General features: G+C 46.9%; 56 protein-coding genes, 1 other RNA gene, 1 pseudogene and 2 riboswitches (2 of these 60 running past the window's edge). Of the genes and pseudogenes, 38 read left to right on the top strand and 20 right to left on the bottom strand.

Annotation, left to right across the window (positions count from 1 at the left end; genetic code table 11):
• Positions 1–303, top strand: the end of a protein-coding gene (locus QFZ78_RS21710) for an EAL domain-containing protein (protein WP_307550604.1). 885 nt of this gene lie to the left of the window's left edge; 303 of the gene's 1,188 nt are visible here — the last part of the coding sequence; the start codon falls outside the window, past its left edge; its stop codon occupies positions 301–303.
• A 246-nt stretch (positions 304–549) separates the two neighbouring features.
• Here the strand turns inward: QFZ78_RS21710 and QFZ78_RS21705 are convergent, their stop codons facing one another.
• Positions 550–3,426, bottom strand: coding sequence for a DEAD/DEAH box helicase (locus QFZ78_RS21705; RefSeq protein WP_307550603.1), 2,877 nt, complete (start codon positions 3,424–3,426; stop codon positions 550–552).
• A complete protein-coding gene (locus QFZ78_RS21700; RefSeq protein ID WP_307550601.1) occupies positions 3,414–5,012 on the bottom strand; it encodes an SWIM zinc finger family protein in 1,599 nt (532 codons plus the stop codon). The genes QFZ78_RS21705 and QFZ78_RS21700 overlap by 13 nt, the downstream gene beginning before the upstream one ends.
• A 212-nt stretch (positions 5,013–5,224) precedes the next feature.
• Here QFZ78_RS21700 and QFZ78_RS21695 point away from each other — a divergent pair, with 212 nt between their 5' ends.
• The 3 genes from QFZ78_RS21695 to QFZ78_RS21685 are packed head-to-tail and all read left to right on the top strand — an operon-like array spanning position 5,225 to position 7,697.
• A complete protein-coding gene (locus QFZ78_RS21695; protein ID WP_307437597.1) occupies positions 5,225–5,518 on the top strand; it encodes a hypothetical protein in 294 nt (97 codons plus the stop codon).
• Between the two features lie 38 nt (positions 5,519–5,556).
• Entirely contained in the window at positions 5,557–7,365 is a 1,809-nt protein-coding gene (recQ, locus tag QFZ78_RS21690; protein ID WP_307550599.1) for a DNA helicase RecQ, read from the top strand.
• Positions 7,366–7,385: 20 nt separating this feature from the next.
• Positions 7,386–7,697, top strand: coding sequence for a 4a-hydroxytetrahydrobiopterin dehydratase (locus QFZ78_RS21685; RefSeq protein WP_307550597.1), 312 nt, complete (start codon positions 7,386–7,388; stop codon positions 7,695–7,697).
• Here QFZ78_RS21685 and QFZ78_RS21680 read toward each other — a convergent pair.
• Positions 7,686–8,210: a GNAT family N-acetyltransferase gene (locus QFZ78_RS21680; RefSeq protein ID WP_307550595.1), complete on the bottom strand. Its 525-nt coding sequence runs from the start codon at positions 8,208–8,210 to the stop codon at positions 7,686–7,688. The genes QFZ78_RS21685 and QFZ78_RS21680 overlap by 12 nt on opposite strands.
• Before the next feature lie 27 nt (positions 8,211–8,237).
• Here QFZ78_RS21680 and QFZ78_RS21675 point away from each other — a divergent pair, with 27 nt between their 5' ends.
• The 8 genes from QFZ78_RS21675 (at position 8,238) to QFZ78_RS21640 (ending at position 15,604) form a co-directional block, all read left to right on the top strand.
• Complete coding sequence (locus tag QFZ78_RS21675) at positions 8,238–8,897, top strand: hypothetical protein (RefSeq protein ID WP_307550593.1); 660 nt, start codon at positions 8,238–8,240, stop codon at positions 8,895–8,897.
• 83 nt (positions 8,898–8,980) lie between these two features.
• Entirely contained in the window at positions 8,981–9,454 is a 474-nt protein-coding gene (locus QFZ78_RS21670; RefSeq protein ID WP_307550592.1) for a GNAT family N-acetyltransferase, read from the top strand.
• A 30-nt stretch (positions 9,455–9,484) separates the two neighbouring features.
• Positions 9,485–10,321, top strand: a complete 837-nt coding sequence (locus tag QFZ78_RS21665; RefSeq protein ID WP_307550591.1) for a sulfurtransferase — start codon at positions 9,485–9,487, stop codon at positions 10,319–10,321.
• A 279-nt stretch (positions 10,322–10,600) separates the two neighbouring features.
• The gene (locus tag QFZ78_RS21660; protein ID WP_307550590.1) at positions 10,601–11,272 is read left to right on the top strand and encodes an ArsR/SmtB family transcription factor; all 672 of its coding nucleotides are present in this window, start codon (positions 10,601–10,603) and stop codon (positions 11,270–11,272) included.
• On the top strand, positions 11,251–12,528 hold the full coding sequence (locus QFZ78_RS21655; protein WP_307550589.1) for an MFS transporter: 1,278 nt from the start codon (positions 11,251–11,253) through the stop codon (positions 12,526–12,528). Before QFZ78_RS21660 ends, QFZ78_RS21655 begins: the two co-directional genes overlap by 22 nt.
• Before the next feature lie 78 nt (positions 12,529–12,606).
• Complete coding sequence (locus tag QFZ78_RS21650) at positions 12,607–14,178, top strand: ABC-F family ATP-binding cassette domain-containing protein (protein WP_307550587.1); 1,572 nt, start codon at positions 12,607–12,609, stop codon at positions 14,176–14,178.
• A gap of 264 nt (positions 14,179–14,442) precedes the next feature.
• Entirely contained in the window at positions 14,443–15,078 is a 636-nt protein-coding gene (locus tag QFZ78_RS21645) for a TetR/AcrR family transcriptional regulator (protein ID WP_307550586.1), read from the top strand.
• A 16-nt stretch (positions 15,079–15,094) separates the two neighbouring features.
• Positions 15,095–15,604 (top strand): DUF4188 domain-containing protein, encoded by a 510-nt coding sequence (locus tag QFZ78_RS21640; protein WP_307550584.1) that lies wholly within the window; start codon positions 15,095–15,097, stop codon positions 15,602–15,604.
• 204 nt (positions 15,605–15,808) lie between these two features.
• On the opposite strand, the gene QFZ78_RS21635 is transcribed toward QFZ78_RS21640, so the two are convergent.
• From QFZ78_RS21635 to QFZ78_RS21625, 3 genes and pseudogenes are all read right to left on the bottom strand, one after another.
• Positions 15,809–16,120 (bottom strand): DUF3817 domain-containing protein, encoded by a 312-nt coding sequence (locus QFZ78_RS21635; RefSeq protein ID WP_307550582.1) that lies wholly within the window; start codon positions 16,118–16,120, stop codon positions 15,809–15,811.
• 70 nt (positions 16,121–16,190) lie between these two features.
• Positions 16,191–16,949: an exodeoxyribonuclease III gene (locus tag QFZ78_RS21630; RefSeq protein ID WP_307550580.1), complete on the bottom strand. Its 759-nt coding sequence runs from the start codon at positions 16,947–16,949 to the stop codon at positions 16,191–16,193.
• Between the two features lie 226 nt (positions 16,950–17,175).
• A pseudogene (locus QFZ78_RS21625) lies at positions 17,176–17,553 on the bottom strand (hypothetical protein); the annotation flags it as partial.
• Positions 17,554–17,774: 221 nt separating this feature from the next.
• On the opposite strand from QFZ78_RS21625, the gene cysK reads away from it, so the two are divergent.
• Entirely contained in the window at positions 17,775–18,707 is a 933-nt protein-coding gene (cysK, locus tag QFZ78_RS21620) for a cysteine synthase A (protein ID WP_307550578.1), read from the top strand.
• 80 nt (positions 18,708–18,787) lie between these two features.
• On the opposite strand, the gene QFZ78_RS21615 is transcribed toward cysK, so the two are convergent.
• The 4 genes from QFZ78_RS21615 to QFZ78_RS21600 form a co-directional block, all read right to left on the bottom strand.
• Positions 18,788–20,323: an MDR family MFS transporter gene (locus tag QFZ78_RS21615; RefSeq protein WP_307550577.1), complete on the bottom strand. Its 1,536-nt coding sequence runs from the start codon at positions 20,321–20,323 to the stop codon at positions 18,788–18,790.
• A gap of 118 nt (positions 20,324–20,441) precedes the next feature.
• Positions 20,442–20,948 carry a hypothetical protein gene (locus QFZ78_RS21610; RefSeq protein WP_307550575.1) on the bottom strand — a complete coding sequence of 169 codons (507 nt, stop codon included), beginning with the start codon at positions 20,946–20,948 and terminating at the stop codon, positions 20,442–20,444.
• Positions 20,945–21,415: a hypothetical protein gene (locus QFZ78_RS21605; RefSeq protein ID WP_307550573.1), complete on the bottom strand. Its 471-nt coding sequence runs from the start codon at positions 21,413–21,415 to the stop codon at positions 20,945–20,947. Before QFZ78_RS21605 ends, QFZ78_RS21610 begins: the two co-directional genes overlap by 4 nt.
• A 185-nt stretch (positions 21,416–21,600) precedes the next feature.
• Positions 21,601–22,383: a lipase family protein gene (locus QFZ78_RS21600; protein WP_307550572.1), complete on the bottom strand. Its 783-nt coding sequence runs from the start codon at positions 22,381–22,383 to the stop codon at positions 21,601–21,603.
• A gap of 149 nt (positions 22,384–22,532) precedes the next feature.
• Here QFZ78_RS21600 and QFZ78_RS21595 point away from each other — a divergent pair, with 149 nt between their 5' ends.
• The 3 genes from QFZ78_RS21595 to QFZ78_RS21585 all read left to right on the top strand — a co-directional run bounded on the left by QFZ78_RS21595 (position 22,533) and on the right by QFZ78_RS21585 (position 26,422).
• On the top strand, positions 22,533–24,248 hold the full coding sequence (locus QFZ78_RS21595) for an ABC transporter ATP-binding protein (RefSeq protein ID WP_307550571.1): 1,716 nt from the start codon (positions 22,533–22,535) through the stop codon (positions 24,246–24,248).
• Between the two features lie 144 nt (positions 24,249–24,392).
• A complete protein-coding gene (locus QFZ78_RS21590; protein WP_307550569.1) occupies positions 24,393–25,463 on the top strand; it encodes an ABC transporter permease subunit in 1,071 nt (356 codons plus the stop codon).
• 2 nt (positions 25,464–25,465) lie between these two features.
• Positions 25,466–26,422 carry a hypothetical protein gene (locus QFZ78_RS21585; protein WP_307550568.1) on the top strand — a complete coding sequence of 319 codons (957 nt, stop codon included), beginning with the start codon at positions 25,466–25,468 and terminating at the stop codon, positions 26,420–26,422.
• Between the two features lie 59 nt (positions 26,423–26,481).
• Here QFZ78_RS21585 and QFZ78_RS21580 read toward each other — a convergent pair whose 3' ends face one another.
• Complete coding sequence (locus QFZ78_RS21580) at positions 26,482–27,057, bottom strand: hypothetical protein (protein ID WP_307550567.1); 576 nt, start codon at positions 27,055–27,057, stop codon at positions 26,482–26,484.
• Between the two features lie 198 nt (positions 27,058–27,255).
• Here QFZ78_RS21580 and QFZ78_RS21575 point away from each other — a divergent pair, with 198 nt between their 5' ends.
• Positions 27,256–28,149 (top strand): methyltransferase domain-containing protein, encoded by an 894-nt coding sequence (locus QFZ78_RS21575; RefSeq protein WP_307550566.1) that lies wholly within the window; start codon positions 27,256–27,258, stop codon positions 28,147–28,149.
• Positions 28,150–28,310: 161 nt separating this feature from the next.
• On the opposite strand, the gene QFZ78_RS21570 is transcribed toward QFZ78_RS21575, so the two are convergent.
• Positions 28,311–28,505, bottom strand: a complete 195-nt coding sequence (locus QFZ78_RS21570) for a hypothetical protein (protein ID WP_307550564.1) — start codon at positions 28,503–28,505, stop codon at positions 28,311–28,313.
• 55 nt (positions 28,506–28,560) lie between these two features.
• The gene (locus tag QFZ78_RS21565) at positions 28,561–28,836 is read right to left on the bottom strand and encodes a hypothetical protein (RefSeq protein WP_307550562.1); all 276 of its coding nucleotides are present in this window, start codon (positions 28,834–28,836) and stop codon (positions 28,561–28,563) included.
• Positions 28,837–29,024: 188 nt separating this feature from the next.
• On the opposite strand from QFZ78_RS21565, the gene QFZ78_RS21560 reads away from it, so the two are divergent.
• Both QFZ78_RS21560 and QFZ78_RS21555 read left to right on the top strand, forming a co-directional pair.
• Entirely contained in the window at positions 29,025–29,522 is a 498-nt protein-coding gene (locus QFZ78_RS21560; RefSeq protein WP_307550559.1) for a DinB family protein, read from the top strand.
• Positions 29,513–29,962, top strand: a complete 450-nt coding sequence (locus QFZ78_RS21555) for a YdeI/OmpD-associated family protein (protein ID WP_307550557.1) — start codon at positions 29,513–29,515, stop codon at positions 29,960–29,962. Before QFZ78_RS21560 ends, QFZ78_RS21555 begins: the two co-directional genes overlap by 10 nt.
• Positions 29,963–29,980: 18 nt before the next feature.
• On the opposite strand, the gene sugE is transcribed toward QFZ78_RS21555, so the two are convergent.
• The 4 genes from sugE to QFZ78_RS21535 all read right to left on the bottom strand — a co-directional run bounded on the left by sugE (position 29,981) and on the right by QFZ78_RS21535 (position 34,329).
• Positions 29,981–30,301, bottom strand: coding sequence for a quaternary ammonium compound efflux SMR transporter SugE (gene sugE / locus QFZ78_RS21550; protein ID WP_307550556.1), 321 nt, complete (start codon positions 30,299–30,301; stop codon positions 29,981–29,983).
• An 87-nt stretch (positions 30,302–30,388) separates the two neighbouring features.
• Positions 30,389–30,491: riboswitch (guanidine-I (ykkC/yxkD leader) on the bottom strand.
• A 122-nt stretch (positions 30,492–30,613) separates the two neighbouring features.
• A complete protein-coding gene (locus QFZ78_RS21545) occupies positions 30,614–31,090 on the bottom strand; it encodes a C40 family peptidase (RefSeq protein ID WP_307550554.1) in 477 nt (158 codons plus the stop codon).
• Positions 31,091–31,093: 3 nt separating this feature from the next.
• Positions 31,094–31,232, bottom strand: a riboswitch (cyclic di-AMP (ydaO/yuaA leader).
• A 165-nt stretch (positions 31,233–31,397) separates the two neighbouring features.
• Positions 31,398–32,216 carry a hypothetical protein gene (locus QFZ78_RS21540; RefSeq protein ID WP_307550553.1) on the bottom strand — a complete coding sequence of 273 codons (819 nt, stop codon included), beginning with the start codon at positions 32,214–32,216 and terminating at the stop codon, positions 31,398–31,400.
• Between the two features lie 112 nt (positions 32,217–32,328).
• Positions 32,329–34,329, bottom strand: a complete 2,001-nt coding sequence (locus QFZ78_RS21535) for a M1 family metallopeptidase (RefSeq protein ID WP_307550552.1) — start codon at positions 34,327–34,329, stop codon at positions 32,329–32,331.
• Between the two features lie 354 nt (positions 34,330–34,683).
• Between QFZ78_RS21535 and QFZ78_RS21530 the strand changes: the two genes are divergently transcribed.
• Positions 34,684–35,175 (top strand): YwhD family protein, encoded by a 492-nt coding sequence (locus QFZ78_RS21530; protein WP_307550551.1) that lies wholly within the window; start codon positions 34,684–34,686, stop codon positions 35,173–35,175.
• A 172-nt stretch (positions 35,176–35,347) separates the two neighbouring features.
• Here the strand turns inward: QFZ78_RS21530 and QFZ78_RS21525 are convergent, their stop codons facing one another.
• On the bottom strand, positions 35,348–37,450 hold the full coding sequence (locus QFZ78_RS21525) for a transglycosylase domain-containing protein (protein WP_307550549.1): 2,103 nt from the start codon (positions 37,448–37,450) through the stop codon (positions 35,348–35,350).
• Between the two features lie 285 nt (positions 37,451–37,735).
• Between QFZ78_RS21525 and speE the strand changes: the two genes are divergently transcribed.
• From speE to argS, 3 genes are all read left to right on the top strand, one after another.
• Complete coding sequence (speE, locus tag QFZ78_RS21520; protein WP_307550547.1) at positions 37,736–38,563, top strand: polyamine aminopropyltransferase; 828 nt, start codon at positions 37,736–37,738, stop codon at positions 38,561–38,563.
• A gap of 518 nt (positions 38,564–39,081) precedes the next feature.
• Positions 39,082–39,492 (top strand): YwiB family protein, encoded by a 411-nt coding sequence (locus tag QFZ78_RS21515; protein WP_307550545.1) that lies wholly within the window; start codon positions 39,082–39,084, stop codon positions 39,490–39,492.
• 5 nt (positions 39,493–39,497) lie between these two features.
• On the top strand, positions 39,498–41,171 hold the full coding sequence (gene argS / locus QFZ78_RS21510) for an arginine--tRNA ligase (protein ID WP_307550544.1): 1,674 nt from the start codon (positions 39,498–39,500) through the stop codon (positions 41,169–41,171).
• A gap of 422 nt (positions 41,172–41,593) precedes the next feature.
• Here argS and QFZ78_RS21505 read toward each other — a convergent pair whose 3' ends face one another.
• The gene (locus tag QFZ78_RS21505; protein WP_307550542.1) at positions 41,594–41,776 is read right to left on the bottom strand and encodes a hypothetical protein; all 183 of its coding nucleotides are present in this window, start codon (positions 41,774–41,776) and stop codon (positions 41,594–41,596) included.
• A 13-nt stretch (positions 41,777–41,789) separates the two neighbouring features.
• On the bottom strand, positions 41,790–42,950 hold the full coding sequence (locus QFZ78_RS21500; protein WP_307550541.1) for a S8 family peptidase: 1,161 nt from the start codon (positions 42,948–42,950) through the stop codon (positions 41,790–41,792).
• 518 nt (positions 42,951–43,468) lie between these two features.
• Between QFZ78_RS21500 and rpoE the strand changes: the two genes are divergently transcribed.
• The 15 genes from rpoE to QFZ78_RS21425 all read left to right on the top strand — a co-directional run.
• Complete coding sequence (gene rpoE, locus QFZ78_RS21495; protein ID WP_307550539.1) at positions 43,469–44,050, top strand: DNA-directed RNA polymerase subunit delta; 582 nt, start codon at positions 43,469–43,471, stop codon at positions 44,048–44,050.
• Between the two features lie 286 nt (positions 44,051–44,336).
• On the top strand, positions 44,337–45,938 hold the full coding sequence (locus QFZ78_RS21490) for a CTP synthase (RefSeq protein ID WP_307550538.1): 1,602 nt from the start codon (positions 44,337–44,339) through the stop codon (positions 45,936–45,938).
• A gap of 157 nt (positions 45,939–46,095) precedes the next feature.
• Positions 46,096–46,488 (top strand): response regulator, encoded by a 393-nt coding sequence (locus QFZ78_RS21485; protein WP_029197213.1) that lies wholly within the window; start codon positions 46,096–46,098, stop codon positions 46,486–46,488.
• 132 nt (positions 46,489–46,620) lie between these two features.
• The gene (fba, locus tag QFZ78_RS21480; protein WP_307550535.1) at positions 46,621–47,475 is read left to right on the top strand and encodes a class II fructose-1,6-bisphosphate aldolase; all 855 of its coding nucleotides are present in this window, start codon (positions 46,621–46,623) and stop codon (positions 47,473–47,475) included.
• Positions 47,476–47,828: 353 nt separating this feature from the next.
• On the top strand, positions 47,829–49,088 hold the full coding sequence (locus tag QFZ78_RS21475; protein ID WP_057304515.1) for a UDP-N-acetylglucosamine 1-carboxyvinyltransferase: 1,260 nt from the start codon (positions 47,829–47,831) through the stop codon (positions 49,086–49,088).
• Between the two features lie 62 nt (positions 49,089–49,150).
• Positions 49,151–50,446 carry a transcription termination factor Rho gene (rho, locus tag QFZ78_RS21470; RefSeq protein WP_307550533.1) on the top strand — a complete coding sequence of 432 codons (1,296 nt, stop codon included), beginning with the start codon at positions 49,151–49,153 and terminating at the stop codon, positions 50,444–50,446.
• 98 nt (positions 50,447–50,544) lie between these two features.
• The gene (locus tag QFZ78_RS21465; RefSeq protein WP_307550531.1) at positions 50,545–51,819 is read left to right on the top strand and encodes a radical SAM family protein; all 1,275 of its coding nucleotides are present in this window, start codon (positions 50,545–50,547) and stop codon (positions 51,817–51,819) included.
• A 120-nt stretch (positions 51,820–51,939) separates the two neighbouring features.
• A complete protein-coding gene (rpmE, locus tag QFZ78_RS21460; protein ID WP_029197218.1) occupies positions 51,940–52,137 on the top strand; it encodes a 50S ribosomal protein L31 in 198 nt (65 codons plus the stop codon).
• 91 nt (positions 52,138–52,228) lie between these two features.
• Positions 52,229–52,645 carry a hypothetical protein gene (locus tag QFZ78_RS21455; RefSeq protein ID WP_307550529.1) on the top strand — a complete coding sequence of 139 codons (417 nt, stop codon included), beginning with the start codon at positions 52,229–52,231 and terminating at the stop codon, positions 52,643–52,645.
• Positions 52,646–52,701: 56 nt separating this feature from the next.
• An RNA gene (ffs, locus tag QFZ78_RS21450) (signal recognition particle sRNA large type) lies at positions 52,702–52,965 on the top strand.
• Between the two features lie 184 nt (positions 52,966–53,149).
• Positions 53,150–54,583 carry an ATP-binding protein gene (locus tag QFZ78_RS21445; RefSeq protein WP_307550527.1) on the top strand — a complete coding sequence of 478 codons (1,434 nt, stop codon included), beginning with the start codon at positions 53,150–53,152 and terminating at the stop codon, positions 54,581–54,583.
• 78 nt (positions 54,584–54,661) lie between these two features.
• Positions 54,662–56,413 carry a DNA polymerase III subunit gamma/tau gene (dnaX, locus tag QFZ78_RS21440; RefSeq protein ID WP_307550526.1) on the top strand — a complete coding sequence of 584 codons (1,752 nt, stop codon included), beginning with the start codon at positions 54,662–54,664 and terminating at the stop codon, positions 56,411–56,413.
• A gap of 20 nt (positions 56,414–56,433) precedes the next feature.
• Positions 56,434–56,745 carry a YbaB/EbfC family nucleoid-associated protein gene (locus QFZ78_RS21435; RefSeq protein ID WP_307437747.1) on the top strand — a complete coding sequence of 104 codons (312 nt, stop codon included), beginning with the start codon at positions 56,434–56,436 and terminating at the stop codon, positions 56,743–56,745.
• A 43-nt stretch (positions 56,746–56,788) separates the two neighbouring features.
• Complete coding sequence (recR, locus tag QFZ78_RS21430) at positions 56,789–57,385, top strand: recombination mediator RecR (RefSeq protein WP_057304457.1); 597 nt, start codon at positions 56,789–56,791, stop codon at positions 57,383–57,385.
• A 132-nt stretch (positions 57,386–57,517) separates the two neighbouring features.
• Positions 57,518–57,671 carry the 5' portion of a DUF2508 family protein gene (locus tag QFZ78_RS21425; RefSeq protein ID WP_307550525.1) on the top strand. 134 nt of this gene lie beyond the right edge of the window, so the window shows 154 of its 288 coding nt (coding positions 1–154); it begins with the start codon at positions 57,518–57,520; its stop codon lies off the right edge, out of view.

Raw genomic sequence — 57,671 nt, 5'->3', positions numbered from 1 at the left:
ATCGAAAATATCATTAGCAACGTGTCGGAAAACTGTATACGTATGTACATCTGTCGGGAGGACGGCTACCAAATCTCGTCCAACTACAGCCGCAAAGACGAAGCATGGAACAAAGATGAGAGCTATCGCGGGGCAAACTGGACGTGGAGGCCCTATTTCATCTCCAACATCATGATGATGAACCTGCAAAAACAAGGGATCCTATCCCAAGCTTACACAGACTTGGACACCTCGCATGAGATTCAGACTTATTCGTGTGCATTGGGAGAGGGCTTTTATTTGTTTGGAGATTTGATGATCTGATAGGATAGATTGAGAGATTACGAGGTAGAGAGCGCGTATAAAATAGAATGTGAAAACGAGTGTCTGAGAGGTTACCCCAGGTGGCCTTTTTTGTGTTTGAAGCAACTTCTCAACCCTCCAGACATCTGTTTTAGGCAAAAAGAAATCCTGCACAAAACCATGCAGGATTTCTTTGTATTTCATGGCAGTAAGACTGACGAACGTATATGAGGCATTGTCGTGTGCCGAACCGCGAACCCCAGACTCCTAAGCCTCGACCCACTCGCGGCGCAACGAGAACAGATCGCGCAGCTCGTCGGTCGACAGCTCGGTGATCCAGTTCTCGCCGGAGCCGACGATTTGCTGGCTGAGGCCTAGCTTGCGCTCGATCATCTCATCGATGCGCTCCTCCAGCGTGCCCAGCGTCACGAACTTGTGCACCTGTACGTGGCGCGTTTGGCCGATACGGAAAGCGCGATCCGTCGCTTGATTCTCGACGGCGGGGTTCCACCAGCGATCGTAGTGGAACACATGATTCGCCGCCGTCAGGTTGAGCCCGATGCCGCCGGCCTTCAGCGAAAGAATGAACACATTCCGCTGCTCGTCGACCGGCTGGCTGACGTCTTGGAAGTGCGCGATCATCTCATCGCGCCCATTCTTCGGTGTTCCGCCGTGCAGGAACAGCACTTTCTCGCCAAGCTCCTGCTGCAGCACATGCTGGAGCAGGTTGCCCGTCTCCACAAACTGCGTGAAAATCAAGCATTTGTCACCCTCTTGGCGCAGCTCTTGCACCATCTCAAGCAGGCGCTCCAGCTTGTTCGAGCGTCCGCTCCATGGCGCGTGGATGCCTTCTTTGAGCAGCAAAGCAGGGTGATTACACACCTGCTTCAGCTTCGTCAGAGCGGCGAGAATGAGACCTCGCCGCTCCATGGCGGAGAGCTTATCCAGACGATCAAACATGTCTTGGATGTAGTTCTCATACAGCGAGCCCTGCTCGGCGGTAAGCGAAATGAACGTCTTCGACTCGTTCTTCTCCGGCAGATCCAGCTGAATTGCGGGATCTTTCTTCTCGCGGCGCAGCAGGAAAGGGCGGATCAGCTTCTGTACCTTGCCGATCGTCTCACTATCGCGCGTCTTCTCGATGGCATTCACATAGCGGTGTGTGAATTCGCGCACCGTGCCCAGATAGCCCGGGTTTGCAAAATCAAAGATCGACCACAGCTCCGTGAGCCGATTCTCAATTGGTGTTCCCGTTAACGCTATGCGATGGTAACCATCGAGCCGGCGAATAGCCGAAGCTTGCTTCGTATAAGCATTTTTTATATTTTGGGCTTCGTCCAAACAGATGGAGTTCCAGGCAATTGAGCCTAACTCAACCTCATCCAGATGGGAAAGCGTGTAGGATGTCAAAACTAAGTCAACCTTGCCAACGACTTCTTCATTAAAAGCAGGTCCCTTTAAACGTTGAGGGCCATAGTGAAGATGAACCTTCAGCGACGGCGCAAAGCGCTTAAGCTCCATCTGCCAGTTCCCGAGCACGGACGTCGGACATACCAATAGGGAAGGTGTGTCAGGCTTCTCGTTCTCTTTCACCGTGAGTAAATACGTAATCCACTGAATCGTCTTCCCGAGACCCATGTCATCGGCCAAACAGCCGCCTAGGCCGAAACGGCGCAGGAACAACAGCCAAGAGATACCGTCCACTTGATAGTGGCGCAGCGATCCTTGAAAGCTGGGCGGCGGCTGTATCGTCGGAATGGACTCCACTTGCGTAAGCTGATCGACCATGTGACGCAGCTGTTCGTTCAGCTCGACCTCCATCTCGATGTAGCGCATCGCATCGGGGTCATCCTCGGCCGGCAATAGCCCACCGGCATCGCCAGCGAAGTGAAGCTCGAGCACATCGCGGAAGGAGAGGCCCTGCTTCTTCTGCACCTGCTTCATAATCTGCTCGACCTGTGCCATGAACAGCGGGTCGAGCTGAATCCAGTTGCCGCGAATCTGGATCAGCTTGCGCTTCTCCTCCAGCAGCTGCCGGAATTCCTCTTCCGTCAGCTCCAAATCTCCAACAGCCAGCTTCCAGTCGAACTGCATCAGCTGGGTCAGCCCGAACATCGTCTCCCGTCCAGAACCGACGGAAGACTTGATCTTCGCGCGCAGCTTCGGTTTCATCTTGCGGATGCGCTCCCACCAGGCCGGCAGGAACACACTCGTCCCGGCCTCTACAAGCCGGACGCTTCCCTCTGCGAGGAAGCGCCAAGCCTCTTCCTCCGTCAACGTCTGACGGAGCCCGGCACCACCTTCCGCATCCAGCCACGGCAGGATGCGTACCCACTTCGCCGCGTCGCGTTCTACGCGGCTGAGCTCTGGCAGCCACGCCTCCGGCAGCGGCAGCTCACCAACGACCGGCTCGCCGCTAGGTGTCACGGTGCGCAGCACCTCCGGCGCAAGCCGGTCCTGCAGCAGCACGCGCAGCTGCCAGCCGGCGCCGTGCGCCAGGTCCGGCTCCACGAGCTGCAGACAGGTACGCATGGGCGACCGGTCTTGACGCCAACCAATGGCGACGAGCCAATCCTCCTCGTCGAGCCATAGATCAGCGCCGATCTCACCGCGGCGCATCAAAGGATGCGCGGCTTCGAGCTTGCGCAGATTGTCTTTCATGAGGCCGTCGGCGTCCACCCACTCGGGAATCAGCGCATGAATCCAGCGCGATACGGCTGGTGATTCTAGAGCCTGCAGCTCCTCAGGAAGCTGCAGCTTCCAGCCAATTTCGCCAGCTTTCCATTTCTCATAGTCCGGCATGAAGCTCCCGGAAGCTAGTGCCTCCTTTACAGCCGGAGCAAGGCGCATCAGATCCGCACAGTCCTGATCCCAGCTAAGCTGTAGATGCTGCACAGGTTGCGGATCGCTGAAATAATCGAGTGCATCGAGCGGTTGCAGCTCGATGCCTTCCCGATTTTGCCACTCGCTGGGCTCCATGAACGTGCCGAAAAAAGAGGCGCGGTGCCAGGCAAACAGCATATTTTTCAAATCAAGAGCATCCCAAATGCCGCCGTTCTCGCGGGTACCCCATAGAAATAAAGAACCATTAGGTATGGAGCTAACGTGAACTGTCAGCGCGCTGGTTTCGATCATCGAATCCATTTTCCTTTCTTGAGCTCTTCTTGGAAAGCACGCAAGCGTGAGAACTTATCAGCTAATCGATATACGTAGTGCTCCCAGCGGTCGTCCTGGCCTAATTGTTTATAGATGCCGTGCAGTTTCTTAAGCAGTCGAACAGCTGTCTTATAGGAAGCCCTATTTTTCTCCAGAACAGCCCGTTCGGCCGCTTGGTGATAGAGGGGGAGGAGTAGAGCCGAATCATGCTCTTCAATCGCCTTAAGCTCCATACCATATAAACTCAGTGGTGATATGCGGTTCGCTAATTGTAAGTCCACCCACTGCCGATACCGTTTCGTTTGCAATAAATATGCCGTGTAATAGTAATAAGAACGAGGCAGCAGGGACTCCATTACCTGCACCCATTCGCTATCGGATTCTAGATGCTTGGTCGTATCGAGCCAGTATTGGCAAAAGGTCCGGAAATCATCGTGATGTGCATTCGCAATTGACTTGAACAGCCAACGCAGCCAAACAAGCATGTTGTTCCACTGTTTATCGTTGTAATAATAGTTCAGGTAAAGGAAGTAATCCTTCGCATTGGGATGAGTGAGCTGCCCTAGACGCTCAAAGGCGCTTGTCGTATCCCCCTGCATAATATCAAAATGCGCTCTTGCCGCCAGAAGTGTATCCTTCTTCCGAGCTAAGAGGTCCTTCTTCGTGAGAAGTGCGTCGATACGCTGAATTTCCTCTTTTTGTGCTGCAGAATGATTCGTCAGTTTCCACCAAATGAAGCGGTACACAAACAGCCAATCAATCGGACTATCCTTACCCTGCAGGGCGAATTCTCCGAGCATTTTCATGGTGGATAGCCAATGTTTGGGTTCCGCCTCGAAAGAGGTATTCACATCAGTTTGTTCCACGAATTCAACCAGCTTATCCTCACAATTTTTCGCGGCAATTTTGCAGCCGTTCTCGTGATAATAAGACAAGTAAGAGCTTTTCGTTTCTTGATAAAATTGTTCGATTTTCCGCATCATGAACAGCACAATATGGAACATATAGAGCTCGCGGGTTGAACTTCTCCAATCTGCCGCATAGCCTGGCAAGGACTCGAGTGCAGAGTCATAGAAGGTTTCGATCGAGTGCTGATGAGAAATGGAGAAGCCATGGAATTTTCCTTCAAAAAAGCGATGCCAATCAGCTGGCATAGCCTCTTCAAGAGGCACGTTGGCCTGTGCAGCCGCAGCGGCTTTGCGTTCCTGTATCAAAGTTGCCCCGCGTGAGGGCTTTTTCCGTGTGTGTATTTGTTGTTTTAACTGTTGAAGCAGCAGTTCCGGACGTCCATAAGGTGCATACAAGCTGAAGAAAGTGGCACCGATATGTTTACAAAAGCCATCATAGGAGCAGCTGCACTCACTAGTGGCGAAATTTTCTAAATTAAGCATCGTGTTCAGTATTTTTTTGCCTGCGACGGTCGCCTGAACGTTCATGCCTTTCAGATCGACTTCGGTCACACGACCTTTATGGTAATACTCCCAGCCCTGCTCCAGAACGACGGCGTCGAAATGAAGCGGGATTTGCTTGATTAGGTAGTTCATTCGATTTTTGGGAATCTGCAGTTTCAGCATGTGTGCTTTCCTACCCTCCGAGCGGTACATTCCTTCTTCCATAGTAACAGATTTTTCCCGAAATTGCCCATTTCCACAGTTTATGCCAAAGGGTATTTTTTTACACATCAGAAAAAAAGTTCTCATCGGTTAAAAGGGGTTCACCCTGCATTCCTGCCTATAATATGATAAAGTGAAGCTATACGAAATGCTTTTGAAGGGAGACTGCGCGAGTGGGTATTAAATTTGGCAGAGAATATAAGGACATTGTCACTGATTTCGTGCGCGGCATTGAGCTGGTTGATGGATTTTATGAGCTGTTGGAGATGAATGCAGACGACTGGTTGGAGCTTGATAAGGACGAACAGGAAGAATGCCTGCGAACGCTGGCTGACGATATTTTTTACGGATTAGGAAACGCACCTGTGATGCAGATAGGCGCGGGATCCGTTCGCCATGATCCGAATAATCACGTGCTGAAGGTTCATGACGGGGAGAAGTTGGTTTCCGTCATCTATTTGGTCTAAATAAGGCAGAAGTGTGATATAGAAAGGTGTATGGAGTTATGCTGGATGGAGCAAGGAAGGTTTTACAACAAGTTTATGGGTACCCGGAATTTCGGGAGGGCCAAAAGAATATCATTACGAATCTGCTTGAAGGTCGAGATACGCTAGGCATTATGCCGACGGGCGGAGGTAAGTCGATCTGTTATCAAGTTCCTGCCATGCTCATGGAGGGTGTGACGTTGGTTATTTCACCGCTGATCTCCTTGATGAAGGACCAGGTGGATGCGCTCCAAGTGCTTGGTGTTCCGGCAACTTTCATTAATAGTACGCTGGAAGCTAGAGAAGTGGAACAGCGGATGCAAGGCGCCATGCAGGGCAAATATAAACTGCTGTATATCGCGCCAGAGCGGCTGGAGTCTGAACGATTTCGTGCTCGAATGTCTGCGCTGAATCTTCCGCTTGTGGCTATTGATGAAGCGCACTGCGTGTCGCAATGGGGACATGATTTTCGCCCGAGCTATGTGTCGATTGCTCCGTTCATTCGCGAGCTGCCTAATCGCCCGATTGTTGCAGCCTTCACAGCTACGGCTACTGCCGAGGTCACAGCAGATATTGCGAGATTGCTTGATTTGGATCAAGCGGGTATATTCGTCAATGGTTTTTCACGGGATAATCTGGAATTATCGATACTTCGCGGGGAGAATAAACGGGATTACATTCAGAATTATGTGAAAGAGCATACGCATCAGCCTGGTATTATTTATGCCGCTACGCGTAAGGATGTTGAAGAGCTATATGAAACATTGCGCAAAAAAGGCTTCGCCGCAGGGAAGTACCACGCTGGTCTAACCGACGAGGAACGCTCCTACATGCAGGAGGCATTTCTATATGATGACATTCGGGTGATGATCGCGACGAACGCTTTTGGGATGGGCATCGATAAGTCCAACGTCCGTTATGTCATTCATTACAATATGCCGAAAAATATGGAGGCTTACTATCAAGAGGCCGGACGTGCCGGTCGTGATGGAGAGCCGAGTGAGTGCATTCTGCTTTTTAGCGCGCAGGATATTATGACGCAGAAGTTTTTGATCGAGCAGAATCAGCTCTCGCCAGAGCGTAAAGCGAACGAGTATAAGAAGCTGCAGACCATGATCGACTTTTGCTATTCGCCACGCTGCTTACGCAACGTCATTCTGCACTATTTTGATGAAACCAATATTAAAGATACTTGCGGCAATTGCAGCTCGTGCAAAGATGATCGCGATACGGTGGATATCACCGTCGAAGCACAGAAGATTTTCTCCTGCATCCGCAGGATGGGGGAGCGCTTCGGCATCTCGATGGTCGCCTCCGTGCTCAAAGGCTCGAAGGCGAAGAAGATTGCCGACTATCGCTTCGATCGTCTGCCGACGCATGGTATTATGCGAGATCTGCCAGAGAAGGAAATTTCTGATCTGATCAACGTGTTGATTTCAGAAGGATATTTGCAGCTATCGGATGGTCAATATCCGGTTGTGAAGCTGCTGCAGCCCGCAGCAGAAGTGCTTCAAGGGAAGCTGCAGGTGTACCAGAAAGTGCGTAAGCAGCAGGTTAAGGCTGCCGCTATCGATAACACCTTGTTCGAGCAGCTGCGCCTGCTTCGTCGGGAAATTGCCGCACGCGAGAAGGTGCCGCCATATATTATTTTCTCGGACAGCACGCTGCGTGAAATGAGTGAGATTTGTCCGACATCGGAATCCGCCATGCTGCGAATCAAAGGTGTCGGCGAGGTGAAATACCGAAACTACGGGAAGCCGTTCTTGGACCTCCTCCGCACGTATGCAGGAGAGAGCGAATTGGGTGCGGTCGCTTATGATTTTGATTAAAATCAGAGGAGTGGTGATAGGTGAAGCTAGGGAGCACTGCCATTGATCAGAAGCTTGCGGAGGTGACTGGCTGGACGACAGACGATTACAAATGGATTGTGCGCAAATATCGATTTACGGCATTTATGCAAGGCATAGACTTCGTGAATGAAGTCGCGAACATAGCAGAAGACGTTAACCATCACCCCATGATCGCCATCGATTATAAGATGGTCACGCTGCGACTTACGTCCTGGCATGCAGGCGGCTTAACCGATTTGGATTTCGAATCCGCTGCTAAATTTGATCAGGCTTTCACTGACATTACTACTAGCGGTGGATCACCTGATTAAGCTCGGTCCGTTATATACCATGCAGTGAAAGGCAGCCATCCCCGTCGGAGTCCACTTTTCATACGTGTCTGTAATCGTAAAACCAGCTCTCTCGTACGTCTGGATCGCACGTTCGTTCCAGACAAGAACTTCTAGATCAATCTCCTGCAGGGGCGTCCGGTGCTGGGCTTCTTGAATAAGAAGTTGGACGAATTGGGTACCGATTCCGCTCCCTTTTCCACAAAGATCCGGTCGAAGTCCTAGCCCTAAACGTGTCACCCCAACAATGGGGAAGAATTGAACGAACCCAGACAATATTCCGTTGTCATCCACCACGGCTCGATACTGCTCAGATCGAATTTGAGGGTCAGCGAATTCAGCTTGTTCGTGAAGCATTGTCTCCCAAGGAGACCAATTGTATAAATCGTACGGAGGCGAATACTTCCAAGTGCAAAGTTCATGGCAATTCGCTTCAGTTAGGGTAACGACGCGCCATAGTAAGCTTGCCTGTATCTTTGTATCCGTATTTATCATCCTTTCATCTATTGGTCGGAGGTTCAAATGGATTGGCATAGTCATATTCCAATTAGCACAATAACTTTATTTTCTATGCTCGTTTTGGGATTAACCCTATTCCGAATCTCGTTGAAAACAAAATGGCCACTTGTGCTGTTTGTTTCCTTCGTTATTTCATGTTTATTTAGATTATTTTTATCCCAGCAGTGGGCGGAGAGCTTGCATCCTATGCTCATTATTGTAACGGAAGCGGTCTTTATTCACTATATATTTCGCGTGCGAAAGCTGCATGCGCTCATGGTAGCGTTCCTCGGCTCACTTGGCTATACGGTTTATTTGGCCATTGTTCTATTTATCATGCCGCTCATTACCCATATTTCAATTGATACTTATTTTGAGGGGCTTGATTCCTCTTATCGTGCTTTGAAAATGGTGGCTGCATTACTTACGTACCTCACGGCAGTGGTTCTGGTTAAGAAACGCTTAGGTTTTACCGTTCGAATCGAGTTAAGCTCCAAAAGTGCTTGGCTTCCACAGAAAAATGTCCTGCTGCATGTGTTTTTCTTCGCATTTCTCCTGTTCTCATTGACTTATTATGGAGTTAAGTTGGAAATAACGTCCATATTCTACTTCGCAGCAGGTTTATGCCTGCTATTGGGATGGATTATTTATCTCTTGTATCGGAAGGAAATGGAAGACATGTAACCGAGGATACCTTTCATCATAAAGGCAAGATTTGGGGTACAATGAGTATATAGACTTACATAGGAATAGGAGGTCACTTCTAGATGACCCAAGTTACAATTCGTGAAGCGGTAATGCAAGATATTCCGCAGTTGAAAACGTTAATGCTCGCTTATATTGTGGACTTCTATCAGTATCGACAACCCGAGGATGAGAAGTTGAACGGATTAATTCACCAACTGCTTGAGCAGAAGGAAGGAATTCAATTCGTAGCGGAGACGGATGACGGGATGCTGGTCGGCTTTGCGACCTTATATTTTACCTTCAGCACTCTGCGTGCTTCCAAAATAGCGATTATGAACGACTTATTCGTCATTGAGGCTGAACGTGGCCAAGGTGCAGCAGGGAAACTATTTGCTGCTTGCAAAGGATATGCCGCGAGAAATGGATATGCCAATTTAACATGGACAACAGCCAAAGATAACTTCCGCGCGCAAGCATTTTACGATAAAATGGGTGGAGATCGCAGTGATTGGCAGACGTACTCCGTTAATCCAACGAGTGGGATGGGCGATTAATCGAATGACGAAAGATGGTGGCATGAAACTGTGGAAAATATCGTAAGTCAGACTTGGCTGCTAGGACAGCTTGGCGATGCGAACATCGTGATTGCGGATTGCCGCTTTGCGCTAGGACAACCAGAATCAAGCAGACAGAATTATGAGAAAGACCATATAACAGGAGCTGTGTACGTAGACTTGGAGAAAGACCTGTCCGGTGCCAAAATGGCGCACGGAGGTCGGCATCCGCTCCCTGATCTAGGAGCCTTCTCTATCCTCGTGGGCAACCTCGGGATCGATGGTACGAAGACCGTCGTGGCTTACGACGATCAAGGCGGAGCCATGGCTTCGCGGCTATGGTGGATGCTGAAATTCCTCGGTCACTCCGAGGTATACGTATTAGACCAAGGGTATGCAGCTTGGAAAGCTGCTGGCTACCCGGTTACCGATGAAGTGTCCGCTGTGTTCCCGCGGACTTTCTCACCGAAGGTGAATCGCGCTATGCTTGCGAGCATGGACGAGGTCAAGGACAAGCTCGGCCGCCCAGGCACTGTGCTCGTTGACTCGCGCGAGGAGCGCCGCTACCTCGGCTTGGAAGAGCCGATCGATGCGGTGGCTGGCCACATCCCAGGCGCTCGCAACTTCTTCTGGAAAGGCGTTCTCGGTGAGAACGGCGCTTGGTTGTCAGCTGCGGAGCAGGAGAAGCACTTTGCCGCGCTGCGCGATGCCGATGAAATCATCGTCTATTGCGGATCCGGCGTGACGGCGTGCCCAAACGTGCTGGGCCTTAGCGAAGCGGGCTTTGATAACGTGAAGCTCTATAGTGGAAGCTGGAGCGATTGGATCTCGTATGAGGACAATCCGATTGCGAAGGGCGAGGAGTAAGTACTGGGAAGCCGCGTCGTACGCGGGTTTGAGGGCTGTGACAGGTTACCGAGAGGTGGGCTGTTGCGGCCCTCTTTTGGTTTGTAGAGTAATTATTTTCGTTCCCGAAGTCTCCCCCTGAACCTCCTATGAAGAATAGCTTTGCCTCAAAGTCACTTTAAGTTCATCATGTGCCGTATCGGAGTCAATGCCAGATGACGATGATATTACTTCTTGACGAACAGCCTGGTTGCATTCTATTATTCAATTAATGAATTGAATATGAAAGGGCGAACGATCATGGAATCTGTACCCGAGGCAATCACTTCCGCAAAAGAATTTAAAAATGAACTGTTTCAGCAGTTAGCACGGGTGGGGAAGTGTCTATCCAGCGACAAACGGCTTGAAATCTTGAGCTTGCTTACTCAGGGGCCTAAGTCGGTAGAGAAGCTGGCCCAAGTCACGGAGATGAGCGTGGCTAACGTATCCCGCCATCTGCAGGTTTTGCTCGATGCCAGGCTAGTGAAGTTCAGTAAGAAAGGTACATATGTCATCTATTCGTTGGCTGATCCTTCCATTGCCGCGTTTTTGTTTGCTTTGTGGAATATTGGCGAGAGCCAGCTTGCGGACGTCGCGCGGATTAGACAGGAATTCTTACAGGGCTATGAGGATGTGAGGACGCTATCTTTGGAGGAAGCGAGGGCGAAGATAGAGGCCGGAGCGATCATCCTGCTCGATGTACGTCCGAGAGACGAATACGAGGCTGGCCATCTGGCGGGAGCCATCTCCGTACCAATGGAGGAGTTGGAAACATACCTTCAAAATCTGCCTAGGCCCTTTGAAGTTGCGGTCTATTGCAGAGGTCCCTACTGCATCTGTTCGACACAGGCTGTAGCCAAGTTGCAGCGGGAGGGGATCATGGCATACCGGTTGGAGGGGGGAGAGTATGAATGGCTGAAGGCAGCGAATTGATTAGAGAGTACATTCATTCTCCTGAGAGACAGCAGCAGCTCTATCGGAGATCGCTTACGATCGTGATCATCGCCCAACTCTTCGGCGGAGCGGGACTCGCGGCAGGCGTCACGGTCGGAGCGCTGCTTGCTCAGGATATGCTCGGGACGGATAGCTTAGCTGGGGTTCCTTCGGCGCTATTGACGCTGGGCGCGGCCTCATCGGCACTGCTTGTCGGACGGCTTTCTGGGCGTTTCGGCCGTCGGGTAGGCCTAACCGTAGGTTTTCTTGCAGGGGGGATCGGCGCGATCGGAGTCGTATTCGCAGCCATCGCTAATAACCTTCCGCTTTTGTTCGCTTCGATGCTGATCTATGGCGCCGGTACGTCGACCAACCTGCAGGCGCGTTATGCGGGAACCGACTTAGCTCAGCCTAAGCAGCGTGCGAGAGCCATCAGCTTAGCCATGGTATTCACGACGTTTGGTGCGGTTGCGGGGCCGAACCTGGTGGAGGTCATGGGACGATTCGCTACATCTGTCGGCGCCCCTGCTCTGGCGGGCCCGTTTATGCTGGCGGCAGTCGCTTTTATTCTTGCAGGTCTAGTGTTATGGGCATGGCTCCGCCCAGATCCGTATATCGTCGCCAAAGCCATCGCCGAAGCGCAACAAGCGAATCCATCCGAAGCGGCGGTTAATGCGAATCTCTTGGCGCCAGCTGTCGGTAACCGGGGGATCTTCATCGGGACGACCGTGATGGTCTTGACGCAGATCGTGATGGTCGCCATCATGACGATGACGCCGGTCCATATGATGCATCACGGACATGGGTTAAGTGCGGTCGGCACAGTGATCGGCATTCATGTCGCGGCGATGTTTCTGCCTTCCTTGGTAACGGGAGTTCTTGTGGACAAGGTCGGGCGCACGTTCATGTCCTACACATCGGGGATCACGCTGCTGCTAGCGGGACTTCTTGCCGCATGGGCGCCGGCCGATTCGATGGTCTGGCTCATCATCGGTCTAGCGCTGCTCGGACTCGGTTGGAACTTCGGACTAATCAGCGGAACTGCGCAGATCATCGATGCGACATCTCCGACCACGCGCGCCAAGACACAAGGAACGGTGGATGTTCTAGTCTCATTGGCAGGGGCATCGGGTGGAGCGTTGTCGGGCATGGTCGTCGCCAATTCCAGCTTTGCCTTCCTCTCTCTGGCGGGCGGCTTCCTGTCTCTGCTGCTAATCCCGGTTATGATCTGGTCGCGCAGAGGGATCGGTCGATAGATCAAAAAGAGAAGAGATAAGCACAGTGATCTAGTGTTATAATCACGCTAGATAGACGGAGTTAGAAGGGTGATAGACATGAGTGTAATTCGTTTGGAGAACGTCACTAAGAAATATGAAGAGTCCCTGATCTTTCGCGATATCTATTTTCGCGTGACCCAAGGAGAGCGTATTGGCCTAATCGGACGGAACGGTGCCGGTAAGTCGACGGTTTTCAAGTTGATTATGGGTCAAGAAGAGCCAACGTCCGGAAAAGTGGAAATAGATCCGCAGGTTAAAGTAGGGTACTTCTCCCAATTCTCGGAAATGCGCGGAAGCCTGTCCGTTCAGCAAGAGCTAGAAATGTGCTTCGAGCAAGTCGCTCTTATTGAGCGTGAACTTAAGGAAGTTGGAGAAAAACTCGGTGTGATCACCGATGACGGCGAAATGGATCGGCTGTTGACAAGGCAGGCGGAGCTTTTCGAACAAATGGAGCATTTGGATGGCTGGAACGTATCCGTCGAGATTAACACAGTTCTTACGAAGCTGGGGTTCGACGAGAGGTCTCGCAATCAGCCTATCGATGAGTTGTCCGGAGGTTGGAGAAACCGTGCTGCGCTCGCCAAGATGCTAATTGAGCTACCTGATGTCGTCTTGCTCGACGAACCGACGAATTACTTGGATATGGAAGGTATAGCGTGGTTGGAGCAGTGGTTGTATCGGTTCAAAGGCGCTATGATTCTGGTGTCGCATGACCGGCAATTTATTGACAAAGTAGTCACGCGAACGATCGAGATCGAGAACTATCATTTTCAGGAATATGAAGGGAATTACACCGACTACATCCGCAAAAAGAAGATGCGCAAGAAGGAATTGGACCGCCAGTTCGAGTGGGAGGAAGAGCTACTTCTCATGGAGTCAGAAGCCATCGACAGCCGTGCAACCAAGAAATCTTCTAAGGACCGTCTCTCCCGCCAACTGGCGGATAACAAAAAGCGGATAGAGCCGCACCCCGTCAATGTTTTAATCACTGATATTTATGAGAGACTGCGCTTTCCTGACAAGCTATGCGAAGTCAAGAAAATCGGGCAGACCTACGATGATCGGTCGATCTTTCAGAACGTCAGCTTCGACATTCAGAAGGAAGACCGCTTAGTCATCGTTGGCCCAAACGGAAGCGGGAAGTCCACACTCATTAAGGTGCTTACGGGTCAGGAGAAGCCCGAATCCGGCGAGGTGATCTGGGAGAAGGGCGTCAGCTACGCTTACTTCAACCGGATGTGGGAGGAGCTTAATCCTAAGGATACCGTTAGCCACGCGGTGAATACGTACGGATTGGGACTGGATGCCCCGCGGAAAAAGGTGAACAAGTTTCTAGCCATGCTGCAATTCTCGGAGATGGATCTAAGCAAGTTCATCGGCAACCTATCCGGCGGACAGAAGGCTCGGGTCGCGCTAGCGAAATGCCTTCTGTCCGGTGCCGCGGTCATTATATTGGATGAGCCAACCAATCATTTGGATTTAACGAGCATTCAGGTAATGGAGCAGGCGTTGATCCATTTTCCCGGCGCCGTCATTACGGTAAGCCATGATCGGTTCTTTATTGATAAAATTGGGACAAAAATGCTGACCTTCGACCCGGAATTGGGGATAAGCGAGCAGAATTTGTAAGAAAGAGGTTTCTCATTTGGAGCTGGGTCGTAATGAGGAGTAAGAAATGAAAGACCGCGCGGGATACGGGTTTAAGGGTTGTAGCAGGCTACGATTAGTAGCCTGTTGCGGCCCTTTTTGGTTTCTTTGCAACAAATCTGATGGGATGGAGCTGCCATGAAGCCCTTCGTAGGGGGCATTTTAAAATTTACTTTACCTTGACAAAATAACTTAACTCATGTTAATTTATTAACTAAAGTTAACTGAAAATATAGGAGATTACTCATGGATCGGTCAGCTATTTCTTTAAGGGAATTAAAAAAGGCTAGAACCAAAGTGGCATTGTATGAAGCCAGTTTGTCACTAATAGGAGACAAGATGTTTCGAGACACGATGCTCGACGATATTTGCCGGAAGGCGGAAATATCTCGTGTTACGTTCTTTAAATTTTTTCAGAAAAAGGAAGATTTGCTCGTTTATTTTATGCGTGTGTGGTTAACGGAACGTATCATTGAGATCGAAGCGGAGGGTAAACGGGGATTCTCGGTTATCCAGCATGTGCTCCATAAAGTGGCGGAAGAGACTGAGGAAAGAGCGGGATTGATGCCAAGTTTGATATCTTTTCTGGCAGAAATGAACATGCATCCTTGCATGCCGGAATTGAGTGAAGCAGAGGTTCATTTGCTTTTCCCTGATCATGAGGAAGTTGGCGCGCAGACACCTGACATGTATAAACTGTTTCATCGTTGCATGACCGAGGCGGATACGGATGGAAAGCTAAGAAAAGAATTTACGGTAGAAACAGCAGTAAAGGTTCTGTTTACAGTGTTTTACGGAGCATTTTTGACTGCTCAACTATATGGTTCTAAGGATATTAAGGGCTTTTATAACACCCATCTACAATTGCTTGAAAATAGGTAAAAGGAGCGATGAATTCATGAGTAAAGTAATTCCGGGCAGATTTACGGCGCAGATGGATGGTTCTTTCGTTGTCTTTATCATTGGGATGAGAGTGAACAAATTATGGGCTCTACATAAGTGGCTGCCTGTGGCCAAGGCAATGAATCCAATGCTTCAAGAATTGTATCGCAACCCTGAACTAGGTTTCATAGATGCCAGTTTTCATCTTTCTTGGCGAGGCGTGACCATTATCCAGTATTGGAAAACGTTTGAGCAATTAGAGCACTATGCAAGGCATGGTGCAACCCATTTAGAAGCGTGGCGTAATTTCAATAAAAAGGTTGGAACGGACGGCGTTGTCGGGATCTACCATGAAACCTATCTGATCCCTGAAGGGAATTATGAATGTGTGTATAACAACATGCCTATCTCTGGACTTGCAAAGGCTGGAAGCCACGTCCCCGCCATCGGAAAACGTGAAACGGCAAGCAGAAGGCTTGGGCGGGATGGAGAGCCAGCTGTTCCAACACCTTCTAATCCGGCATAAGTGATTGTGCTGAGTGGAGGTCGGATTATCCCAATAGGTTAATTTATAAGGACTATGATAGGCTGCCTTCGGGTAGGCTGTTGCAGTTCTTTTTGTTTTACAAAAGTCTTGAATTTCAAGACTCGCTGAAAAGCAAAAGAACCCCATAAAAGGGGTTCAAAGAAGTGCTTGGGAATAAATGAAATAAAGCGGGTTGAACATGGTCTAAGCCCTCTTTTTCGGGTCAATGGGTTGACCCTTCTTTAGCTCCAACTCCTCGTTCTGGATCATACGATCTTGCTTGATGAAGAGGAACGGGATGAAAATACAGGCAATAATTAGGAGTGCTCGCTTCAAATTCCAACGTCTTTGCACAAAAGCGTGCAAAGACGTTAAAATGTAAAGTACGAACATCACGCCGTGAAACATACCGCCGACAGCAACAAGTTGAGGCTGGTCCAAGAAGTATTTAAACGGCATGGCAATAAACAGGAGGAAAAGATAGGAGATACCTTCAATATAGCTTGTTAGACGCAAACGTCCTAAGGAAGAGGTAAGTATAATAATCGCTCCATTCTCGTTTTCAACGTTTTTGGAATTGTTTTTATCAAATCAAATCGAGTTCCAATACGACAGGACAATGATCGCTTCCCAATATATCGCAGTCAATTTGTGCATCAGTGATCTTAGGACCTAATCTAGTAGAAGCAAGGAAGTAGTCGATTCTCCATCCCACGTTCCGCGCTCTTACGCCTGGCATATTAGACCACCACGAGTAGACATCTGTCCGATCTGGGTAGAGATGTCGGAACGTATCGATAAATCCCGCATCTAACAATTCCGTCATTTTGCCGCGTTCCTGAGGGGTAAATCCTGAATTATTGAGATTCCCTTTTGCATTCTTAATGTCAATTTCATGGTGGGCAACATTCAAATCGCCGCAAACGATAACTGGCTTTTGGGCGTCTAGTTGCAAGAGGTAGCTTCGAAAGCGATCTTCCCACTCCACTCGGTAATCCAGCCTGGAGAGATCCCGTTTAGCATTGGGTGTATAGACGGTCACTAGGTAGAAATTGTCGAATTCCAACGTGAGAATCCGACCCTCTGGCTCTTCGTTCTCCTCCATACCATATCTCACCGATAGCGGTTGAATTCTTGTAAAAACGGCAGTGCCGGAATACCCTTTTTTAACCGCATAATTCCAATATTGCGTATAGGCTTCGCCTAGTTCTAGGTTAATTTGTCCTTCCTGCAGCTTCGTCTCTTGAAGACAAAATATATCTGCCTCCATTTGCCCGAAATAATCAATAAACCCTTTATTTACACATGCTCTCAACCCATTAACGTTCCAGGATACAAGTTTCATCTTCATCTTTTCCCCTTGCTGCTTACAGTCATATATAGTTCAGTGTACCATAAGTTCGTCCCCGTCAGCGATGTATGAAGATATGAGAAATATTCCTTACATTCGCTCCTCCACTTCCACCATTGGATTATATACAACAGATTACTGATCCCTACACGTAATCAGCCATTTGATTGGACTAAATCCACTCTATTGCTCAGATACCGAGGTTTTGAGTCAAGTTCAGACGATTCTGTATATCATCGAAGGAGAAATGCATCATTTTCCAACCCATAGCGATTAGAAACGTTTCGCGATTCAGCGAGTAACTAAACTTCTCGCGATCCATATCTTTGACATAACTCTGAAAACCGTCACATTCAATACCAAAACGACCAAAGGGCGTTATATAGGCGAAATCGATAAATTGGGATTTGCGATTCCAATCATAAATTTCATACTCCGGATGCAAATGGTCGAGATGACCGAACAGAGGATGCCAGACATTCTGGAGAAAAAGCTTTTCTGCGTATAAATGTCCCCTAATGAGACGCCTCTTTCTTTCACCACTTCTGAGAGCAGCATGATGATCAATGAATGCTTGATGCGCAGTTTCAAAATCCAAATGCTCAAACCTCCTCTGCTAAAATAAAAAAACGCCCTTTCGCCAAAAGGCTAAAGGACGTTCTTCGTCTACGGTTATTATACCAAATAAGCATAATATAAGAAAATAGCGTACCTATCTATCAGCATTATTGATTTATTTTTTCACTCGCATGCGTGATATACTGTGTTTATCCGATTAAGTTCATAGGTTTAATAAAGATGGAAAGGCGGGGTTTTCTTATGACGAAAATTTATAGCAATTTGACAGAGTTAATCGGTAATACGCCGCTGCTTGAGCTCTGGAATTATAATAATCGGCACGGACTTGATGCCAAAATTGTCGCGAAGCTGGAGTATTTTAACCCGGCTGGCAGTGTAAAAGATCGTATCGGTTTCGCGATGATTAAAGAGGCTGAAAAATCAGGAAAGATCAATAAAGATACTGTCATTATTGAGCCTACCAGCGGAAATACAGGAATCGCACTTGCTTTTGCAGCCGCTGCACTTGGGTATCGGTTAATCATTATATTGCCTGATTCTTTTAGTATTGAACGTAGGAAATTATTAAAGGCCTTAGGTGCAGAACTCGTTCTCACTCCAGCCTCTGAAGGCATGTTAGGCGCAATTAAAAAAGCAGAGGAATTAGCTGCAAAGATGCCAAACTCCTTTATACCGCAGCAATTTAGCAATCCAGCCAACCCGGAGATTCACAGAAATACCACGGCCGAAGAAATATGGAAAGATACAGACGGTAAAGTCGATATTTTCATCGCGGGAGTTGGCACGGGAGGGACAATTACTGGTGTAGGCGAGATACTGAAACAGAGAAATCCATCCGTCCAAGTGATAGCTGTCGAGCCATCCGATTCACCTGTCTTGTCAGGTGGCAGTCGTGGCGTACATCATATTCAGGGTATCGGTGCCGGGTTTGTTCCAGATAATTTCCACAGATCAATTGTTGATGAAATATTTACTGTGACCAATGAAGATGCTGTAACGACGGCCCGTGAGCTTGCCAGAACGGAAGGTCTGCTGGTCGGCATCTCATCCGGCGCGGCAGCTTACGCAGCAAGAGAAATTGCTAAACGGCCTGAGAATAAAGGGAAGACCATCGTTGTTATCCTGCCAGATACCGGTGAGCGGTATTTGTCTACGAATCTATTTGATGAGTGATAAGTTAACACGCAAAAGAAAGACCAGGTCCGCGGTGGATCTCTGGTCTTTCTGTGCTGCAGTTTATACGGAAACCGCCCTTAATGCGATGCGGCCGCGAATGTATCTTTATCTGTTTCTATAACAAATTTCTCTTTGCTCATGGCAAAAGCGGCAACTAAAGCGAGTGCAGCAGGGATAAGTCCCCACGCAAATGTGGCCACGATGGAGGAGGAGAGTCCTTCTGATATTTTCGCAAGCAATTGCTCCGGAATTTGAGTGCGAGTCGCGGGGTCAAGCAGAGCATGTGGGTCCTTAAAGTCTAGGCCCTGCGGCATCGCAGATTGGCCACTCCCCGTAAAGGCATCCGATAAATGCCGGGTTAATGAATGGCTTTGAATAATGCCGAAGATGGTGATTCCGATCGTCATGCCGAGTGAGCGAAGGAAATTCAGCGTAGAGTTCGCTGCCCCTCGTTGACTGGCAGGTACAGAATGAATAGCAGCGTTACTGAGCACAGAGAATGAAGCGCCGATTCCCAAACCGACTAATATCATATAGGCAGTGATAAGCAAACGCGATGAATCTGGCGTCAACGTAATCAGAAGTGCCATACCTGCTACAAGTAGAATGAGGGTAGAGATCAGGATGGCTCGATATGAGAATTTACTAATGAGGAAGCCGCCCACGGTAGCTGTAACAACTGTGCCGAGCATCATAGGCAGAAGTACGAGGCCTGAGTTCGTTGCGCTTCCTCCGAGAACGCCTTGAATGAAGATCGGAATGTAGACAGATGCCGTAATGAAGGCTGCTCCACTTAACATCGCGATCGCATTGCTTGCCGAATAGAGGCGATCCCGAAACATCCGGAAGGAGATAATAGGTTCCTCTGCCCGCGTCTCCACATAGAGGAAAGTAACCGTGAGAAGAGCAAATCCAGTAAATAAGCTAATGATCTGAGCGGAGTTCCATGCGAATTGTTTACCACCAAGCTCCATGGCGAACATGAGGCAGACGATGGCACCAACAAGCGAGAATGCGCCGGCCCAGTCGATACGCTGTTTAGCATGCTGGAGGGATTCCTTATAGAAAATGGCAACCATCAGGAAAGCAATCAGGCCTAATGGTAAATTAATATAGAAAATCCACTCCCACTTAATATAGTCGGTCATATAAGCGCCAAGGAGCGGTCCGAAGATGCTGGACAATCCGAACACTGCTCCAAACAATCCCATTAGTTTGCCTCTGCTTTCCGGTTTAACCGCATCGAACATGATTGTGAAAGCGATAGGTACCAAGGCACCGCCGCCAATACCTTGAATGGCCCGGTACAAGCTTAACTGTACGATCGAGGTGGCTGTTCCACAAAGAGCAGATCCAAGCATAAACACTAAGATGCCAAAGATGAAAAAACGTTTGCGCCCATACATATCCGATAGTTTACCGAAAATCGGCATCCCTGCCATTTCAGCGACCATGTAAGCCGAAGTTACCCAAACGAATTTATCGAGTCCTCCAAGGTCTGCGATAATGGAGCCCATAGCTGTCGCAACGATGGTATTGTCCATCGAAGCCATTAGAATGGCTAGCAGTAATCCGGCTAAAACAATGCCGGTTTGATTTGTTGATTTCGTCATGTGATCATTTCCCTTCTTCAATCATTAATTTGTATAAACCGATTATAAACAAACAACCCTGACAAGAGTCTGTCAGGGTTGAAACCGTGTGAAGAAAAGAATGATCGCTAGAAGTTGTCTATGAAATCTTCTTATGCTCCGGAAAAAACAGATGGTAAAGTAATAAATGAATAGATTGCAAAAATAAATAAATCGGTATCGAATTAACGAGCTTATACCCATGTTTGTAATGAAATATACCAACGAGTTCGCTTAGCCACTCGACACCTATGCCCATTGACGTCCAGAGTAAGATGTAGGGTATCGTGTAGAAACCATGAACACTCCATTTTTTGTAAAAATAAATAAATATATAACCAAATGGCGCATACATCGTATAGGAAAAAATATCAAACGGCTGATAATGGGATTCGTCACCGACATCGTAGAAATCAAAGGGGGGGACGGCAATGGTATGATCAAACATGAGACCAAAAACAACCCCAATCAATAAATTAAACAAGCTCTGTGTTAAGGTAAACTTTTTGGGTAATATCCAAATCGCAAGGGCCCCTACGACAATCATCGCAATGACGAACCATTCATTTCCGTTGAATCCATCATCGTAAATGGTTACGTCGTTCATAGAGATCTCTCCTTTTGCATTAGATGAATTAATAAGCGGCCAAACCAATAAGTTAAAATCATAAGTGAAACGATTATTAGGCACTCATAGAAGATGTTCCATTTCACATAGGTTACTGCACCATTTAATCTTAGGAATTGGCCTGTGCACAAGATAAAAGAGAATGTATACAGAGAAATGCCTATTTTTGTACGGCGTTTCAATGTAGTCAGATAGACATTAGCAAAAGTTAGAAGTGTTAATGAAAAGGTGAAATCCCTATGTAAAATCATCGAAAGGAATTCAGGAACCTTTTTGCTGAGTTGGAAAACGCCTATAGTGTCACTTAAGATCGTTAATTTGTTAATGTCCACGACAGCTAAGAACATGTAAAGCAGCACGTTCGTAATGACAGACAACTTATTGGGCAGGAAGGCAAATATATGGATACTAAACCAAACAAAAAGCAGGCAAATGACGAGTATCAAGGCAGGGCTCCTTTGCGACAAAATAATCGAATTGCGTAAAAAGATGCAAATAAGTATCGTCTCCTATTTTTACCTTTATTGAGTTGTTTAAACCTTTCTCTTAGGAGGGGACCGCTGACCTCTAGTAAAAAAATAAAGATCGCCTCTTACCCGGCCTTTCTGGTCAGGTGGTTGGCAATCTTTTTTCAGATCGGGCAAAATCCCGGAGTCTGGGCGTATAACTGCTGCATGAAGCGGGGATCCAGCTTGGCAAGTTCGGCGAAATAGCTGCTAATCGCGTGGTTAGCGGAGACAGAGCCCCCTTGAAAAGTGAATTCAACCCCCTTTTTCACATGAATATAGTGGTAAACCTTATCCGTTCGAGGAGATCTATAAATGAAAGGCGGAAGCAAAGGGACGAAGTCGTTGGTATTATAAATCCGATAGTGAGGCCCGGTCCTAAGGTTGAATAAGCTGGCGAATGCCTGATTTCCAACACGCGGTGAAGCATAAGTATACACGGAAGGATTTTTGAATTTCGTGTTTGTAGAAATATCGGTGGCGCATAAAGCAGCGAGCGCTCCTCCAAGACTGTGTCCTGTAATGTACAGCGTCTTCTCGGTGGAAAGCTTGTTTAGCGCTGTCACAATCGATTTGCGGGCTGAACGGTAGATGTCGAGAAAACCTTCGTGTACGAAGCACTGCTCTTTTGTGTAAGGAAACTGGATTTGCCTCGCAATGGCATCGGAGATCCAGTCGGATGTCGTATGCGTGCCTCGAAATACAATGACAATTTGCGCATCGGATTCGGCAATAAAGCCGAAAAACTCTTTTTCACTCAGGATGGAAGTTGCCTTGAAGGAAGACACCATCCGGTAATTGTGTGGCATAATAACGCTTTCGGGACCATTTGCAAGTAGGATATAACTTTGGCTGCACATAGCTGCTAGAAAGATAGCCGTCCGTGTATCTAATGAGTTGCTGAGCATAAGTCCATTCCTCCATACACGCAGGATGCTGTTCTCCTATATATATGAAAATAGTAGACAGCTGTCCTCCGACAATCGCCTATTTTCTAGGAGACTTCCAGCTTGCAGATCCTATCAGGTATAATAGGCGAAGGAAGGTGGAGATACATGTGTTAAAACGCTTTTTTTCGTATTATCGGCCCTATAAGCACTTATTTATTTTGGATTTTATCTGTGCGGTCGTGGCTGGGCTCCTAGAACTAGGTTTCCCACTTGCTGTTAATCAGGTCGTCGATAAATTGCTTCCTGCCGGGAATTGGATTTGGATTCTTTGGGCTTGCGCGGGTTTGCTTGCTGTCTACGGACTCAACACGGTGCTAAATTTCATAGTCACGTATTGGGGGCATAAGCTAGGGATTAATATCGAGACGGATATGCGGAAAAAGATGTTCGATCATCTGCAGAAGCTTTCATTCCGGTTCTATGACAATAACAAAACGGGTCAATTGATGTCCCGTATGGCAAACGATCTACTTGAGATTGGTGAAGTTGCGCATCATGGTCCTGAGGACTTGTTCATTGCAGTAATGACCCTGATCGGTGCACTTCTGCTTATGCTTCATATTAATATGAAGTTAGCGCTCTTAACCTTCGTTATCGTCCCATTCTTGCTATGGATAGCGGTGTATTTTAACCAAAAAATGACGAAAACGTTCCGTCGAATGATGGGCGACCTCGCCGATATTAACGCAAGAGTCGAAGACAATATTGGCGGGATTCGTGTTGTTCAAGCTTTCGCAAATGAGTCCTATGAGAAGAAACTGTTTGAGGATAACAATGGACGGTTCCGGTTGACGAAACTGATTTCCTATAAAATCATGGCGTGGAATGTCTCGCTGAGCTACATTTTGATGCGTCTGGTAACGGTCTTTGTCCTTATTTGCGGCACATGGTTCGTGATTGACAAGCAGATTAGCTATGGGGAATTTATTGCATTCGTTCTCTTAACGAACGTTTTCCTCGGTCCCATTCAGAAAATCAATAATGTCATTGAGAGCTACCCCAAGGGAATTGCTGGCTTTAAACGGTATGTTGAAGTTATTGATACGGAGCCTGAGGTAGCTGATCTGCCGAACGCAGTGAAGGTTAGTCATCTAGATGGCCAAATTACGTTCGACTCGGTGTCATTCGGCTACGGAGATGAAGCCCGAGTATTGAATGATATCAGCTTATCTATTCGAGCAGGGGAAACCGTTGCTTTCGTAGGTCCTTCGGGCGCAGGGAAGACTACGATCTGCAGCTTGCTGCCTCGATTCTACGATGTGAGTGCCGGCAGCATTTCCATTGATGGACTCGATATTCGCAGCATCCAGCTGGAGTCGCTGCGCCGTCAGATCGGCATCGTGCAGCAGGATGTGTTCCTGTTCTCCGGCACCTTGCGGGAGAACATCGCGTACGGCAAGCTTGGCGCGACGGATGAGGAAATCTGGGATGCTGCGCGGCGCGCGCAGCTGCAGGGTTATATTCAGACGCAGCCGAAGGGGCTGGATACGGTTGTCGGTGAGCGCGGCGTCAAGCTCTCAGGCGGTCAGAAGCAGCGCCTCGCGATCGCGCGGATGTTCTTGAAGAATCCGCCGATTCTCATCCTCGATGAGGCGACATCGGCACTCGACACGGAGACAGAAGCGGCGATTCAGCAGTCGCTCTCCGAGCTGTCGCGTGGCCGCACGACGCTAGTCATTGCCCACCGGCTGGCGACGATCAAGAATGCCGACCGTATCGTCGTCGTGACAGAGCAAGGCATTACCGAGCAAGGCGGACATGAGGAGCTCATCGCTGTAGGCGGTGTGTATAGCCGCTTACACCAAGCACAGTTCAGCTCTTGAGCCGGGCTGCAGTAAGCTAGCTTAGGCTAGTTTGCTGCAGCCTCTTTTTATTCCCAAAGATAGGATAGAACTTCCAAATGAATCGTGATAAACTATGGAAATGGTTATCTACCGACGGTGAATAATAGAACGAGGTGACGATAGGTGAAGTCGATATTTCGGTGGTTGTTGCTTGGGGTATTTACACTCGTGTGCATCTTCTTTTTGAGCAATTTCCGTAACGCCTTCTTATCTACGCAGCCGGATCAGATTCGGATCGCAATAGGTCCGGATACGAGCATCCAGAAAATAAGTGAGCAGTTGCCTGGCAGTCAAGTTCTAAATGATAAAGCTGGCTTACTGTCTGTTCCTTATGGAAAGTCGTGGGACTATATCGGAAAGACAATGACGATCAAAGGCATATTTCGAGCGACCACTGTGCCTCTCGAGCATCCCATTATTTCCTGGCGTTATTACGGTTACTCGCTGAAAGAGCAAATCAAAGGTTTCGCTCATGGTGACTTTGGCAAATTCCGCAATCCTTTCAATAGGAAAGAGGTTGCTGTTCTTGGGGAGCTCCCCAAGATGCTTCTTCGCACATGCACTTATTTCATTCCTGGTTTACTGCTCGCGATTGTGCTTAGTGTGCTCTTTGCGATGATAGCATCCATGTTTCGCCGATTAGGTGCCTTAATGGATGGTACACATGCCTTGCTTGTTGGCTTGCCTGATTTTTTCTTAATCGTTCTCATCCAATTGGGTGCGATCTATGCGACGAAATATTTGGGGCACTTTGTGCTGCTTATTGTTCAAGTCGGTGATAAGACGCCGTTCCTCATCCCGTTTCTCACGATCGCGCTGATTCCCTCGGTCACTATCTACGGTACCCTTCGCATTGCGATCGCACGTGAGCTTGGACAGGACTATGTAGTTACGGCACTAGCTAAAGGGTTAACCCGCAGAGAGGTGCTGATCTCTCACGTTATGCGAAATGTAATGGCTGATTTGCTGGCGATCTTGCCCAAAGCAACTACACTGGCACTGGCCAGTATGGCGGTTGCGGAAGCCATTTGCGGAATTTCCGGTTTGGGAGGCTTTATCGTCTCGCCAGCTTTACAGAATGTCTCCTCCATGTCGGCTATCTGTATGGCACTTGCGCTAGTCGCTATGGCTTTTCATGTGTTATACGCACTCCTACGTAAGAAGTTTATTGTTCGGACAGGGGAGGTGGCTTGACGATGATGAAACGCTCATCAACTGCTTACTACTGTTCGATTGCACTCATCGTGCTCATCCTGCTTGTGATGATATTCGGCACATGGCTGATGCCCCATGGGATTACACCGGATGACAAGATTAATATGCTCCAATATCAAGAAGACGGCAAAACGAGATACAGTATTCCTCCATACGCGCCGAACAGCACCTTCCTCCTGGGCACCGACCATAGGGGCTTTGATGTGCTGAGTTTATTGCTGAATGGGTTGAAATATACATTGGGCACGGCGCTAGCGTTAACCTTGTTTCGCTTTGTTTTTGCTCTGCCATGGGGATTGTGGAGCGGAACCTCGGGCAAAGGATGGGGCATTCTTCGCTCCATGCAGTGGGTCGTTTCCTCTATGCCTGCGTTTATTTTCTTGTTCCCGCCTTTAGCGGGCATGTACTTTGGGCTGCGGCTCGATCAGGGGTTGAAGGCAGACCCGCATTACCAGCTGCTGTTCACGGTTACTTTCGTTAGCCTAGTCACATTCATTGGGATATTCCCATTAGCCCATCAGGTGGCAGATCGGACACGTTATTATAATGAACGACTATATATTGAAGCTTCTCGTTTGATGGGCGGTTCTGTGTTCCATCGAACGATGCGGCACTTGGTTCCGTGTATGAGAAATGAAATGTTGTTCATCTTCCTTAGCGAATTCATGCAGGTGCTCTTCTTGTTAGGGCAGTTGGCTGTTTTTAACATTGTACTTGGCGGGATTGAGACAATTGGTGATAGCGATGCCGGCTATTCCATCGCCATCACAACATCGGGTGAATGGTTATCGCTAATCGCCTATGGCTCAAGATACATTAGACTGCATCCATGGATTATTCTGAGTGCAGGCACCAGCTTCGCAGGACTATTCCTAGCGCTGCAGTTTTTCTTGAATCAGCTCAAACGACGCTACGGAAGTGAACGTCAATTGATGTAAGCAAGCAAAAAGGTCGGGTTCCATCCTAAAGATGGGCTCCCGACCTTTTTCCATGTGAATTATCGCAATGAGCTGAGTTGGATGTCCAATCTAGCAGCAACGCCTGCAGGCGCAGCGTCACTACGAGGTCCACCAAAGTTAAAAGCGACGATGACGATGTCATTACGGCCGCGTCTCAAGAACCGACGTATGTTGAAGGTACGACCAGTGTTGTAGAATGGAGGGGTATTTTGTGGTGCATCATAGACCAGCGGCACACCATTGATGATCACTACAGCGTAATTGTCGACCGACAAGAAGAGGGATGCGGCGAGAATGGCTCTCCGCTGAGAGAGCGAGAATCGTGTCGAAATGACGGCATTCTCAGCGCTCAGATTGCCGGAGTACCACACATAGTTGGCGTTAGTAACCGGTACCCATGCTGGATTACGGGGAATAATCTGGGCGTTGAACCAAGAGTTATCGGTTCCGATCGAAATTGTACGCTGGCTCAGGAAGCGGCCTGCTCCTAGTCTGTTGTGCTTTCTCAATTGAGCGTGGTACAGCAGCATAGCCTTTGTTTTCGGTAGGCCTGCACTTTTGGGAAGTTTAACAATTTTACTCGGTCTACCTGCGATACGTTGTTTCTTAATCATCTAACCATCTCCTATCAAAATATGAATTTACTTACAAAGTATTCTATGTTTGATAGAGAGATTTGCGAGGGTTAATAGCTGATAGAGTTCTAAAAAAGGTTGCCCTAATTTTTATTTATCATGAAAACGTAAATTTAATGTTATAATAACACATATTATATGTTAAAATAATAAAAAATTATGAGGGGGAAACCTAACGTGGATGACAAAAACGACAAAACTAAGAGACTCTCTGTTTACTTACCGGAGAAAGTAAAGTCGGATCTGGAGCAAATGGCTGACGAAACAGGCTTGTCAATGACACAGTTAATTGTGATGGCCACGCATGGCCTTCTAGCCAACTACTCCGCACAGGGTGGAGCTATTTTCGCTGATTTATTGGCAGCCAGACAACGAATTCTCCACGAAGTGAAGGATAAGCATCAGCTTTTAAACGAAGAAAAAGTGAAAATGCAAGAATACTACGGTGCTCGAGCGGAGGAGTATGAACGGATTTATCACCGAGAGGACGCTGGGTTCCAACAAGAGCTTGGTCTTTTGAGCGAAATGGTGAAGAAGCAGGTGGAGAGGCGCAACGTTCTTGAGATAGCTTGTGGAACCGGGTATTGGACCGAAATTGCCGCGGGCACTGCGAAGCGCATCGTAGGTGTTGATATTCGTCCTGAAGTGCTGCAAATTGCTAAGTCTAAGCCGTGGCCAGCATCGAATGCAGCATTTGTTCAGGGGGACGCGTACCAGCTCTCCGATGTGAACGGGGTTTTCGACTTTGGTCTTGCCAACTTCTGGTTTTCGCATATTCCGAAGAATCGGATTGAGTCATTTCTGCAGAGTTTCCACCAACGTTTAGGCACAGGTGCTCGCGTCTTTATCGCCGATAATGTTTACGTACCGGGAAGAGGCGGAGAGCTGATAACGAAAGAACATAGTGAGGATACCTACAAAAGACGCGAGCTGGCTGATGGATCCATGCATGAAATTATCAAAAACTACTACTCGTATGAAGAGCTGAACGACATTTTTAAGCCTTTATCTCAACATTTGCAAATATTTGTTGGAAACAGCTTCTGGTATGTTAGCTACACAGTTGCTTGAAATAGAGAAAGTTTATTGGTAGCAATTACTCACGATATACATTAGACAAGCAAAAAAAGCTTAGTCAAAGCCCTGAGGCTGCATTCTGACTAAGCTTTTTTCCGTATGAGATTCCGAATAGCACAATGAGTTCCTCATTTAAATGCATATCGCCAATCTAATTATTTATTATTTTCATCTTCATTTTGTCGTCTTTTCATTACATTATTCACTAAGTTCTGAGTTGCGTCTTGCGTGGATGCCGTTACGTTTTCAATGGCGTTCTGTACATAATTCGTTGCTGATTGAACCCCGTTTTTAAAGATACTCGTTTTATTTACATCAACTTTATTCAGGTTATTCGTATTGTCAGACATCGTTCCAACCTCCAATGATAGATTCTAAATGTAATATTTGAACTGTCGGTTGACCTTATCTATCCATCTCATCGTCTTCCGTAGTCACGTTTAACTCCTGCTCGGCATCCATCTCAACAGCGGCGTCGAATACGTTCGCCTTCGGCACCTGAGTTATATCTTCCTTTTGCTGCACCCAATAACCGACGTTACGATACCAGTACTGAAACGAATCGTCCAATTGCTGCTCTCGGTTACGATCCTCGTTAACATCGGAGTCCACTTCTATCTCATTTCCGAGAAGCCCGTCATTGCGATTCTGTATTCGATTGATATCATCCGATGTATCCATGTTGAATTTCCCTCCTAATCATTTTTATCCTGTTGAATTGACTCCGTAATAACGTTAGTTACAATCCGAACCTTACATCATAACGCCCCTCCATCCTTGTATGGATTAATCTGCATAGATAGGGTCCGATTTATTCAAAAAAGTATGGTATAATATCCCATAAATTGCGATCTAAAGGAGTGAGAACGATGGAACATTATTTGTTCAAACAGCTGGCCTTCGTGAGGGCTCAAACCTTAAAATTGATGGAGGGGGTATCGGAGGAAACCGCCGACCGGATCCCGGAAGGGTTTCGGAATACGATCCGCTGGCAGCTGGGGCACATATATGTGGTATTGGAAAGAATAGCATTTCAATATATAGGGCTTCCGCTTCATTTGCCAGAAGGATTCAAAGAGCAATTTGAGAATGGCACTTCACCATTGAACGTTCCGAATTTCGTTGACATCCCGACCTTACAAGAGTTGGAGACCTTATTGAAAGGGCAGCAAGAGCGAATACGTGAGGGACTGAGGGACCACTTGCAGGAAAAGGTTGTTCAACCTTACACGACGTCGGCCGGAATGACCTTGGAAACGCCGGAACAGTTCCTCAGCTTTAGCTTGTACCATGAAGGCATGCACATGAGTGTCATTAAACTTTATGAAATTTTGTTATCCAAGGGGGAACAATCGAAATGGGGGTAACATTCACCACTTCCGTTATGCAAGCACAGGGTAAAAACGCCACTGGAATTTCCATTCCAGCTGAGGTCATAGCTGCGCTCAGTGGACATAAGAAGCCAAGTGTCACGGTGAGCTTGAACGGTTACACCTATCGCAGCACTGTTGCAGTTATGGGGAATGAGTTCCTCCTTCCATTGAGTGCAGCCCACAGAGAAGCGTCTGGCTTGAAGGCCGGTGACCAGGTAGAGGTTATACTCAACCTTGATCTGGAGCCTCGAACCGTTGAGATTCCGGATGACCTTAGGGCGGCATTGTCTTCTCAGGAGGGTGCAATCGAGGCCTTTGAAGCATTGGCATTCTCGAAGCGGAAAGAATTTGTCCGGCAGGTGGACGATGCCAAAACGCAAGATACCAGGCATCGTCGAATCTTAGGAATCGTCACCAAACTGAGCGTTACATGACGCAGTTTTTCGGACTTCCTAATGTCCAGAAGTAAATTTAAGACCGAGAACGCCAACTAAGATCAGAATCATGAATAAGATCCTTATTAAACTAATGGGTTCATCGAGAAAAAGGGTGCCGATTATAATAGCACCGACAGCGCCAATTCCGGTCCAAGCCGCGTAAGCTGTGCCGATGGGGAGGGTTTTCGTGGCTACCGCTAGAAAATAGAAACTTACAATCATCCCTGCGATCGTGATGCTGGAAGGAACTAAACGTGTAAAACCATTAGAAAATTTCAATGAGATCGCCCATACTACCTCAAATACACCTGCAATGACGAGATATAACCATGCCATGATGAATCACTCCTCTTGAATTTGTTATACGACCTATTTAGCCGCAAAAAAAGGAAAAAGCCTGGAAGTTATATCGCTAAGCGATATGACTCCCGGGCTTTTTCCCCTCCGTGACCACAGCATATTCGCTGCGTTTTTCCCCTCGGACCAGCCTGGCATTGAACGCCACGGAACCCTAGAAAACAATATGCAGTTATTATAGAACGGCTAACATGCGATGTCAAGTTACAAGATTAGTAAATGAATAAAAGCCCTGAAAGCTGCTCTTTCGAGCGGGGCTTGTCCGGGCTTTATTCATGAATCGTACAAGAATTACTTGGATTCAGCAGTTAATTGGTTGTAGATATCATCCCACAGAACACGTCGAGCTGATACATACCGCTTCGCGTAATAAGATTGGCTTAATTTGTTTTTCACTATACCTTCATTGGATGCAGAGTGAATGAATTCACCGTCTCCAAGGTAGATACCAACGTGAGAAATACCTTTGCCACCGCTTGTGTCAAAGAACACAAGATCACCTTTGCGAAGATCCTTTTTGTCAATCCAGTAGCCTTCTTTATTCTGAGATGATGAGCTATGCGGAAGGTCAATGCCGAATTTGTCGAAAACGTATGCGGTGAAACCAGAGCAATCAAAGCCTCTTGTTGTCGTTCCCGCATCTCTGTACGGAATTCCGAGCAATCCGTCAACCGTTTCATCCAAAGTGGATTGTGACGCAGACACACTTCCTAAACTTACACTCAAAAACAAAACAAGACTAAAAACAAGAGCAACAATCTTTTTCAACTGCTTGTCTCCTTCCGGTGCCTACGAGGTTAGCTGGAGGGTTCGGTTGAAGGTTCCCTATGATCCCTGTCTTGCAAGATCAATTCACCCGGTGTGGTTCCCCCGTTTCCCCAAGAAATGGGGAATTCGGCATGAAATATTTGGTTTTTTGATGCTAATCCTTGTAATTCGTCATAAACATCGAAATTCCTCCTTTTCTACGCATTTTGTCTTAAAAATATGTCAATAGTTCGGAAAAGAGACAAAAAAAGCCCCTTTTGCAAGGGGATAAACCAATATAAGCCAATTAAGCTTATTTTATTTGTTTTTAGCTGTCCATTTTGGCAGATAGAAGCTGATATTGGGAGGTTATGGCCCACATTTGGATGAAAATGTGGAAAAGCGGGAAGAGCTGATAAATGATTAGCGCTACCAGACCTGCCCATATGTACGTTGCTGTGACTGTGACCCCTGCCAATAGTCCCGAGGTGAGTAGGAGGATGAGTGCAAGCCCGATAATAGGAAGGAAACTGCGAACGAAAGTGATGACAGTGGACAAAATGCCAAGTTTAGCGGAAATTGCGAACTGTACGTACATAAAAAGCAGATGTAAGAGAAAGCCATAGACGAGCAAGCCGAGAAGCCAAGGCAGCAATTGGAGGGCGGCTTGCTCATACGAAGTGGTATGTGCGAATTGCTTTTGCGCTTTAGGAAACAGCCATATGAGTGGCAGCAAGGAAAGCGAGATTCGAACGACATAAGCAATGAGGAATGGGAGCATAAGCTCCTTGATGCCTCGGATAAAGCGATAGCCGGCATTTTGCTGGGAATGGGTCAGCGAGTAGTAGACGCCGCTATTCAACATTGGGGTGAGCAGCATGCGAACAACAAGCAAAGCAGCCAGCCACCAAAGGTAGGAATGGCTAAGATCGGTTTTGACCAATTGGAACTGTCCTTCAGCTAGAAATAGCTGCAGCGCTTGCTTCGGCTGCTCGCCACCTGGATAGCGGTGCATGAGAGGGACGAGAACACCCTGTACAAGCTTATACAGCAGGATGCCCCAGCCCATCTGATACAGGAACAAGACGATCGTGGCGAAAGGTTGCCGTAAAGCCGCCCTGAAGCCAGACTTGATATAAGTTGCCACAGTTGTCCCTCCTAAGAGTTTTGCTTTAGCAAAACTGGCATCGAAAGCATAATCTGAGTTTTCCGTAGGAAAACTTACTTCGTAAGCATTGGATAAGCCTAGCCGCTTACGCTTACCAGGCGACCCAGCCGAATATGGCTTGCAGGAATTGAATGAGACCGAGATTTAGGCGGATTTTCCACTTGGTATCCACTTGCGTTTGCATAAAATTATTAATATGTTTATTTTCCAGCACGAGCGAGTAATTGGGATCAATTCGAACCCAGTCTACAGGAGTCTTGTGGGTTAGTTTGAATTCGATACTGCTTTCTTTACCATCCCATGTTTTATCTAGTACAGTGCCGTCAGAGAAATGGAACTGGATCGGTACCTCGGGTGAATTACCGCCTCGTTTGGAGATGAGAACGGCACTTTCGTAGGACTCTGCCCCTTTGCTGCCCACGGATTTGACGCGAATGCTCTCCACGGTGTAATCCATCATCATGGCGCCGTATACATATTGGTTAAAGAAATCATCCCACTTCGTTTTGGTCACTTCTTCGACAACGTTCTGAAAGTCCTTTGTAGAAGGGTGTTTAAATTCCCAACGTTGGAAATAAGTGCGCATAATGCGATCCATTGTTTTGCTGCCAACCTGCTTCTCAATGGCTTTAAGCACGAGCTTTCCTCGTGTGTACACATTCTCAGCGTATTGATCATGTCCCGTATAGGCCCACGAGTTCTGCTGCAGGGTATTTGGAGATGTAATGAAGCTTGACTCTACAGGTAAATTTGGGGACACTCCGTACTCTGCTTCCATAACTTTATCCTCTGCATAGGAGGTAAAGCCCTCATCCAGCCATGCTTCTTCGAATTCATTGCTAGCTACGAGTCCATAAAAGAACTGATGTCCAATCTCGTGAACAACGACACGTTCTAGCTCTAGATCTGGTTTCTTGTCGCTAGCATCCCACGACGTTACCAAAGTTGGATATTCCATACCGCCCACACCGTTGCCTCCTGGGGGAGGTACGACAATCGAAAGGGTTGAATAAGGATACGATCCGTACCATTGGCTGTAGCGGGAAAGCGCCTTTTTGGCAGCGTACATATAGCGGTCCTTCAAGTCCTGATGATTGGGATCGAGATAAAGCTTGATCTTGACCCCGGGTATTTGTGCGGTCGAGTAGGGTTCTTCCACATAAACGAAATGTGGCGATGCTGCCCAAGCGAAGTCATGCACATCATCCGCATAAAATTGGTACGTCTTTATCCCGTTGTCGGTCACAGCAGGCTTAACCGGGAAACCGGTAGCTGCTACGATGTAGTTCGCCGGCACTTGAATTTTCACGTCATACATCCCGAAATCGGCATAAAATTCCGAATTTCCATGGTATTGGTGGAGATTCCACCCCGGCTCTGTACGTCCTCTTGTTCCAACCCGTTCATAGGCAGCAACTTTAGGGAACCATTGTCCGGCCATGACGAAGTCATCCACATAGCCCATTCTTGCGAAGGCGGCAGGCAGTTTGACGAGGAATTCCGTCTTGATCGTGACTTGCTCCCCGGCTCCTACCGGTTTAGGCAGCGGGATTTTGAGCAGCGTGTGATCGTCCTTATTGCCGTCATCGGGCTGCACGAACGCCATGCGCATACTGAGATCCTCTCCGTCAACCGTTTTCACAGAAAGCAACTTCATCCAGCCACTACTGTCTGCCTTGGCTTCATCTTCACGCAGCTTTCCACCTGATTCACGCATAAACGTCGTTTTCTTTGAGGCAAATGCATTGGGATACAGATGGAGGTAAAGCTCTTGCACAGGAACGGTTCCCGGATTTTCCCAAGTCAACGTTTGCTGCCCATTAAGCTGCCTCGTTTCGGGCGTATAAGCAACGTTCATGTGATATTCCGCAATACGATAGCTAAGCGCTGTTGGCGCTTGCTTCTCTAATGGCTTGGCGCTATCTGCAGGCTGCATGTCCGGCGCCGGAGCAGACTTTTCATCCTTAGAGACGACTGGAACGGCCCATTTACTTGCAGATGGGAGCAAATTTTCAGACAGCAGGACGGTGCCTGCTGCAAGGAGCATGACAACGAACCATTGAACCTTGCGGTTTTTGAATAGAACACTCATGATATCCACCCCGCCTAAACAAGCATCTACAGCATGTATATGTAGACAACCTAGGGAATATTTCTGAGCTTGGAAAAGAATTGTTAGAAGGAGGGGGAACGAAGTGGTTAATCAATGAGTCTATAAGGTATAAGGGGTGTTGAAGCGATGAATAAATTTCGAAAAGTGATCGTTGGATGCTTTTATAGATGAAAGAGCAGTCGGCAGTATCACGGTGGAAGTGATGTAGTAAAGACAGTAACGAGAAATCGTCCTTCCACATTAACAGCAACCAGCCCTTGTTCTGGAGGATGACTTTAGCTACAATGAAAGCAAAGCGTCATTTTAACATTACGAAGAGTGGAAGGTGCCCTCATGGAAGCGGATAAAAAGAAGCTAGCCTTAAATATAGTAAGTTCCAAAGTGAACCATAAAGGATTCGGTGCCGGAGCGATCGATCTAAGCAACGTATCTGGTGTCATTATTGACGGGGATGAAGCCTACCTGGACGAAGGTACACTTCATGCCAAAAGTAAGATCGAAAAAGGCATTAAATTCTCAACGAACAAAGAAGATGTGCCAAATGGCCGTAAAGCTTGGATCGTTTGGGTCGCAGTCGACCGTACGGAAGAAGGAGCTTACTACGCTGGTATGACAGCATGCGAAATGCTAGTTGACACCGAAGCGCGCAGAGGATGGAAAATTCTAGCCGAGCACGTGAACAAAATGGATGCTGCAATGAAGCGTAAATTCATCTTCGACGGCTTGGATGACAAGGAGCGGGCGCTGCTCAAAAATCAGCTGATCGCGCACAACGAGGAGTGGTGGAATCGCTCAGATCAAGCATTGAAAGATGCACTTTCATAAGCGATCAAACACACAAATAGAGATTATGAACATTATGTGTCATCCATTGTTACGTTTGGGTGAACCGAGTATACTAGACCCTAGTGTATGTTACCTCATATACTAGGACAGCAAAAAGGCAGACTAAGACGCGCTTAGTTCTGCCTTTTTGTGTTCTCTGGAAACAGGTGGATCAGTCGTTCCACCAGCGTTTGATATCATTCCACCAAGAGCCGTTTTGGCCTTTTGGGGTACCCTTTGGATCATCGTTCGAAGCTGGCTTCGCAGGTTTGCCTGTGCAGAATGTTGTCGGCTCCGTGCCAACCAGGAAAGCCTCCATATGCGAGTTCGGACAATCTTCATTGGACAGCTTGCCGCTCACCGGATCTATATAGACACTTGTTACTCCATCAGGAATCGGGAACAACTTAGGTGGTATCGCCTCTAACGTTTGTTCCGTGAACTCCGCGAAAATCGGAGAAGCCAAGTGAGACTCAACCGTCGAAATATCCCTACTCTTGTCATAGCCGACCCATACGGCAGTTGCGAGCTCCGGTGTGAAGCCAACCAGCCACGCATCGGTGTCGGTCGTACCGGTTTTGCCGGCTATCGGACGTTTAATCGTACTGGCTACGCGGTTACCGGTTCCGCCCTCTTCGAACACGCTCTCCATCAGATTCGTCATTACATAGGCGACAGCTGGATCAAGCACTGGCTCCGCTTGCGGGCTCACTTCATATAAGATTTGACCGTTCGCATCCTCAATACGCACAATCGCCGTCGTCTCCTGATGAACGCCTTGATTCGCAATCGTACCGAACGCAGACGCCATTTCGAGAGGGCTTACGGGGAAGGACCCTAAAGCCAATGACGGCAGCGGCTTCATCGGAGATGCAATACCAAGCTTGCGGGCCAGCTCGATAACCTTCGCAGGACCGACATCCAGAATCGTATGCACCGCATAGATGTTATCCGATTTCGAAATCGCCTGCCGCATATCAATATTGGCATTGGCATACTGATCGTTAAAGTTTCTAGGTGTGTACTGTTGACGGCCTTCATCGTAGGTGAACACCGTCGGCTCACTTTTTACCTGTGTCACGGGTGTATAGCCATTTTGCAGAGCAACCATATAGACGATTGGTTTAAAAGAGGACCCTGGCTGTCTCGTATTCGAGAGTGCACGGTTGAACTGATTCTCGGAATAGTCGCGGCCGCCGACCATCGCTTTAATTTCTCCCGTCCTTGGGTCGATTGCCACGAGTGCGGCTTGAAGGTCTGCTTTACCCGTCAGCTGTTTCGTAATCACGGTCTCGGCAATCTGCTGAGTATTTTTATCCAGTGTTGTGAAGATACGAATACCGCCCTGATCGAACTGTTCCTCCGGTATGCCCAGCTTATCCGTTGCTAATGCTCGTACATAATCCCGGAAGTAGGGGGCTGCTGCTGGCTTTTTCTTTGTAAGCGGCTGAATCGTCAGCTTCTCTTTGCCTGCGGCGTCAGCGGCGCTTTGTGTAATGAAGCCACTGCGCACCATCGTCTGCAGCACCACCTTTTGCCGATCCATCGCATTATTCAGATCATAATACGGCGAGTAGTAGCGTGGACCTTTGGGGACACCAGCGATCATCGCGCTTTCCGCCAACGTTAATTCACTGGCATGCTTGCCGAAGAAAAGTTCGGAAGCCGTTTCAATCCCATACGTCGAATGACCGTAGTAGATCTGATTCAAATAATTCGCCAGAATTTCATCTTTGGTCAGCTGCATTTCCATTTGCACAGCGAACACGGTTTCCTTGATTTTACGCGACCAAGTCCGATCATGGTTTAAATATAAATTCCGAGCTAATTGTTGAGTTATCGTTCCTGCACCTTGCACCTTGGCCATGGCTTGTACATTGACAACAGCTGCCCTTGCTACTGCCTTCACATCTACACCGAAATGATCATAGAAATGCTGATCCTCCACAGCGAGCGTTGCTTTAATGAGATAAGGCGATATTTCATTCAGTGAGACGACCTGTCGATTTTGCCCGGAATAAAAGGTGTCGATTAGTTCGCCATGTGTATCGTACATTTGGGAGGTTTGCAGCATTTTGGTGACGGGCAGTGTTTGAGCACGCAAATAGACGAGACTGCCAGCGGCCACGATGAGGAGCAGAACGCAGGAAGTGAATAGGAATGAGAACATTTTCTTGATACGACGCATCCAGCGCATAGACGCAGGTACCTCTTTATCCCTAGGTGCTTGTGGTGTGCCTGTAGATGGCTGACGATGGTTCTCGTTCTCGGACATCTCTTCTTACCTCCTTTCTCCATGCTCTAAGGCATTACTATCCAGTATGGAAAAGCATGGCAGTCCGTATTCAACGAATTGTAAATATTTTTTGTTAAATGTTTAAAAACCCTAGGAAAATATTGCATTTTGGGGGTAATGAACTATAATACAATTTGTGCGTATGAAGGGTCTTGAAATTACGGCACCGCTTCGCATGACTTTTCCAACTGGTGGAACACTGTTAGAGACAACGAATGTCAGGATTTATTCATCCCAAATATAGCAGCGAAAGAAGGTATAAACATGGAACTGTGGTACACAGAGAAACAAACCGATAGCTTCGGTATTACAGCAAAAGTAAAAGAGACATACGTAAGAGAACAAACGGACTTCCAAGACCTTTCGATGATCGAAACCGAAGAATGGGGAACAATGCTTACCCTGGACGGTATGGTTATGACAACGGTCAGAGACGAATTCGTTTATCACGAAATGGTTGCTCACCCTGCGCTTGTTACCCACCCGAACCCAGAGTACGTGCTTGTAGTAGGCGGCGGCGACGGCGGAGTGATCCGTGAAATCATGAAGCACCCAAAGGTGAAAAAGGCTGTTCTTGTTGATATCGACGGTAAAGTAATTGAGTACTCCAAAAAGTACCTGCCAACCATTGCCGGCGAATTGGATAACCCGCGTGTAGAAGTCATTGTTAACGATGGCTACATGCACATTCACGATCACAAAAACACCTACGACGTTATCATGGTCGATTCCACTGAACCTGTTGGTCCAGCTGTTGAGCTGTTCTCCAAAGGCTTCTACCAGGGTATCTTTGATGCGTTAAAAGAAGACGGTATCTTCGTAGCACAAACGGATAACCCTTGGTTCAAAGCAGACCTGATCCAAACGGTTAACCGTGATGTCAAAGAAATCTTCCCAATCGTACGTGTGTACAGCGCGAACATTCCTACGTACCCAAGCGGTCTCTGGACCTTCACAATGGGCAGCAAAAAGCACGATCCCCTGCAAGTTGAGGAAGCAGCAATCCCAGAATTCCCAACGAAGTACTACACACCACGTCTACATAGAGCGGCATTTATTCTGCCTAAATTTGTTGAAGATTTGATTAAATAATGAAATTGAACCGCCGGTTGTTTCTGTGCTTGTCACGGGAACGCTGGCGGTTTTAGTTTTGGCGGCTTGTTGGAATGCTTCTAGCTTGGTTTGGCTACTCTAATGACGCATCCCCTCTTCATGTGCCTGGCGCTAACAGTCTTTGTTTCCGCACCCGGCAGTCGGTATTCCAACTCTCACTGTTAAAGCTCTGAAAAAGTACATCAAATTTCGGTGAAACTGGCCCACATCGCAAAAATGACCCGAATTTGATGTAGGAAATGCAGGTTCTCGGGGCAACTCCAACATTTTTATCAAAAAAGCCTGCACTAAATACATCTAAATCCATTCCCTCAGGACCTATAGCGTCCTAATTCCCTAAACTTACACAGAAATCGACTCGGCGATAACTCCGTAATGTACGCTGATCTCCCGTAATACATTGAATTTAGCGAACCTTTCATATAAACTAATACCTAACTTGCCTTATCTGAACATAAGGTGCAAACAGGTACTGCAGAATAGGAGAATGACGGACCATGACGGCTAAAGAGCGCGTGCGGATCCGAATTGAAAGTCGAAGCGGGAGCGAGACTACCGTGCAGAAAGCGCGAGGGGATCTTTATCGTAAAGGCAATCACACGTACATCCGCTATGAAGAAGAGCCGAGCGAGCTTGGACGAACAGTGACGCTCATTAAGCTGGAAGACAATCAGATACGAATCGTCCGCCAAGGCGACGTGCAAGCAGAGCAGACATTTCTACCAGGCGAGAAGAGGATTGGCTTTTATCAAACACCTCAAGGTAGATTGGAACTCGAAATCGAGACACATGAGCTAACCTCGGAAGCCGTACATGGCATCGGTATCACAAGGTGGAGCTATGATTTATATGCATCAGGCACTCATGCGGGAACATACAGGATCAAGTTGTTAATTCAGGAGGAGTAAGACGAATGGATGTACTAAACGAAGTCAAAGCCATAGTTAAACAAGCTATAATAGAGGCAGTTACAGCTGCAGGCATCGTGGACGCGGCGCAAATACCGGAGATTATTCTTGAGGTCCCGAAAGAGAAGACACACGGGGATTTCGCAACGAATGTCGCGATGCAGCTGACCCGAATTGCTAAGCAGAACCCAAGACAAATTGCCGAGCAAATTATCGCTAACCTGCAAAAGGATAAAGCCAATATCGCAGAAGCGGAAATTGCGGGGCCTGGTTTTATTAATTTTAAAATGAACAAAGTGTACCTATACCCGGTTATTGAAAATGTTCAAAAACTAGGTGATCGCTACGGTGCGACGAACGTCGGTCAAGGGCTTAAAGTGCAAGTGGAATTCGTTAGCGCCAATCCAACAGGTTCTCTGCATTTGGGACATGCTCGTGGAGCGGCAGTGGGGGACGTGCTGTGCAACGTGCTTGATCTGGCTGGATACGCTGTATCCCGAGAGTACTACATCAATGATGCCGGTAACCAAGTGGTCAATTTGGCCAAATCGATCGAAGCTCGCTATCTGCAAGCGCTCGGACAAGAAGCAGAGATGCCGGAAGACGGGTACTTTGGTGAAGATATCAAAGGCTTTGCCGCGGATCTTGCAGCGGAAGAAGGGGATCGCCTTCTCAGCTTGCCAGAAGATGAGCGTCGTGCTTATTTTCGTACCTACGGGTTGAAAAAAGAACTCGACAAAATCAAACGCGATTTAGGTCGCTTTGGTGTTCATTTCGACAACTGGTTCTCCGAAACGTCGATTTATGAAGATAACCTCATTCCACCCGTTCTCCAAGAGCTGCGGGATAATGGACACATATATGAAGAAGAAGGCGCGACTTGGTTAAATACAACACCCCTAGGTGACGACAAGAATCGCGTACTGATTAAGAATGACGGTTCCTTTACTTACCTTACACCGGATATTGCCTACCATCGTAATAAATTTGGGCGCGGCTTTGAGCGTTTGATTAATATTTGGGGCGCGGATCATCATGGCTACATTCCACGGATGAAAGCGGCTATGACAGCGCTTGGTTTTGAATCGGATCGACTCGTTGTGCTAATTGCCCAAATGGTGAGCCTTTTCCAAAATGGGGAAAAGGTGAAAATGTCCAAACGGACGGGCAAAGCAGTCACGATGGAGGATCTCATGGACGAAGTCGGCGTAGACCCGATTCGTTATTTCTTCGCGATGCGCAGCATGGACTCGCATTTGGACTTTGACATGGACTTGGCGGTTTCTCAGTCTAATGAGAACCCTGTGTTCTATGTGCAGTACGCACATGCGCGGATATGCAGCATCTTCCGTCAGGCGGAAGAGCAGAACATCCAGGTACTTCCGCTGGAGCAGGTAGACCTTAGTCAGCTTACTTCGGAAGCTGAGTTCGACTTGCTGCGCAAGATGGGCGAGCTTCCGGAGGAAATTGCCATTGCGGCCGATCAATATGCGCCGCATCGGCTCATCCGCTATGTCTATGAACTGGCAAGCCAGTTCCATAGCTATTACAGAGGCCACTATGTCATCACGGATGACGCGGCCTTAACTCAGGCACGCCTCGCTTTGCTCGGCGCGCTTCGTATTACCTTAGCCAACACGCTTCGCGTGGTTGGCGTATCCGCCCCAGAGCGGATGTAGCATCCGCTCCTCAAGACCGAAGGGACGATCCCCATGTCTACGTAGACATGAGAGATCGTCCCTTTTTTTGTTAATACCAGAAATATGAGTCTGGTGGACTTAGCTTGTGGCCCATCTACCTTATCAAATGTTTCGCACCATGAAGGTGTCTATACGGTCATATTGAGGTGTGAGTGTGAAAGTGAGTACTTTACAGTAAAATGCAACCCTAGTGCATTTTTTAATTATTTAAGTGCTTCTTTTATGCCTGGCATGTAAGTGGAATTGTAAAACGTACAACAATTCCCCTTGTTTTTCGCTCCAAGCAGAGAAATGATGTATTCCGTGCAACAAAATAGCAGTATTTCATCCAAAGTGGCCATCTTTGGGAGATAATGTTGTATTTTGTGCAATATTCGCAGGAATAAAGGAGATTAACATGACTAAAGTTGTACTTTGTACAACTCATACATGAACCAGCCGAAAGCGCCGGCGGTTCCGCCTTCCGCTCTTACTCTCGCTCGCCCTTGCCGTTGCTCTTGCTCTTGTCCTTGCCCTTGCCTTGCTTTCGCCTTTGCTCTTCGCTTCCGCTCTTCGCTTCCGCCCGGGCTCCCACCAAAGCTCAAGCATCCACACGGCTCAGCCCTGCCGCGCCGCCCGGATCGCTCGCCGAGCATTCAAATGTCCGGGCTTCCAGCGCGTATTCTCTCGCTTGTTAAGGCCAATCGCGCAGCGCCGCAGCGCACTTTTAATCTGCAGCGGCGACATCGGCTTGATCGATAACATCAAGGCGATGACGCCGCTGACATGGGCAGTGGCCATCGAAGTGCCACTTAGCTCGTTGTATTTGCCGTTAAGCCAGGACGAGTAGACCCGTTCACCTGGTGCATAGATATCAATTTGCTTCCCTCGGTTGCTGAAGGGAGCGATTTTGCCTAAGCGGGTTGTGGCTCCAACGGAGACGACCTGGGGGAAGCGGGCGGGGTAATCGACCGTTTTCTTTTTGCCGTCATTGCCGGATGAAGCTACGATGACTTTACCTCTGTAATACGCGTTCATGACAGCTTGCTCGAGAGAACGGTTGTATGATTTCATACCGAAACTCATATTGATAATATCGAGGTCGTTATGAACGCACCAATCAATACCGGCAATAATGTCCGAGACATAAGCGCTTCCAGCGTGGTCAAATGCTTTTACCGGATGAACGATGGATCTTGGAGCAACACCGACAATCCCTGAATGGCGGCCAGCTGCCGCGATGGTTCCGGCGATATGTGTGCCATGTCCATTGTCATCATAGGGCAGCATGCTGCGGTTTAATAAATTGATGCCCCGTGAGATCGAATTGCGTAAGTCAGGATGATTGTAATCGATTCCGGTATCGATGACCCCGATCCGAATGTTCTGACCTACCGATTTGTTCCAGACTTCAGGCGCGCCTACTTGATCGATGCCCCAAGGTATCGTGTGAGAGCCCGATATATTGCTTGATCGTCTGGAGGTGATTTTGTTGCTCATCGCTTGATGAACAGTTATTTTGGTATCCTCTACGATGCTTGGCATACCGGGGATACCTCTGAGCTTGGTATCGGGACGAAGCGTGCAGGAGAAGGCGTGAATGATACTAAGATCGCGGACCTTGGAAAGATTTACGAACTGAGACTTCATTCGTTTCAGCGCAGATTTGCATGCATAGTAGTCCTTAGCCGATGAGAAATGGATGAGGTGCTTCTTGCCAGAATGCTTGGTGAGACCGATTTCCTCATGAAGCAAATGAAGAAAGGTGGCTATATCCATCGTGCCATCCCCCCATGACAGCTTAGAATCGAATCTCCCCTATCATATGTACAGGTCACCCCGTATGACCGTGTCATTGTCTCTACAGAAATAAATGGGTGCGAAGCCGTGTCAGATGCGTAGGTTTTACATAGGATAAATAGAGAGGCGCGGGCAGGAGTGTCTCTTTCTCAGGTACTGGAAACGGCTGTGATTCATTCACACCGCTTCCTTAGGATACAGTCGCAAGCGGAGGGGGACCTTCGCTTGTATCCATTTTAGGGGGAACGTTTTCTTCCCTGCGAAGGGGTGTATAAGGCATATGCTCGAAAGGTTTCTGAGTTGAAACGAAAGTATAAATTGTATACGCTTGCTCCGCTCAACTTGACAAATACGCTCGTCCTCAGGACGACGAAAATAGTTTATCCTTGGGGATAGTTGCATTTTTAGAAAAAATAGGTTTTACTTAATGAAGATATTGGATAAGGTAGATAGAAGAACTGAAGAAGACGATCACGATCGAAAAGGATGTGCCTTAGATGAGTAGCGAATACACACTCAAAATCACCACAGAGCAAGCGCGCGAAATGCCCATGGTGGATTTGGCGTTTGAATTACTGAAGTCGGCGAATACGCCGTTTTACTATCGTGACCTGATGGCTGAAATTGCTAAAATAAAAGGGCTGTCCGAGCAGCATGTTATGCAAGTGATTGCCCAACTATATACGGAAATCAACATCGATGGACGTTTTGCTTGCGTGGGTACGAACCTATGGGGTTTGAAACGCTGGTATCCTGTCGAGAAATCAGACGATGCGGTTGGTAACGCGAAGCGTCCAAGAATCATTAACGACGAAGATGACGATCTGGATGAAGACATCTACGCGGAGGAAGAAGATACATACGCAGAAGAAGATGAGTACGATACATTTGGTACCGAAACCGAAGAGGAAGAGGCGGAAGAGGATACTGAATTCTTCGAAGATGAAGAGATCGAAGAGGATCTTGGTGAAGCGGGTATTGAAGAAACAGACGAAGATAGCGAAGACGATTTAGATGAGGATTCCGATGAGGGAGACGAGGAAGACGATTTGGATGAAGAGGCTGAAGACGGCAAATAACTTGTCTTGACAGCCCCTATCTGTTCAGAGTAAACTATTGCATGGGCTTTAAAAGAATCTTAACATTTCGCTCAAGCGTTCAAAAAGTGCCCCGTCACTACGGGTGTCACTTTTTTTGTTTTTTTTAGTGTTTTTTTTGTGTTTTTTCACTTTATTTTCATGAAAAGCCTTATTTAGCAGAAGCTAATGCTTACAAAGTCATTCTTCTGGCAAAAGATAAGCTTATGCCTTACGACGTAAGTTCTTATATTACAAAACCATACTAAAACTCTAGGAGGCGTACATAGTGACAAAATACATTTTCGTTACGGGAGGCGTAGTTTCATCCCTTGGCAAAGGAATTACAGCAGCGTCCTTAGGGAGATTGCTCAAAAACAGAGGTTTGAAAGTTACTATTCAAAAGTTTGACCCTTACATTAACGTGGATCCGGGAACTATGAGTCCTTATCAGCACGGAGAAGTGTTCGTAACCGACGATGGGGCAGAAACGGATTTGGACTTAGGTCATTATGAGCGTTTTATTGATATTAATCTTTCCAAAAGTTCTAACGTAACCTCAGGTAAAGTATACTCCTCCGTTATTACCAAAGAGCGCAGAGGCGAATATCTGGGTGGTACGGTACAAGTTATCCCGCACATTACGAATGAAATTAAAGATCGCGTCCTTCGTGCAGGCCGTGAAGCGCAATCTGACGTTGTTATTACAGAAATTGGCGGAACCGTGGGCGATATCGAGAGCTTGCCCTTCTTAGAAGCTATACGTCAAATGAAAAATGATATCGGCCGCGAGAATGTCATGTATATTCACGTTACGCTGATTCCTTATATTAAAGCAGCTGGTGAAGTGAAGACGAAACCTACACAACACAGTGTAAAAGAACTACGCGGGCTAGGGATTCAACCTCACGTTATCGTTTGCCGTACAGAACACTCCCTAACGGAAGATATGAAGCGTAAGTTAGCTTTATTCTGTGATATCGATCCTGCAGCTGTAATTGAGTGTAAGGATGCAGAAACTTTATACGAAGTTCCGATGATGCTTCGTGAGCAAGGGCTTGACGATTATGTCGTTAATCACCTGAAACTACGGACGAACGAGCCGGATATGAAGGAATGGGAAAGCCTTGTTCGTAAAGTTAAATCATTAACGAAGAAAACAGAAATTGCGATCGTGGGGAAATACGTTGCGCTGCATGACGCTTACCTAAGTATTGTTGAAGCACTAGGTCATGCCGGCATCGATAATGACTCCGAAATTAATATCCGTTGGGTGAATGCAGAAGATATTTTTGAACATAACGTCCATCAGCTTCTTTCAGGTGTCCAAGGTATTCTTGTACCTGGTGGATTCGGTGATCGCGGTATTGAAGGTAAAGTGGAAGCAATCCGTTATGCCCGTGAAAAGGAAATTCCATTCTTTGGGATTTGCTTGGGTATGCAGGTTGCTGTCATTGAATATGCGCGTTCCGTTACAGGCTTGGATGGCGCGAACAGCTCCGAGATTAATCCTACAACGGCTTATCCGGTTATCGATCTACTGCCAGAGCAGAAGGATATCGAGAATTTAGGCGGTACAATGCGTCTTGGTTTATATCCTTGCAAGGTTGTTCCGGGCTCTCTTGCAGAGCAATGTTACAATGATGAGCTTATCTATGAGAGACATCGTCACCGGTATGAATTTAACAATGAATACCGTGAATTGATTGAATCTGCTGGTTTGCGCATTTCCGGTACGTCACCGGACGGTCGATTGGTTGAGATGGTCGAGCTTCCAGGTCACCCTTGGTTCCTTGCTGTTCAATTCCATCCGGAATTTACATCGCGTCCGAATCGTCCGCAGCCGCTTTTCCGTGAGTTCGTGAAAGCCGCTCAGTTGATCGCTCGTTAATTCTTACTTTAACGGTTGTCCCTCCAGATAACCAACTTATTTGTAAAACTTTTCAATTAGTTTTGTCCCTCAGAAGGAAATCGAAAATGAATAGCGAATACCTTTAGAAACATAAACGTGGGAATTTGTTATTCGTTTTCGGGAGGGAATTAGGCTGATGAAGAAAAAGGTATTGATTGTCGACGATCAAAATGGAATTCGCGTACTACTCATGGAGGTATTCAGTAACGAAGGTTACGATACCTATCAGGCTTCCAATGGCAAGTTGGCCTTGGAAATCGTGAAAAATTCTTCACCTGATCTTATACTACTGGATATGAAAATTCCTGGTATGGACGGTCTGGATATTTTGAAACATGTTAAAGCCATTGATGCATCGATTAAAGTGATTATGATGACAGCTTATGGCGAACTCGATATGATTAAAGAAGCAACGGATTTGGGTGCGATTATGCACTTTACGAAGCCTTTTGATATTGATGAATTGCGTATGGCGGTTAATATGCAGCTTAATAATGAATCAAGCAGCGGTTTTGCAGTGGGATCCTAGTCATAGGGTCTTTTTTTTGTTGTCGAAAAAACGAGGGCTTGGTTATCATTTGAAAATTTATGTGCTATAATAACTCAGGTATGACAAAGAGCGGTATACGCATCTACTATAGGTTCTAGGAGGAAGAGAAACATGGCATTGGTTTCAATGAATGAATTTTTACCTAAAGCAAAAGCGAACAAATTCGCGGTGGGTCAATTTAATATGAACAACCTTGAATTCGCTCAAGCGATTGTGGAAGCTGCAATCGAATTAAAATCCCCGTTCATTTATGGTGTTAGCGAAGGCGCACTAAAATATATGGGTATCGAGTTTACAGTAGCAATTGCTGAAGCTGCAGCTAAAAAATCCGGTCTGCCGATCGCTTTGCACTTAGATCATGGCAGTTCCTTTGAAGTAGCAATGAAATGTATCCGTGCAGGATTCAGCTCCGTTATGTTCGATGGTTCCCACTATTCTTTCGAAGAAAACATTCGTTTGACGAAAGAAGTCGTAAAAGCAGCTCGTGCAATGGGCGTATCCGTTGAGGGTGAGCTTGGAACAATTGGCGGCGTTGAGGACGACATCTCTGTTGATGAAGAGCACGCTAACCTTGCAAAACCAGAAGAAGCTATCCGTTTCTACGAAGAAACAGGTGTTGACTGTCTGGCTATCGCTGTAGGTACTGCACATGGTATGTACGCAGGCGAGCCTAACATTCACTTTGATATTATCGAAGCGGTTTCCAAAGCGATTCCAGTTCCTGTTGTTCTACACGGTGGATCCGGCGTTCCTGACGAAATGATTCGTAGATCTATCGCAGCAGGCGTTGGTAAAATCAACGTGAACACAGAGAACCAAGTGGCTTGTACAGAGAATATCCGCGCAGCTCTGGCTAAAGATGCCAAAATTTATGATCCTCGTAAATATCTCACCCCAGCACGTAATGCTATGATCGAAGTAGTAAAATCCAAAATTCAATTGTTCGGAAGCAGCAACCAAGCTTAATTCCAATTGTATAGACAGGGTAGGAAATGTAGTAATGCACAGACGGAGGATAGACGAAAGAATGTCTTCCGTCTGTGTCATTACGAGCGTTTCCTTCTTCTATTTTTTTGCGCTTATGTTCTCAGAGAGAACGAAGTTGTTTTAGTTTGTGAAGGATCGCTTTTTTTGTATGGTGTTGTAAGAAATTATATTTTTCTAGTCTTACTTCGTGTGAACCTTGACTATCGCTAGTCTTAAAGACGGTGGAGTCAATTATTATTGGTAAAGTTTCTGTTGGGTTAGGTTGCATTGGTTGTTTTACTTGTTTGATTTACTACGTGTAAGTAGGCACCTGGTTTAGGGGGAGAATCATGTTGGAAAAATTAATGGTGGTCGGGGGACGTCCACTACGGGGAACAGTTCAAATTAGCGGGGCAAAGAATAGTGCAGTTGCACTCATTCCGGCCGCAGTACTTGCTGAAACATCGGTTACTTTGGATAATCTGCCTCATCTAAGTGATGTGGCTATATATACAGAAATTTTGACGGATTTAGGGGCTACCATAGACTGGAACGAAGATCGGATGACGATCGACCCAAGTCGGATGAAATCACTTCCTATGCCGAATGGCAAAGTAAAGAAGCTTAGAGCATCCTACTATTTAATGGGAGCGCTGCTCGGAAGATTTGGAGAGGCGACGATTGGTCTGCCAGGTGGTTGTAACTTCGAACCGCGTCCGATTGATTTGCACATAAAAGGTTTTGAAGCTTTAGGTGCCGAGGTTAGCAATGAGAATGGCGCCTTAAAGATACGCGCGAAAGAGCTGCGCGGTGCCAAAATATACTTGGATATGGCGAGTGTTGGAGCGACGATTAACATCATGCTGGCTGCCTCACGCGCTAAAGGCGTTACGATTATCGAAAATGCGGCCAAAGAGCCTGAAATCATAGATGTGGCAACACTTTTAAACTCGATGGGTGCCAAAATTAAGGGCGCTGGAACAGAGACCATTCGTATCGAAGGCGTAACTGAGATGCATGGTTGCCGCCATTCCATTATTCCTGACCGTATTCAAGCAGGTACGTACATGATTGCTGCAGCGGCTACACGCGGCGATGTGACGGTCGACAATGTCATTCCTAAACATATGGAGGCTCTGACGGCAAAGCTTCAGGAGATGGGCGTTCATATTTATGAAATGGATGAGTCGATTCGTGTTGTGGGACAGCCTGAATATGAAAGCGTCGATGTGAAAGCATTAATTTACCCGGGGTTTGCGACGGACCTACAGTCTCCGATGGCGAGCTTACTTTGCCAAGCTAAAGGAGTTAGCATATTAACGGACCACGTTTATAGTAATCGTTTCAAGCATATTCCTGAGCTTGTGCGTATGGGAGCAAAGATGAAAGTCGAAGGACGCTCAGCGATTATTGAGGGTTCACAGCTTAGTTCAGCTAAAGTGAGAGCAACAGATTTGAGAGCAGGAGCTTCTCTTGTACTCGCGGGACTTAGTGTAAGAACAGGTGGCATCACAGAAGTATCCGGGGTTGAGTTTATTGATCGTGGTTATGAGAACTTGGTATTCAACTTATCTTCACTAGGTGCCGAGGTTTGGCGCGAGAGCGAGGAATAAAGTACCAAGTAACAGGCAATGCTAGAATCCAATTGAAAATTTAATAGTTTGGTGGTTGAAACATGAGCATGCAGCTTGCTGAGCTTGAAGTACTCAAGCTTACTGAATTATATAAACTAGCTAAGAAACATCAGATCCAATACTACGGTACGCTGAAGAAAAAAGAACTCATCTTTGCAATTTTACGTGCACAAGCTGCTGAGAGCGGTCTAATGTTCATGCAAGGTGTTCTCGAGATCCTTCAGGAAGGCTTTGGATTCTTGCGTCCAATTAATTACCTTCCAAGCTCAGAGGACATTTATATCTCGGCTTCTCAGATTCGCAAATTTGATTTGCGGTCCGGGGACATTGTATCGGGCAAATGTCGTCCGCCCAAGGAGAATGAGCGCTATTTCGGGCTTCTTCAAGTTGAAGCGGTGAATGGAGAGAAGCCGGAAACGGCAGCGGAACGACTTCATTTCCCTGCGTTGACACCGCTTTATCCAGACACTCGGATTACGCTCGAAACGGAGCCAAATAAGATTTCCATGCGTATCATGGATTTGCTTGCTCCTGTAGGTCTAGGTCAACGTGGTTTGATCGTAGCACCTCCTAAAGCAGGGAAAACATTATTGCTTAAGGAAATTGCCAACAGTATTTCCACCAATTATCCTGAAATTGAACTCTTCGTTCTGCTCATTGATGAGCGGCCAGAGGAAGTTACGGATATGCAGCGTTCAGTTAAAGGGGAAGTTGTTGCATCTACCTTTGATGAACTTCCTGAGAATCATATCAAGGTCGCAGAGCTAGTTTTAGAACGCGCGATGCGTCTAGTTGAACATAAGAAAGATGTTGTCATTCTCATGGACAGTATTACCCGGTTGGCTAGGGCCTATAACCTTGTGGTTCCTGCTTCGGGCCGGACGCTAACGGGTGGTATAGACCCTGCTGCCTTTCATCGGCCTAAACGTTTCTTCGGGGCCGCTCGTAACATTGAAGAAGGCGGCAGTTTGACGATTCTTGCTACAGCTCTTGTAGAAACAGGATCACGTATGGATGATGTCATTTATGAAGAATTTAAAGGTACAGGTAATTTAGAGCTTCATCTTGACCGTAAAATGGCTGAACGCCGTATTTTCCCTGCAATTGATATTCGTAGATCCGGTACGCGCCGCGAGGAAGCACTCCTTGGCAAAGATGAGCTCGAGAAAGTATGGGCACTTCGCAAAGGGATGAACGATTCGCATGAATATACAGAATCCTTCATTAAGAAGCTTGCCGATACGAAGACCAATCAAGAGTTTTTGGACTCTTTGGCATCCCCTTCAGTAGGATCTACAGGGGTTAACAAAGGTAAGGTCAAGAATTCAGCTTCCTAAGCTTCAAATAATCTGCTTCGCATCAATCATGACAAACACAGTCGTCCTTAAGGACGACTTAAGTCGTTTATCCATGATGCACAAAGAGGAGTACCGTTATGAACTTGGTTTATTCAGACTTACAAGGAAACGTTTTTGACCATCCTGATTTCTTGGCACTTGGTCGAAACGCTGAAATGATAACAGAAATTTTAGAAGATGAGTTAATTCCTCTACCTGAGGGATCGACATTAGTCAGTCTTCCGTTTACACGTCCAGTAGGCATTGATGCCGCAACAGGCGATATGAAGCTGGTTGAGGGAGATTATCACGCCGTTGGGGCCTTGCTGCCGCAAGGCTTCACTAGGCTTCTGCTCCCTGGTTATGTGAAAACAGACAAGTCTAAGGCGCTGCCCCTGTTCGGATATACGGCTGTCGTGTGGAAAGATGACGGTTTCTATGTAGCCGCTCGATTGACGGATAATCCTTATTACTGGAATCCCGTTCATTGTGACCCGACTGAGCTTGAGGTAGAGGTCAAACGGCTGGTTGCTAAGTATCCTGATAATCGGTTATATGCGCATTTGTCCAACTGTGCACTGGGATATGAATGTCTGACAGCTTCGAATACGTTCCTTCAACGTTGGGAGGGTGCCGTTCCGGTCTCCTATTCCTGCAATGCAGGATGCTTCGGCTGTATTTCCGAACAACCGGATGAGAGTGGCTTCGTAGCGCCTCAGACTCGTATGAACTTCAAGCCTAAGGTCGAAGAGATCACTCAGATCATGCTCGAGCATCTGCGGACGCCTGAGAGTATTATCTCTTTTGGACAGGGCTGTGAAGGGGAACCTAGCACACAGGCTGTGATTATTATCGATGCCATCAAGCAAGTGCGTGAGCAAACGAAGATGGGCTATATTAACATCAACACCAATGCAGGTCTCACAGACCATATCCGCGGCATTGTTGATGCTGGGCTTGATCTCATGCGGGTTAGTACGATAAGCGCGTTGGATGATCACTATAACGCCTACTATAAGCCAAGAGCGTATACGCTCAAAAATGTTGAGAAGTCTCTTCGCTACGCCACAGACAAAGGAGTTATAACTTCGATCAACTATCTCGTATTCCCAGGTGTAACCGATCGAGAGGAAGAGATCGAAGCGATGATCGAATTCGTGCGAAGAACCGGATTGAAATTGATTCAATTGCGCAACCTGAATATTGATCCCGAGAGTTACCTTGGCATTATCCCCAAAGCACGAGGTGAATTGCTTGGGATGAAGCAAATGATTGAGATTTTCGAGCAAGAACTTCCTGATGTTGTATTGGGTTCCTACTCACATACACCGAAGTTCTATACGAGTGACCGAACGGTCACTACGGTGCTCTAAAAGAAGCCATCCGCGGTCTTTTTTCCATTGCATCAAGACTTCCGAATATGCTACAATGCATAAGTACGTCCATTAACTCTGTTTCAGCAAATGATTCAGGGCGGAAAGAGGTGAACCATCATGAAAGCAGGTATTCATCCTACTTATCATGCAACCACAGTGACTTGCGCTTGTGGTAACGTGTTCGAAACGGGTTCTATTAAGCAAAATCTTCGTGTTGAGATTTGCTCTAATTGCCATCCTTTCTACACAGGTAAACAAAAGTTTATCGATGTAGGCGGCCGTGTCGACAAGTTCAAAAAGAAATACGGAATCTAATTGGCATCAATTACTTTGCTGCCAATCAGCATAAGACAACCTCCCTTGGTCATCCTAAGCTTAGGCTTAGAGTCCAATGGGAGGTGTTTTTATGTTTAGGGGTCTGCTTAGGTTTTCGATTGCCATCCTGCTCATCATAAGCTTAGTTGGCTGTGGAGTTAATTCAGGTAACAAGAACCCACTGTCCGAGTCAGAGGATCCAAATTATAAAGCCCAGAATTATAAGCAAGATGGGTATTTGGGAACCACGAGTGCCAATCCGAACGACCCGCTCAACCCAACGTATCATCACTACGAGGATGATTCTAATTTAATGAAGGCCGTACTGGCACAGCTGCAAGGTATAGAGAAAAGTAATATATCCATTAATGGACCGACCGCTCGGGTGAAAATAAAACCAAGGCCATCATTAACTGCTTCACAAGTGGAGGAACTCCGCTCACAAGCTCAAATGGCACTGAACACAAATATGCCGCGCTACAAAGTGATCGTAAAAATGGTTCCCTAACAGGTAGATTTTCCCCTCGGTTGCTATTTGCAATTGAATCAGCTATACTATTTTTACCGTGCTAGATGGGGAGGTAGCGGTGCCCTGTAACTCGCAATCCGCTGTAGCGAGGTTGAATTCCTGTTAGCGGTACTGTGATGTGAGGTCTGGCTTTTACACGTGGTGTTGAGAGTCGGGTCCTTCGCAATGAATGCTCATGAACCCGGTCAGGTCTGGAAGGAAGCAGCCGTAAGTGAGATGTTTCATGTGCCGAGGGGTTGCCTGATTTGAGCCAACGGTAAGAGTTCGCTTGTATCACTTTATCAATAACAGGTGCACGGTTTTAATGATTATATGTGAACTTTCATAATGACACCTAACAAAACGCCAGTAATTATGGCGTTTTTTCTTTTTGTCAAGGGAAGGAAAATTCTTACTCTAGGGAGAATGGTTATAACATGTAGATTCATGTAAACGTTGGCACATTTTGCGATTCAATAGAGAGAAAGTGAAGGTGTTGCTGAAATGTCCATTCATGACCCTCAAGATTACATGGTATCCATCGATGAAATGCGGAAGCTATTCAACCATAGCATACAAACAGGTATGCTCGTTGTGGATGAGGATGGTAAGATCATTTTAGCAACAGATCAAGTTTTGAAATACTCGGGGTATTCAGCAGAGGAAATTACGCATATCTCATTCCCTCAACTTTTTAAAGTGAGGGCATCTTTGCGTGAGCTGTACGAATTTTACTTTAAGAACGATTCCAGTCCAGGGGAATGGCCCCATGGATTCCTCGTAGGCAAGAATGGTGAAACGATGTTTTATCAATTCTCGATGTTGAAGCTTATGCGCGGTGATAAGTTTATGTATCTCTTGACCATGAAGCATCAGGATAGCTCGCAGTTAAGCTTACTGCAGCGGTTTTCGGACGCTTTTTTGAAAGATATTAATTTAGGTGTTTTATTGATTAGTTTGAATTTTACGCTTGTTGACGTCAGTGATCGAGCTTGCCAGATTCTAGGGATGGATCGGGAGCATATCCTTAATAAGTCGTTAGATGAGATCTTTGCTACGATTCCGAGTCAGCATCAGCTTGTCCAACGAACGATTTTGAATGGTGCTGTAGTCCGCAATCATGCGGTTTCATGGACGAATAATCAAGAGCGGTATGAGCTGCTGCTGGATTCAAATGTGCTCAAAGATAATCAAGGTAACATTGTAGGGGCATATGTTATCTTCAAGGATGTCACCAATATGCGCTCGCTGGAAGAAATGGTTCAGAGAAGTGATAGGCTTGCCATGATTGGACAAATTGCAGCGGGCACAGCTCATGAAATTCGGAATCCGCTAACTTCAATTAAAGGATTTCTTCAGGTGCTTCGGCGCACTTTTGAAGTGAAAGGGATGGAGAGAGAGCAGAGTTTCACAGTAGTCATGCTGGAGGAAATCAATCGGATCAACGAGTTGGTAAATGAATTTCTGCTGCTGAGTAAGCCAAAGCATGTTTCTTATGAGAGGATTGATGTGACTGAAGTACTGCGAGGGATTTTGCCTATTATCAATAATGAAGCTATCTTGTATGATGTGAATCTTCAATATGAGGCCTCGTACCATTTGCCGGAAGTGATTGCTGATAAAGAGCTGCTCAAGCAGGTATTCCTAAATGTTTGTAAAAATGGCATCGAGGCTATGTCGGATGGAGGGGTTTTAACGATTTCAGAGAAAGTAGACACGGTGGAACGAAATGTCTGCATTGATATTCATGACACAGGCTCTGGCATACCGCTGTTCGTGATTGATAAAATTTTTGATCCATTCTTCACAACCAAGGATACAGGTACAGGATTAGGTCTATCAGTGTGCCAACGAATCATTCACGATATGGGGGGGACGATACGTGTATCTTCTAAGGGCTTTGGAACGACGTTTACGATATCGATTCCTTATACTTGATCAACTATTTCATCCCTAGGTGCGTTATAGTATAATGGATTCAGTCATTCCATGCAGGGATTATTGGAGAGGAACACTATGGCACATATTGCTCTGTACCGAACGTGGAGGTCTCAGACGTTTCGTGAAGTTGTCGGTCAGAAACATATCACGCAGACGCTGCAGAATTCTTTGCGAGAAAATCGCCTTACTCATGCTTATTTGTTCAACGGACCTCGAGGAACCGGTAAGACCAGTACGGCCAAAATATTAGCCAAGGCAATCAACTGCTTAAACGGTCCAACGGAAGAGCCGTGCAACGCTTGTTCAGCATGTGAACGAATCACCGAAGGTGCTGTCATGGACGTTGTCGAAATCGATGCTGCCTCCAATCGCGGTGTAGAAGAAATTCGGGATATTCGCGATAAAGTGAAGTATGCCCCTACGGAAGTAAGGCAGAAGGTGTACATCATTGATGAAGTACACATGCTCACGACCGAAGCTTTTAATGCCCTTTTGAAGACGCTTGAGGAGCCTCCGGCGCATGTCATGTTTATTTTGGCAACAACGGAACCGCATAAGATACCGGCAACGATTATTTCCCGCTGTCAACGCTTTGATTTTCGGAGAGTTTCGATGGAAGATCAGGTTCAGCGACTGCAGTATATTTGTGATCAGGAGCAGATCTCGGTTAGCGAGGACGCTCTCCATTATATAGCGAGACTATCGGATGGAGGGATGCGGGATGCGCTCAGTCTGCTGGATCAGGCCGCGTCCTTTGCGACAGGTGAAGTTCAGCTTTCAGACATTTTGTCCATCACCGGTGGTGTAGCTTCCGATCAATTCAAGAAGCTCGTTCTTTACATCAAAGAGAAGAATCTTGGAGCTGCGCTTGAACTCGTAGATACTTTCATGCAGGAAGGCAAGAGCGCTGACAAATGTATTGAAAATTTGATTAATTACTTCCGTGATTTACTCATGGTTCGCATGGTGCCGAATTCACCTGTGATTACAGAACGTGTTTTTGATATGGGTGACCTAAGGGAAGTAGCGAATCACTTCTCACCGAGTGAAATGATGGCTATGATTGAGACGTTGAATCATTACCAAAGCGAAATGAAATACTCTGTACAGCCTCAGACCCTGCTAGAAATATCGATTATGAAAATTAGCGGTGGTCACAGAGGAGCTGAGAGCAGTTCGACTGTCAGTATCGCGGCGGAAGCTGGAGGGCGTTTGCCTCAAGGTGATCTTTTTGCCCAAATGACCCAGAAACTTCAACAACTTGAAGAACAGATAGCTTCACTGGTAAAATCGGGAGTAACGGGTGCAGCGGCCGATTCTAATGCTAGGCAAGCAGCCTCCGCCAAAGTGCCAGTGGCCTCAGCCCCTTCGAAGAAATCTGGCATCAAGCTAGATGGATACTTGAAAGCCGCGGAGGGTCCAGAAACCAAAGCTGCTCTCATGAAGTGGAGCCAAGTGTTAGGCGATGTCAAAGAAAAGAAGATTACCGTACATGCTTGGTTCGTTAATGGTGATCTGGTATCTATGCTTGATGATGTCGTACTCGTTGCTTTCAAGAATGAGATGCATCGCAATACAACGGAAAAGCCAGAAAACAAAGTCATTATCGAGCAAGTACTTACTTCGGTGCTTGGCAAGCCTATGCGTTTACTTACGATTATGCGTAAAGAATGGGACGATGCTAAGAATGATGCGGCTAGCAGCGCTCCAGAAGTGATGGAGCTAGTCGCTGATGGCGAAGGTAACGGAACTGCTGTCAAAGAAGAATGGATTTCGGAAGCGATCCAATTATTTGGCGAAGAGCTAGTGACAATTAAAGAAGACTAAATATGAAGGAGCTACCTACCATGAATAACATGAACCAAATGATGAAACAAGTAAAGAAAATGCAAGAACAAATGATGAAAGCCCAAGAAGAACTAGGTACGAAAATGATCGAAGGTACTGCAGGCGGCGGTGTCGTTACTGTTATTATTAACGGACACAAAAAAGTGCAGAGCATTACAATTAAGCCTGAAGCTGTTGATCCGGATGATGTCGAAATGCTGCAAGATCTCGTGCTTACGGCAGTAAATGATGCAATGTCCAAAGCAGAAGAAATTGCTAACAAAGATATGGGCAAATTCACAGGCGGTATGAATATCCCTGGATTGTTCTAAGACAACCGAGTGTAACGATTCTGAATGATGAAGGAGTCTTCCTTTGTATTACCCCGAACCGATAGCCAAGTTAATCGATGCTTTCTCACGTCTGCCTGGGGTAGGTCCCAAAACGGCAGGCCGCCTGGCTTTTCACGTCCTACGCATGAAAGAAGAAGAAGTGATTGACTTCGCGAAGGCGCTCGTCAATGTGAAACGGAACCTTCACTACTGTTCCGTCTGTTGTAACATTACAGACGTTGATCCCTGCCGGATCTGTCAAGATAAGAGCAGGGACAGTTCCATCATTTGTGTCGTACAAGAGCCTAAGGATTTGGTCGCTTTGGAACGCACCAAAGAATTCGAAGGGTATTATCACGTGCTGCATGGTGCGATTTCCCCGATGGAGGGAATTGGACCGGATCAAATTCATATCGCTGAATTACTCAAACGTTTGGGTGATGAGACGGTGCAGGAATTGATTCTGGCCACCAATCCCAATATCGAGGGAGAAGCTACTGCCATGTACTTGTCCAGGTTAATTAAACCTTTCGGTCTACGGGTTACGCGTATCGCGCATGGTCTGCCAGTAGGCGGAGATTTGGAATATGCGGACGAAGTGACTTTGACCAAAGCCATGGAAGGGCGCAGGGAATTATAAATAGCTGCATCATAATCAGAGAGCTGCAAAGCTCTTTTTTTTGCTGCCCAAAAAAGTTCTTGAAGTTCTAAAATCTCCTTTTCTCCCATATGGATAAATCAATCCGGTTATATGAGGAATGGAGGTTTGCTTGTGCGACCAGCTTTATTAGGAAAGTACGGGATGAAGAACCCAAAGACGAAAAGCGTTCAAGAAGAACTGAAAAAGGACAAGCAGATGCTGATCCAAGAGATCCGTACAGCTCATGAAACTTGGGTGGCGGCTCAAGCGCACTTTGAGTTTGCTT

This window comes from Paenibacillus sp. V4I5 (assembly GCF_030817255.1).
Classification (GTDB): Bacteria; Bacillota; Bacilli; order Paenibacillales; family NBRC-103111; genus Paenibacillus_E.
This window is presented reverse-complemented; position numbering and strand designations above follow the sequence as displayed.

What these genes read in the sequence shown, in the direction of transcription:
- QFZ78_RS21705 (WP_307550603.1), bottom strand. Translation starts at nt 3,426, where the DNA reads ATGGATTCGATGATCGAAACCAGCGCGCTGACAGTTCACGTTAGCTCC.
- QFZ78_RS21700 (WP_307550601.1), bottom strand. Translation starts at nt 5,012, where the DNA reads ATGCTGAAACTGCAGATTCCCAAAAATCGAATGAACTACCTAATCAAG.
- recQ (WP_307550599.1), top strand. Translation starts at nt 5,557, where the DNA reads ATGCTGGATGGAGCAAGGAAGGTTTTACAACAAGTTTATGGGTACCCG.
- QFZ78_RS21680 (WP_307550595.1), bottom strand. Translation starts at nt 8,210, where the DNA reads ATGATAAATACGGATACAAAGATACAGGCAAGCTTACTATGGCGCGTC.
- QFZ78_RS21675 (WP_307550593.1), top strand. Translation starts at nt 8,238, where the DNA reads ATGGATTGGCATAGTCATATTCCAATTAGCACAATAACTTTATTTTCT.
- QFZ78_RS21670 (WP_307550592.1), top strand. Translation starts at nt 8,981, where the DNA reads ATGACCCAAGTTACAATTCGTGAAGCGGTAATGCAAGATATTCCGCAG.
- QFZ78_RS21660 (WP_307550590.1), top strand. Translation starts at nt 10,601, where the DNA reads ATGGAATCTGTACCCGAGGCAATCACTTCCGCAAAAGAATTTAAAAAT.
- QFZ78_RS21655 (WP_307550589.1), top strand. Translation starts at nt 11,251, where the DNA reads ATGGCTGAAGGCAGCGAATTGATTAGAGAGTACATTCATTCTCCTGAG.
- QFZ78_RS21650 (WP_307550587.1), top strand. Translation starts at nt 12,607, where the DNA reads ATGAGTGTAATTCGTTTGGAGAACGTCACTAAGAAATATGAAGAGTCC.
- QFZ78_RS21645 (WP_307550586.1), top strand. Translation starts at nt 14,443, where the DNA reads ATGGATCGGTCAGCTATTTCTTTAAGGGAATTAAAAAAGGCTAGAACC.
- QFZ78_RS21640 (WP_307550584.1), top strand. Translation starts at nt 15,095, where the DNA reads ATGAGTAAAGTAATTCCGGGCAGATTTACGGCGCAGATGGATGGTTCT.
- QFZ78_RS21630 (WP_307550580.1), bottom strand. Translation starts at nt 16,949, where the DNA reads ATGAAACTTGTATCCTGGAACGTTAATGGGTTGAGAGCATGTGTAAAT.
- cysK (WP_307550578.1), top strand. Translation starts at nt 17,775, where the DNA reads ATGACGAAAATTTATAGCAATTTGACAGAGTTAATCGGTAATACGCCG.
- QFZ78_RS21615 (WP_307550577.1), bottom strand. Translation starts at nt 20,323, where the DNA reads ATGACGAAATCAACAAATCAAACCGGCATTGTTTTAGCCGGATTACTG.
- QFZ78_RS21610 (WP_307550575.1), bottom strand. Translation starts at nt 20,948, where the DNA reads ATGAACGACGTAACCATTTACGATGATGGATTCAACGGAAATGAATGG.
- QFZ78_RS21600 (WP_307550572.1), bottom strand. Translation starts at nt 22,383, where the DNA reads ATGCTCAGCAACTCATTAGATACACGGACGGCTATCTTTCTAGCAGCT.
- QFZ78_RS21585 (WP_307550568.1), top strand. Translation starts at nt 25,466, where the DNA reads ATGATGAAACGCTCATCAACTGCTTACTACTGTTCGATTGCACTCATC.
- QFZ78_RS21580 (WP_307550567.1), bottom strand. Translation starts at nt 27,057, where the DNA reads ATGATTAAGAAACAACGTATCGCAGGTAGACCGAGTAAAATTGTTAAA.
- QFZ78_RS21570 (WP_307550564.1), bottom strand. Translation starts at nt 28,505, where the DNA reads ATGTCTGACAATACGAATAACCTGAATAAAGTTGATGTAAATAAAACG.
- QFZ78_RS21565 (WP_307550562.1), bottom strand. Translation starts at nt 28,836, where the DNA reads ATGGATACATCGGATGATATCAATCGAATACAGAATCGCAATGACGGG.
- QFZ78_RS21560 (WP_307550559.1), top strand. Translation starts at nt 29,025, where the DNA reads ATGGAACATTATTTGTTCAAACAGCTGGCCTTCGTGAGGGCTCAAACC.
- QFZ78_RS21555 (WP_307550557.1), top strand. Translation starts at nt 29,513, where the DNA reads ATGGGGGTAACATTCACCACTTCCGTTATGCAAGCACAGGGTAAAAAC.
- sugE (WP_307550556.1), bottom strand. Translation starts at nt 30,301, where the DNA reads ATGGCATGGTTATATCTCGTCATTGCAGGTGTATTTGAGGTAGTATGG.
- QFZ78_RS21535 (WP_307550552.1), bottom strand. Translation starts at nt 34,329, where the DNA reads ATGAGTGTTCTATTCAAAAACCGCAAGGTTCAATGGTTCGTTGTCATG.
- QFZ78_RS21530 (WP_307550551.1), top strand. Translation starts at nt 34,684, where the DNA reads ATGGAAGCGGATAAAAAGAAGCTAGCCTTAAATATAGTAAGTTCCAAA.
- QFZ78_RS21525 (WP_307550549.1), bottom strand. Translation starts at nt 37,450, where the DNA reads ATGTCCGAGAACGAGAACCATCGTCAGCCATCTACAGGCACACCACAA.
- speE (WP_307550547.1), top strand. Translation starts at nt 37,736, where the DNA reads ATGGAACTGTGGTACACAGAGAAACAAACCGATAGCTTCGGTATTACA.
- QFZ78_RS21515 (WP_307550545.1), top strand. Translation starts at nt 39,082, where the DNA reads ATGACGGCTAAAGAGCGCGTGCGGATCCGAATTGAAAGTCGAAGCGGG.
- argS (WP_307550544.1), top strand. Translation starts at nt 39,498, where the DNA reads ATGGATGTACTAAACGAAGTCAAAGCCATAGTTAAACAAGCTATAATA.
- QFZ78_RS21500 (WP_307550541.1), bottom strand. Translation starts at nt 42,950, where the DNA reads ATGGATATAGCCACCTTTCTTCATTTGCTTCATGAGGAAATCGGTCTC.
- rpoE (WP_307550539.1), top strand. Translation starts at nt 43,469, where the DNA reads ATGAGTAGCGAATACACACTCAAAATCACCACAGAGCAAGCGCGCGAA.
- QFZ78_RS21485 (WP_029197213.1), top strand. Translation starts at nt 46,096, where the DNA reads ATGAAGAAAAAGGTATTGATTGTCGACGATCAAAATGGAATTCGCGTA.
- fba (WP_307550535.1), top strand. Translation starts at nt 46,621, where the DNA reads ATGGCATTGGTTTCAATGAATGAATTTTTACCTAAAGCAAAAGCGAAC.
- rho (WP_307550533.1), top strand. Translation starts at nt 49,151, where the DNA reads ATGAGCATGCAGCTTGCTGAGCTTGAAGTACTCAAGCTTACTGAATTA.
- QFZ78_RS21465 (WP_307550531.1), top strand. Translation starts at nt 50,545, where the DNA reads ATGAACTTGGTTTATTCAGACTTACAAGGAAACGTTTTTGACCATCCT.
- rpmE (WP_029197218.1), top strand. Translation starts at nt 51,940, where the DNA reads ATGAAAGCAGGTATTCATCCTACTTATCATGCAACCACAGTGACTTGC.
- QFZ78_RS21455 (WP_307550529.1), top strand. Translation starts at nt 52,229, where the DNA reads ATGTTTAGGGGTCTGCTTAGGTTTTCGATTGCCATCCTGCTCATCATA.
- QFZ78_RS21445 (WP_307550527.1), top strand. Translation starts at nt 53,150, where the DNA reads ATGTCCATTCATGACCCTCAAGATTACATGGTATCCATCGATGAAATG.
- dnaX (WP_307550526.1), top strand. Translation starts at nt 54,662, where the DNA reads ATGGCACATATTGCTCTGTACCGAACGTGGAGGTCTCAGACGTTTCGT.
- QFZ78_RS21435 (WP_307437747.1), top strand. Translation starts at nt 56,434, where the DNA reads ATGAATAACATGAACCAAATGATGAAACAAGTAAAGAAAATGCAAGAA.